The following is a 56,046-nucleotide window of genomic DNA, read 5'->3' on the forward strand; positions in this document are numbered from 1 at the left end:
CTGGTGAATTTTGTTTTTCTAAAAGAGACATCTCTTTGAGGTTTTTGTCTATTTCACATATTTTATTTTTAAATTCCCTTGTATCCTTTATATTTAAAATTTTAGATAGAAGGAGGGATATTATATTTTTATCGTCATTATAATCGTCCAATAACTTTCGGTTTGTTAATATTATATTCATAACAGCCGCATAATCTATGTATTTATTTTGAAAGTAATTAACCCTGCTTACCTTATACCCACAAAACCTCCTCTTTGGAGTGTCTATATCATATTTTATTGAGGATAAAAATAAAGCAAGGAAGGTCATATCGTAGTTTAAAACATACTTTGTAGGATAGTTTATCTTTCCTAAAGATTTGCAAACTCCGCAGTAGTATCCCCTAAAAATTTCAAGTTCCCTAACCTTAAGTTCTCCCTTTAAAGGTGCAACATAGCCAAATATAAAATCACATCCTTTACTTGAGTTTATATTTTTATTTTACAGAAAACATATAAAAAGTTCCATATTTTGTTGATAAAAAAGAATTCATCGCAAGGATGAATTCTTTATAGGCCTGTATTAAGGTTGAAGTTATTTTTTATAAACTGCTCAAAAATCAAATTCTTGTTTTGTCTTGTCAATAGAACCATATTAAAGTTTTGTTTAACATAATCTATTAGTTCAAATACTATTTTATCACCTTTATTGTTTATAACATCCACATATGCCTTTACCAATTCACTCTTTAATTCCCTATCCCTTAAAATTGTTTCTCTAAGAGTTTTAATAAGTTCAAATCCTAAGCTAATTTCCTGGATAGAATAGCTTTTTATGTTTATGCCCTTTCCTACTTTCTCAACAGGTACAAAAACAATCTCGTCTAAAATACCAACAGCTCGATTAAAATCCCCCATAAACATCCTCCCTGATAATAAAAATAAAGATTTGTTTGTAAGATATGTATGTTAATTTTGAGGGAAATATAACCTGACTATTTGGGATCAAAAAGAATTCGCCAATAAATAACTTAAAATGAATTCCTTTTAGATAACATAAACAGCTAAACCCTTTATAAGGAAATTGTATGTTTTTGTTATTAGAATACCTTTAAGGAATTGAATTTTAATCCCTTTGAAGAGAAATATAGTTTCATTAATAATTAGTATAAACTATACTAATATAAATTATACAGTTTTAATCCCTTTCTAGGGAAATATCATTCTAATATGCCCGCTCTGCTGATATAATCTCTGCCCAATCTCTTTATTTTAATCCCTTTCTAGGGAAATATCATTCTAATCAAATAAGGACTTACCAACTGTTTCAGACACACCAATTTTAATCCCTTTCTAGGGAAATATCATTCTAATAAACCCTGACCTAACGTATAACTCTCAATTTGGAGTATTTTAATCCCTTTCTAGGGAAATATCATTCTAATAATGTAATAATTATTCCAGATAATGACGAGCCAGGTAAGATTTTAATCCCTTTCTAGGGAAATATCATTCTAATGCGTTGTTCCTGCTTGCTTCTGCTGTTCTTGCTTGATAGAATTTTAATCCCTTTCTAGGGAAATATCATTCTAATTCCACTGGATTTGTGGATTCAGGTCTTACCAATGGATTTTAATCCCTTTCTAGGGAAATATCATTCTAATCCTTATTATACTTGTGTATTTGTAATAGGTGTATCTGCATTTTAATCCCTTTCTAGGGAAATATCATTCTAATAGAGAAAAATTTGAACAAATGGCGAATGGGCTTAAAAAATTTTAATCCCTTTCTAGGGAAATATCATTCTAATGGGGTAAAAATCTTGACGGGCTAAAAACTATGCTGACGATTTTAATCCCTTTCTAGGGAAATATCATTCTAATGAGACAAAATCATTGAGCTTATGGACGCCGAAACGTGGCTATTTTAATCCCTTTCTAGGGAAATATCATTCTAATTAAATTTCCTCAAAAGTCGCAATAAAAATATGAGTTTTTATTCATTTTAATCCCTTTCTAGGGAAATATCATTCTAATCCATATCTCCGACACTCTTTCCTCTACTCTTTCGTGAAAATTTTAATCCCTTTCTAGGGAAATATCATTCTAATACTATAATACCCCCTGCAAATACTGCATAACTATATAATTTTAATCCCTTTCTAGGGAAATATCATTCTAATCTCGTTTTAGCTCACTAAGGAATATATTCATTCCTTTATTATTTTAATCCCTTTCTAGGGAAATATCATTCTAATTGATACCTCGCTATGTATCAGTGCAAGTCTTGTCGCAAGATTTTAATCCCTTTCTAGGGAAATATCATTCTAATTTTTCTTCTAATGACGCATACTTTAACATTTTTTGATATTTTAATCCCTTTCTAGGGAAATATCATTCTAATTAAAAATTCATTCGGATATGAAACCTTTTTATCTAAAATATTTTAATCCCTTTCTAGGGAAATATCATTCTAATAATTATATCTACGTTGTTATAGAAGAATTCAGTTTTTTAATTTTAATCCCTTTCTAGGGAAATATCATTCTAATTTTTCTTCTAATGACGCATACTTTAACATTTTTGATATTTTAATCCCTTTCTAGGGAAATATCATTCTAATAGAGGGAGGACTTATTCTACAGAACTTGTGTAAATGCAATTTTAATCCCTTTCTAGGGAAATATCATTCTAATGGAGGAATGACCTCCTCTTTTTTGCACTTTTTCTAATTTTAATCCCTTTCTAGGGAAATATCATTCTAATCCTGCACTTTTAGAGTGGTTAGGAATAGAAACAGGCATTTTAATCCCTTTCTAGGGAAATATCATTCTAATGCATATGCAGTTAGGAAATATGCAGGGTTCTTAAAGGTATTTTAATCCCTTTCTAGGGAAATATCATTCTAATACATTTAAAGCCACATTCATTATATTTCTCACATTCTCATTTTAATCCCTTTCTAGGGAAATATCATTCTAATCTACACTAAACAAAATGGAAGCTGAACTCAAGGAAACATTTTAATCCCTTTCTAGGGAAATATCATTCTAATGATTTTTGAAGGAGTATGGGTTACCAGACATTAACAGATTTTAATCCCTTTCTAGGGAAATATCATTCTAATAATGATAGTTCTTAGTGATAGCGAAAACACTATTAGGAATTTTAATCCCTTTCTAGGGAAATATCATTCTAATCCAATTAGCCTTATATTCTAACATTCTACAAAATTATTTTAATCCCTTTCTAGGGAAATATCATTCTAATTTCCTCTTTTAATTCAAAGAAGTTAGTCTTATCAGCTCATTTTAATCCCTTTCTAGGGAAATATCATTCTAATTAACAACATATCCGTCAATGGAAGAATCTGCATGATTATGCATTTTAATCCCTTTCTAGGGAAATATCATTCTAATAATATGCTATGTTGAACAGTTTCAAGAGGAAACAACATTTTAATCCCTTTCTAGGGAAATATCATTCTAATGTGAAAAGGGTAGGGGTGGCTGAAAAATTTCTTAGGATTTTAATCCCTTTCTAGGGAAATATCATTCTAATTGGTAAAACTATAGTAGTCCCAGTTCATAGCAATAAGATTTTAATCCCTTTCTAGGGAAATATCATTCTAATTTAAAAGCCCCATCGGGCTTTTTCTTTTGCAGGAAATCCATTTTAATCCCTTTCTAGGGAAATATCATTCTAATTTCAAAAATCCCCTCCCCAAATTGGCGACCATATATTTTAATCCCTTTCTAGGGAAATATCATTCTAATACTAACTTTGCAAGTGCTTGTCCTTTTGTACTACCTGATTTTAATCCCTTTCTAGGGAAATATCATTCTAATATGCACACCAAGAAAGCTTATGGCTTTATTTGAAATTATTTTAATCCCTTTCTAGGGAAATATCATTCTAATGAAACATGTAGAAGTATCGGATAAAAGCCAATACGATATTTTAATCCCTTTCTAGGGAAATATCATTCTAATAAACTACCTTCTGGCAAGAAACCGTGTGAAGTAAGATAGATTTTAATCCCTTTCTAGGGAAATATCATTCTAATCTTTGACATCCGCAGGGAAATCAAAGGTTTTAACATTATTTTAATCCCTTTCTAGGGAAATATCATTCTAATATCTTTGAGTATGCTCCAATCCTGTTCTATCTCCTCATTTTAATCCCTTTCTAGGGAAATATCATTCTAATCTGATGGAGCACCAAAGGGAAACTTGTATGGTTGAAAATTTTAATCCCTTTCTAGGGAAATATCATTCTAATGCGTACACTTGCTACAACTTCACCTTTTTCATCATAATTTTAATCCCTTTCTAGGGAAATATCATTCTAATTAGCCCCTATTTCTATTCTCAAAGGTATAAAGGTATTACCATTTTAATCCCTTTCTAGGGAAATATCATTCTAATTATAATTTGCCCTATATTAAACATTACACCAGAGCTTGAAATTTTAATCCCTTTCTAGGGAAATATCATTCTAATTTGATTATTTCTTGTGCTTGTTGTTGTTTCCTCTTGAATTTTAATCCCTTTCTAGGGAAATATCATTCTAATATTCCTCCTCAATCTTCTCCTGGCTTGTATCCTTCTATTGAATTTTAATCCCTTTCTAGGGAAATATCATTCTAATTTGCTTAGACTTGTTAAGTTGCTCTTGATATGCTTGATTTTAATCCCTTTCTAGGGAAATATCATTCTAATGCTTCAAGCACTCCATTTTGAACTGTATGCCCTAATATTTTAATCCCTTTCTAGGGAAATATCATTCTAATTCCTTGAAGAGATTCGAGAAAAAACAGGTGGGAATACTGATTTTAATCCCTTTCTAGGGAAATATCATTCTAATGAGAGTGGACCTGTGGCGAGTTAGGTCGCCACAAAGGTCTATTTTAATCCCTTTCTAGGGAAATATCATTCTAATCATAACTAGGAAAGCATTCCTTATCCCTATTTGCATACAATTTTAATCCCTTTCTAGGGAAATATCATTCTAATTATATGTTAAAACTATAGATATGAGCATAATTAAATAAAAAATAAAACAACAAAAGTTAAATTATTACAATTTTTATTAAGCGTAGCTTAACTATCAAAAATGGAATTTAAATTGAAATGAAAGAAACAAAAAAGGGTAGACTATCCCCTTGGTGAAATTGATGCTTAAAAATTTTGATATAACTTAGTTTAAGCTGTCCTTTTAATCCCGATAGGGATTTGTATTTATCAACACAGCCAGATTTTATAGCAGCAATTGCAATAGTTAAAAGACAAATATGTCCGATTGTATTTAGATTAGCAACAGAGTTAATATTTTTAACATAAGCTTGCTCAGTATTTAGATTCTTCCATCTAGAATTGTATCTTTCAGATTCAGTTCTAAGACTGTATATTTTCTTGAAAAATATAGAATCACGATTTATGGAAGATCTATAATCAGTGCCAATACTTATGTATTTTACACAACCTCTGTTTTTCTTACCGTTAAAGAATTTTTCGTGGTTACATGGACATAAAGAATCATCTTTAGAAGTTCTAAAAGGACAGCAAAACTTTTGTTTAATATAGGAATCAAAATATTGTTTGCCATCTTTATGCATTGCTAATCCAGCATCGCATATTACATTACCTGTGGATGTTAAGTCTTTAGGCTTTCTTCCACGTTTATTTAATGCAATGAAAGCATGACCTTTAAGGGTATTACGAATAAAGTCATGATTTTGCTTTGAATCATAGCCTTTATCAGCAATAATATAACTACCTTTGAGTGGGAACCACTCATTTGTATCAGATAGGATTTCTGTAAAGTTAGAAATTTCATTGACATCAGCGGTTGTAGTAAATTCAGCAATGGGAAGACCAGAGATAGCATCACAAATAACATGATTTTTGTATCCCCAGTAGAATTCATATTTTTTCTTTGAATTATTAGGTTTATCTTCTGAAACTTGAACATTCATAGAGTTATTAGCAGTATGAACACCTAATTTACAATCTTTATCAGAAGAAGGCGGGTTATTTTTAGAAAACTTGTTATTTGCGAAGCATTTAGGATTATTAAATTTAGTGTTAGCTTTAACAGGCGTTGCATCAACTGATATAAAGTTGTTGTCAATAAATCCTAGTTCTTTAAGAATATTAACTTGATTTTTCATGATTTCCTTAAGATAAGAGTTAGATAAATTTTTAATAAATCTCTGAAAAACTGAGTATGAAGGCAAAGGCTTAAGAATATTAAAACCACAAAGCTGAGCAATGATTAGATTATTTTCTAGAAAATCTTTTAGGTCAGTAATTTTGCCGAACTTCTCACATTTCATAACAATAAAGGCTCTAAAAGAGCATGGCGAGAATAGCCATTAGGACCATATTTAGAAGGAATCCTATCGGGTAATATAGATAAATCAAGACTATCAAAGATTTTAGTATAAAAATTGATAAGTTTTTGAGAAGTAAAAAGTTCAATTATATTAAATATTTCTTGACGTTGGTACATAGAGATTTCCTCCTTATTGTTTTTGTATTATGTGTGGTTATATAGTATAATTCGACAAAAAGAGAGGAAATCCTATGACATAAATTTGAGTGATAAAAAATTTGGCCCTATCGGGCTAGTAAAATCAAGGTCTTTGAGTTATGCTCAAGGCTATAAAACTACCATTAGGGGTGAGTTTATGCATTTTAATCCCTTTCTAGGGAAATATCATTCTAATCACATAAAGCAATAGTTAGGCATGTAGAGGAAGATATTTTAATCCCTTTCTAGGGAAATATCATTCTAATATATTATTCTTAGAAACGAGGAGGAATGAAAAATATTTTAATCCCTTTCTAGGGAAATATCATTCTAATTTAATAATCAACACGTCAACCTTGGAATAAAAATATAATTTTAATCCCTTTCTAGGGAAATATCATTCTAATAGCGTCAATTATTACCTGTGCGTATTGAAACATATATTTTAATCCCTTTCTAGGGAAATATCATTCTAATGACAAAGTATTGAATATTGATGTAGCAGATGGAATTTTGATTTTAATCCCTTTCTAGGGAAATATCATTCTAATACAGTTATTTGGTCATCAGAAAGTCTTGTTGCTCCTTCATTTTAATCCCTTTCTAGGGAAATATCATTCTAATCAATATTAAGAAGCGACATCAAGACAAGATATGAAGCAATTTTAATCCCTTTCTAGGGAAATATCATTCTAATCTTAAAGGAATAGCTTTAATATACTTCTTATAACCAATTTTAATCCCTTTCTAGGGAAATATCATTCTAATCTTCCTTCGATGTTTGCACCATCTGTAAAGTTTTCAATTTTAATCCCTTTCTAGGGAAATATCATTCTAATGTGGAACAAGCCCTCAATACACCACAAGAACTATATTTTAATCCCTTTCTAGGGAAATATCATTCTAATACTTGATATGGCAAAAGAGTTAGCAATGATACAAAGAATTTTAATCCCTTTCTAGGGAAATATCATTCTAATTTCTTTTGTCGATACATTTACGCTCGCTGCTATTGGGATATTTTAATCCCTTTCTAGGGAAATATCATTCTAATATTGATAGCCCACCGCATAGGTCGAATACCCTAAATATTTTAATCCCTTTCTAGGGAAATATCATTCTAATATAGGTGGTGCTTGAATGAAAAATCAATTTATAATTGAATTTTAATCCCTTTCTAGGGAAATATCATTCTAATAGCACTTGTATTTGACCCTAATGCTATGCTAATAGGTCATTTTAATCCCTTTCTAGGGAAATATCATTCTAATATTGTTAGGTTTTCGTCCTCGTGGACAAGTCCTGCCATTTTAATCCCTTTCTAGGGAAATATCATTCTAATTATAATATTGGTTCTCAAACATCATATTTACAAGAGTATTTTAATCCCTTTCTAGGGAAATATCATTCTAATGAGTAACATTTGGCAGCAGACAAACAGCACTTGAAATTTTAATCCCTTTCTAGGGAAATATCATTCTAATGAGAATTAGCCCATTTAGTAAATTCTCCTGCATTAGATTTTAATCCCTTTCTAGGGAAATATCATTCTAATTTTTAAGTATAATTGCGTATAGCAAAATATACTTGCATTTTAATCCCTTTCTAGGGAAATATCATTCTAATTTACTTGTCTATTTGCCATCTCTAATGCTCTTTTCATATTTTAATCCCTTTCTAGGGAAATATCATTCTAATGGGCTAATAACTGCAGCAGAAAATTATATTAAAAATGCATTTTAATCCCTTTCTAGGGAAATATCATTCTAATTTTTGGCAAGGTAAAAGAGTATATTTAGGATTAGATTTATTTTAATCCCTTTCTAGGGAAATATCATTCTAATTCATTGAGCACTCTTATGCTTGTCGAGCTGGTAAAGGAAATTTTAATCCCTTTCTAGGGAAATATCATTCTAATTATTGCCGCAACTTTTAATATACCAGTTGAATTACTATTTTAATCCCTTTCTAGGGAAATATCATTCTAATTTTGAGAATTATTGTTGCATCTTGACTACCTGCATTTTATTTTAATCCCTTTCTAGGGAAATATCATTCTAATGCACTATTTGTTGGTGGTTATTGTGGTAGTAGTTATACATTTTAATCCCTTTCTAGGGAAATATCATTCTAATGTAGGTTTCTATTTTGGACAATCAGTAGCAAAGAAAATTTTAATCCCTTTCTAGGGAAATATCATTCTAATGACAGTGTAGGGGAACCTACGCTGTATTTTTTAAAAATTTTAATCCCTTTCTAGGGAAATATCATTCTAATTCAAAGAGAGTATCGGAAGTTGAAAAAGACGTAGAAATTTTAATCCCTTTCTAGGGAAATATCATTCTAATTGCTAAGCTTGCGAAAAGTTCTTTTGTCGATACATTATTTTAATCCCTTTCTAGGGAAATATCATTCTAATGTGTCAGAGGAATAAAAGATAGAACAAAAGATGGAGGGATTTTAATCCCTTTCTAGGGAAATATCATTCTAATGGAAAGCTCCACAGTTTTCACAAACCCATTCTCTATTTTAATCCCTTTCTAGGGAAATATCATTCTAATTTAGCAATGTGCAAGACTTATGCTGAAAAATTTTATATTTTAATCCCTTTCTAGGGAAATATCATTCTAATAGAGGATAACATGACAATAGACTACGGACAACAGTTAAATTTTAATCCCTTTCTAGGGAAATATCATTCTAATGATTTCTGAATGATAATAGGTGTAGATTTAGGCAATTATGCATTTTAATCCCTTTCTAGGGAAATATCATTCTAATAATGTTTAAACCCATATTCCCTGGCTTTTTGTATTATTTTAATCCCTTTCTAGGGAAATATCATTCTAATAAAGAGTTGCAAGCAATATTTGCACTAGACCAAAAGCATTTTAATCCCTTTCTAGGGAAATATCATTCTAATTATCCCTGTGATTAAATTTGTTTTAGTTCCTACTACTTATTTTAATCCCTTTCTAGGGAAATATCATTCTAATAAATACAATTGTAAAATCAAATGTATTGTTTCAGACCCAATTTTAATCCCTTTCTAGGGAAATATCATTCTAATTGACCCAATCACTCAATTAATGACATCTCTTGTTTTGATTTTAATCCCTTTCTAGGGAAATATCATTCTAATATAGCAGTTGAATTAGAACTGGCTGACCTACCATTACAAGATTTTAATCCCTTTCTAGGGAAATATCATTCTAATATAAATATGGAATCCTACATCTCCAAAATCTTTTTAAATTTTAATCCCTTTCTAGGGAAATATCATTCTAATGTATCCTTGTCTTGCTGCTTCTTTGTAGTCAAATTTTTATTTTAATCCCTTTCTAGGGAAATATCATTCTAATCATACAGGGTAGGTATACAAAGTGGTTTCATAACCCCAATTTTAATCCCTTTCTAGGGAAATATCATTCTAATGTAAATACAATAATCCAGGAGCAGAAGTTCTGTGTAATTTTAATCCCTTTCTAGGGAAATATCATTCTAATATGTTAGAGAAGAGTTATGACACTAAAACAGGTTTAAAAGTATTTTAATCCCTTTCTAGGGAAATATCATTCTAATCATATTTGCAAGAGCAATTAGAAACAGTAGGACTTATTTTAATCCCTTTCTAGGGAAATATCATTCTAATTTTAGTCGTGATTTCGAAAATATACTTGAACAGCAGTATATTATTTTAATCCCTTTCTAGGGAAATATCATTCTAATCAGAATAGACAGGATAGTTATACAGTTAGACAAAACAATTTTAATCCCTTTCTAGGGAAATATCATTCTAATAAGAAAAACAAAAGCTTGTAGAGATGTTGAAGATTATATTTTAATCCCTTTCTAGGGAAATATCATTCTAATCCTGTCTTCAATATATCTTAAATTCAAACATATCATTGTATACTTTGCGAATAAATTATAAATAAAACAATTAATAATCCTAAAAAATATTTGTTAATTTCTTGTATAACTTGAAAATACTAATGCGAATTACAATAAACCATATCATTAATAAAAAGTCATTCAAAATACTAAATTCTATAAAATATAATTATAAATTTATTTTGCAGTTGAAACTCTTTTCGCATTTTATACTATACGTAAAATATATCTTCTTTATAGTTTTTCTTTATACCTAAATATTCTATAAACCTTTGTGCTTCAGGAGTTAATTTATAGATAATTATACTATCTTCTTTATTGTCTATCAACTTTAATAATTTCATTTTTATCGTTTGTAATTGAGTGTTATTTAGTCTGCACTCAAACAGAGAATACTGTACCCTTTGTCCAAATCCCTCTAAAACTTTAGAAACCTTATTTCTGGTTCTATCCTTAGAAATATCATAACTTATAACATATAAATTTTTATTTTCATTCAATCAAATCCTCCCCTATTTAAATGTATATGGTATATACTCATTTAAATCACCTATTAAATATTTTACTAACATTCTTGATTGCAATAAAATTACCTTTTTAAAAGGTATTTTCTCTTTTGATAAAACGTGAGATGTTTGTCTTTCAAACCTTTCTCTAATCTTCTTAAAATACTTCAATCTCGCATCACTATCTAAATAATATGCACCTAACTTTTCCTCAAAATCTTCCTTTAATATCTCTTCATTCCTAATTAAGTTTAATACAAACGCATCAGCTATAGGTCTTATTTCCTCAAGCATATCTAAAGCAAGTGCAGGTCTCCCATAAACACAAGAATGTAAAAACCTATATAAGGATCTAATCCTGCTGTAATCAAGCTACTTATACATTTTGTAAGAAATATTGTGTATGTATAGGATAATAATGCATTTATTTCATCTCTTGGCGGTCTTCTACTTCTATAATTAAAAACAAATCCTTCAGGTATAACCTTTCTAAATCCCTCAAAGTAAATTCTACTAATTATCCCCTCATACCCCATTAGTTCATCAATACTTTCTACTTCTAAAATTTTTCCCTTAATTGATTTTATTTCATCTATTTCAGTTTGCAAAAACTTACCATATATCTTTTGCCATCTATACAACATAGTGATTTGATTTTTAACTTTACCTAAAATAAATCTTTTAGCTAAATACAACCTATTACCTTCGTAAATCTTATATTGTTTTACACGTAAATTTATATTCTTACCTAAAGGTGGTATTATACTTCCTTTATACTTTACATCTTGTGTTAAAAAGTGAATATAAATTTTTTATCCATTAAAAAATGTATTGCTGGTGTTGTAAGAGTTGCCCTACTTAAAATTATTATATCATCTATATCTATTAACTTGATTTCTGTGTTAGTATCTTTTAAAATCAAAACCTCCCCACTTTTAGATATTTGCCCATTATATTGATCTATAAATAGTGTGTTCACTTTATTCCTCCTCAATAATTATTTTAAATTCTGGCAAGCATATTTCTCTTTCTGAACACCCTTCGCATCTATTTGTATAATTAAAATCACTACATTCTCCTTTGCTAATCATTTTTCTCATATCATCAATAATTTCTTTTAACCTACCTATATCTTCTTCAGTTTTTTCTATAATTCTTCTTCTATTAGAATAATCATAAAAAATATATATCTCATCAACATTTTTTCTATATGTTTCTTCGAATGCTACTGCCTGTGCTAACACTTGAAACTTATCATTTTCCCACTCTGCCCTTCTCCCTCTCTTTTCTTCTATTATTATCGTCTTTCCATCTTTAATTAAAACAATATCAACTATACCCTCAACCCCTAAGTCTTCACTGCATACATATATATTTTTGTAGTATTTACCTCCATCTGTCCAATATTCTAAATCAGAATGTTTTTCCTTTCCCTCTAATGTATAATAATTATCTGTCCTAAAACCTAAAAATATTCTAAATAAAATCTTCTTTTACAGTATACAAATGTATTAATAGATGAAATAGGTATATAATTTTCCAATAAAATCATCCCCTAATAAACTCACGTATACTTTTACCATCTAATTTAATATTAAAATTTCCAAAACCGTGAGCAGTTTTAGCTCCAATTCCTGTATATGTTGAATATACAAGTTGTTTTACAAATATCTCTCTATCCTTCAAAATTAAATTTGATATATCAATTTTTATATAACCAATACATCCATACATATCCAGACCGCAATACCTAACCTTGATATTTTTAAAATTGAATTTTGTTGGAAATAGATTTTTTACTTCTACTTCTTCACAATCCCCTCAATCTTTAGCTGATTTTTCCTTAAACTATTACAGATTACATTTAAATCAGGGTAACAATAGTTTTTACCCATAAGTTTTATAAAAAAGGCGTATTTATAAATATTTCAACCTCTTTAATTTCACTAAAAACAATATTATTTATATCCTGTAATCTTACTCCAAAACACTCATTGGTGCATTCTTGGTATGAATCAAATTTAAACTTAATTTCTTTACCGTTCAAATCAAAATCAAAAGTTATATTTTCAAAAACTAATCTATCTCTTACACTATTTATTAGATTTGTACCCTCCTCGTTCCAAGTAGAAACATATATATATGCTTTATTTTTATTGAAATTTAAATATAACGGCGAAAGAGAAAAAATACTCCTACCGTGTACTTTTTCAGCCTCTTCCCTATTAAGTAATTTATCTAATAAAATACTGTAACTTGCACCGTACAAATTTAGCTTCTTTTCATTGATGTTGTGAAATAGACTAAACTCAAACTTTACCTTTTTAAACACTAATTTATCCTCCTTCTTCTCTGTAATATACTCCACATTAAAAGTGCATTCCTTCCAATATATATTTTTTGTCATCTTCAAAATCAAATGATTTGAACAAAGGAGGTAAGTTATTTCTTTTAATATCTTGTACAACAACTGGATAAATTATCTTTTCAAGTTTATTATTTATATAATTTAATGCCCTTTTGTTTATATCTTTTTATATTTAATCTGAAGTACGGCAAATTTTAAACCTTTATATTCAAGTTTATCAAAATCTAAATTATCATCTTCTTAATTAAATTTAAAATAAAAATCTCCTTGACTTTTTCATTTTTAACTCCTTTTAAAATGGTTATAGAACTTTTATCCTTTTTTATTTTTTTCTTTAACTCCTGTGATTTTTGTTTATCTAAATAATCGTTAATATCTTTTTCTTCGATTGGTTCTAAATTAATAAATCTATTTAATGCTGTAATTATATCTACATTCACATAATCATTTCTGTTTTCATCAATTATATAGCAGGTTGGCACAAAATCCCTAAAGCTAAACAATACTTGGTTAAATATATCCTCGTATTTATATTTAAATTTATCTATTATACTATTAATTTCAGTTATTTCCTGCTGTACTTTAAATATATTTTTATTGGTTATCTTATAAAAATCATCCCTAAGTTCCCTTAAGCTACAACCAAACACCTTAGAAATTTTAGAAAAGGCATTATAAATAGTCATTGGTGCTACAATATTGAAACTTTCTTTGAAATCTTCAGTTTGATAATATATTTTTTCTATCTCATTAAATAGTTCTTTCCTTTCTATCTCTTTATCACTAAATTTTTTAGTTTATTAAATACATAATGCGGTACAAACATAATAGCTTCAGAAACCCTATCTGTTCTTTTACCTCTTGCAATTCTACCTATTCTTTGAATAAACTGTGCACTACTTCTTGCCTCTGCTATTAATATATCTTTATAGGTTCCATCTGCATCATTTGGATCTACTCCAACTTCAATTGAAGCTGTTCCTATTGTAATTTTTGATTTTAAAGGATTATCATCCTTCTTAATTCCATGAACTTCTGCAACTTCAAATCCATCTAATTTTAGTTTATCTGCCAATGAATTTGCTTGAAAAACAGAATCCATTATTATTAAAATTGATTTATTTTCTTTTATAAAATTGCCTTTATTTTCATCTATATAGTTTGCAATATCTTCATTTCCTTTCCACATCCATAAATTAGATGGATATAGTTTAAGTTTAACCTTCTCTTGTATAATTTCATCTCCATCCTCTGCATTAATATTTACAACTTTAATACCTATATTTTTTATAGAATCAACAATTCTATCTTGTGGAGTTGCAGTAAGTATTACAAAAGCAACTGGATTAAATGTTTTTGCCTCAACTTATATGCTTGATAAATTATAGATGTAATCTCTGCCTTTTGTTTTTCATCATATAAATGGAATTCATCAAACACCCAAATTCTATATCTTCCTAAAAGATGTGTTAAATCATAGTTTTCCGTAACTGCTCTATAGTAATCTGTAAATGTTAAGTAATAAAGTATATCTGGATTAGTTAAAACTACTTCTTGAGAAAATAATATGTCTAAAGCTTTTAACCTATTATTTAAATGATTTTCCAACATAAATTCATCTACTTTATCACTAAAAACCAACTCTACCTTTGACTCTTCAAATCCACTTAAAGCCTTATACTGATCCTTTATAAGTTCATTTGTTGAATAAACACCTATTGTTTTATAACCATACTTTAAATATGCTGAATATGCCGACAGGGTTTTACCTGCCCCTGTCGGAGAAGTATTAAAAATAACAATTTGTTCATTGTTTTTAAATGCTTCTTCGATTTCCTTTAAGGTATCCTCTTGATGCTGATAAAATTTAATATTCCTACCTCTTATTATTTCCTCTCGTGTTCCCTTCTTTATTTTTCTTTCATTTAATAACATTTCTATATAATCCATCTACATCACCACCAAAATATTTGCAAAATGGCAATACTAATCCATTTTTAGCCTCTATACATTCTATTTCTTCTTCAAAATAAGGATTTTGTATAAGTCTATTCGGTATTGAAAGCTCTGTAATATCAAACTCTTGTGGTTTTTTATTAAATCTGCATAGTTATATATCCCTTTAAAACTCCCCTTTGATTTAGCAGTATTAACTTCATACCATTGATAACCTACCCTACATACGGCATCCCACTTGCCTAACCTAATAATTTTTTAATATCTACTTTTTCATTGCTTAGGATATATGTTGTTAAAATTGACTCTGGTTCTATAGCTGATATAACTCCATTTACAGGGAAGGCTGTGTTTCTTTCCATACTTAGTGTATACCCATCCTTCATACTATTGAACCTTAAATCTACCGTATTCCCTCCCATTTAGAAGGATATATATAGATACCCAACTGATTTAAATAGTTTAAATCCTCTATATAATATACCTTATCAAAATATATATCATATCTATTTGGACAAAAACCAAAGGCGTAACTTAAACTATAATTGTGCTGATATTTGGAAGTAATATAATAATCATTAATTTCTTTTGATGCATGAAACAGATAATCTTGAAGTTGTATTTTAACTTCCGCTAAATACATCTACATCACTTCTTTCTTGTTTTACTTTTTCCACTATTTCCTTCAGTCTTTTTAATACAATATTCCTCTATTTGTTTTCTATGTTTTGATATACATTTAATAGATTTTCATCTTCTTTAATAAAACTTCTGAATCCATCTATAAAAGCATTTATGTTATCTACTTTTACAACAGATGAAAAACCATCTTTTATAATTTCATCTTCTACTTTATAAAAGCCTCTTTAACTAAATTAATATCTATATCATCTAATCTATCTTTTAATTCATCATATAAGTATTTTGTAAGTTCAAGATTTGTAAAAACTTCTTGATTTGATACATATATACCTAAAATATGGTTCTTTATAAGTCCTCCCTATTTGACTCTGCTCCATATCTTGTTGTTAAAAATATATTAGATAGTATATATAAAAACTCATCCTCTGTAACATCTACTAATGTTCTCAACACAAGGAAATATAACCCCTGGTTTAACATGTTCCTTTGATGATAAGGCTGTTCCTGTTGTATGTGTTTCCTCATCTACTGCATTTAGTGTTATTTCTTCAACTGTTTTATCTCCATATTCCCTAATTGAAAATGCAGTATCTGTTATTACCCTTGTCTTTCTTGCTTGATTTGTATCTCCGTTATCCCCCCTGTGCCGCATATCCATATAACATACAATCAGGGCATTTACCACAAAGCTTTTGGATTAATGCACAATCTTCTTCTCCATATACTTCAAGTCCATTTTCTATGAATTTCCTTCTAAGTGCCTTTCCTGTTCTCCTTTCACTTGCAACTTGCTTTCTTTTATCATTAAAACTCTAGTTAATTTTGAATTATCTTTTATACCTGCGGTTGTTTCTGCAACATTTAAAATTCTTCCTTCTGTTGTAAATATTCCATAGGACTGAAGTTCACGAGCTATAACTACTTGAATGTACTTATTTTTCTTTACATCTGATATCATCTCTGCAAAGGCATTATTTTCTCTTAATACTTTTAAGAAATCTCTACTCATTTCCTATTCCTCCTTATTTTTATCATTATCATATAATTTTTTAATACTAAAAACTCAATTGTAGAGGCATAGTAATTTTCATTTTTAGATACCTCTCCTTTTTTCCCTTTGCATATCCCCTCATAGTAATCATCTACTATTGTATTAGCAAATTCCTCTATAGCTTCTATCTTTTCTCTGCCATAGGTTAAAGAATATATATTATTATGTCTTTCAACTAAGTCCCTAACTGCACCACAAATAATCTCTTTAATCTCTTCTTTATTATTTACTCTTGCCTCTTTAATAACTTTTATAGAACGTCTAAATGGAAGGGTAATAATATAACTCGAATCACTCTTATTAGGTTTCCAAAACCTTAACATCTTTTCTGTAATTTCACCGCATACAGTCATATAAACGCCTCCATTCAAATTTCCTATTATAAATAATGAATTTATAAATGGTTTTTCCAAATTGTATTTATAAATTGTTTTAAAAAATTCACATCTGTTTTTAGAATCTTTAAATCTTAGATAATTAAATATACCTAATGGATGGACTGACATCTTTGTTATTAGTGGAAGCAACTCCCGTTTTTCTCTCCCTTGAAACCGTTGTATATATCTTCTATTAAAAATACAGCATTTAAAACATAGAAAGGTTTTTTAACTGCCTAATATCTTTTATGTTAGTTAAATTTTTAATTAATACTTTATTTAAGTATACATTTTTGTATTCTCCATTAAATAAAACATCAATATTATTAATATTTAAAGTTTTAGAAGCTGTAACAGTTATATTTAAACCAAAATAGTAGGAAAGCAGAAGTGCCTGATAATACATTTTTAATATATTTTCGCCATCTGACGAACTATAGTTAAAAACATTAAACCTATATTTTGGTTCAGAAAATTCATCAGCTAAACGTTTTTGTGAAACTCAATTTCTAATTTATTTTCTTCTACTCTTACAAATATAGATTTATTGTTATATTCTTTTCTATACAAAGTTCTTTCATCAATTATATCCTTAACTTGCGTTTCTAAATTTTTAAAAACCTCTAAAGTTATTGGGAAATCTATATTACTATAGGTATACATGTATATATCAGAATTTACATACGTATCCTGTAAATTGAAAATTATTTTTGTAGCATAGCATCATATGCACATATTTTACATAAATAAGGTTGTTGTTTTATTTCCTTTGTAAGCCTTCCTTTTTATAATTAACAATTACTTCTTCTGGCTTTGATTTAAATGAATATTTAGTTCCTAAAAACCCTTTTTGAAAGCCTAATCCTTCTGGTATTTTTCTTCCACATATTAAACACGTGGATTTTATCTTTTCATCTTTAGTTATATAATCAGTGTCATTTATTTTATTAGTGAAAACTTCACAATAATAATCCTTTAAATCTTGTTTTAACAGTATAACATTATTGTCCTTTAAGCGAAATTTTTTATATTCTCTTTAAATTCTTTTTAAACCTTTCCTTTATTCTCTGTTCAATTTTAATAAAATCATCTCTTTGTAGTATTAAATTTGCTACATAGCTTGAAAGTAAAACATAATAAACTTTAATTCCACCTTCATCTAAAACTTTTTAAAATTCATCATAAACTCAATATTACCCTTTGCTAATCCATCCAAATCATATACATTTAATATACTTTCATTAAAAATCTTCAAAGCTTCTAAATATATATCTTCAACATTTTCCTTAGCTAAAAAGTATGAAACGAATTTAAACATATAAATATTTGTCTAACTAAATCTATAAATAATTCATCTTCTTTTCTTTTAAGATATTATCTATTATTTCAAATCTACTATCTTTAATTAAATCTTTATCTATTTTATCCTTTGCCTTTTCAAATCTATTTTTAAGTCCTTTAAATAAGATATCACCATTTTTTGATGTTAAAGCCCTATTTAGTACTTCTAACTGATTATCTGTATCTAATATCAAAAACAAATCAAAAAATTAAAGTTATTTTTGTTATCTCGTAGATTACTTGCTATAGCCTCTAAATACTTTTCGTTACTTGCTGAAGCCAATAGTGCCTTATCTACTATCATTTCTACTTCTAAATCAAAATCAATTTTTTCCCTACATAGATGATATGATTATTAAAATAGCAAAACAAATTTCTACCTGTTTCTTCCATATATTGCTCTAATGCCCTTATCATTATATTAGTTATGGCTGGACGTACTTCTTTAATTGTTACATAGTTTATCTTGTATTTTTCATTTAAACCTAATTTCAAAAATGTTTCTTTTAGTATTTGTAAAGCTTTATTAATATCATATACACTGGCAAGGGCATCTGCACGCCTTATTATTTCTCTTCTTCTTCATTATCATCTAATGCATAAACTACTTTATAAGTATTTTTCTGTCTACCTTTGTGTATTGCTGAAGATAGAATAAATTTTGCACATTCCCTAAATTCTGAATATATGCCTAAATCGTTAAGAATAGCTTCAACATCTCTTAATTCTAAATCTGTTTCCTTTTCTCTTTTATACTTTGTTAGTTTATTTATGTCATGAAATAAAGCACCTACCACTATTTTCTTTAAATTGTCCTCCGTATTCCTTTCAGGGTTTTCTTGATAATATAAATTTGCAATTGCCAGTGCATAGTTTAGAGTTTTTATAGAATGAGCAATAAATGTTTCATCCTTAGCACAACCATAATTTTCTTTATCCTTTGCCAATTCTGTATGAAATCTATTAATGTAAAATATATCTAATATTTTTTTGCTGTTTCACTTGCTTTTTTAAATCTATGAAACTTTTCATTTTTTCACCTCCAATTTATAAATTTTCTATATTTATCTTAATATTATACTTATCAAAATTTTATGTCAATACATTTCTCAGTTAAACAAAAACAGAGACACTATGTGTCACTGTTTATCCTCATCGCGTTATTTAATGTACTTATATATTCCTGTTTCAATTCTTGAGGTTCTAATATTTCTATTCCATCAGCATATTGTAATATAAAAGGAAGCATCTCTTTAGGTTTTGCCACAGAAAACTCAATTATTTTATTTACACTATCATTTACTTGTGATTTATGCCAATTAACTTCTGTTAAATATGTCCAAACTTCTTCTTTGTGAATCTTTAACCTTACTTTTTTACCTCTTCTCCACCATAAAATTCCCAAGCATTTTTAAACAAATCCTTAGCCTTGTCTTTATAAATATCATAATCAATACTTTGATTTCGACTTCTTAAGTCCAATATCCTATTTACTCTATAAATTTTAGCTTTAAAATCTTCTAAATAATCTAAAGCCAAAATATACCAAGCTCTTTTTTAAATACTATCTTGTAAGGAACAATGCTATATTCCTTCTCTTCACCGTTTGGCAACAAATATCTTATATCGTAAACTTGATAATCTTTACCTTCTACCAAATTCACATAAAGTTTAGTCATAAAATATTTTTGTTCTCTACTTAGCATACATATAGGTTGCTTATGTATTTCTATATATTTTTCCTTAAACTTTAAGTTTAAACTAGCTCTTATCAGCTCTGGAGAATTAAGAAAAAGTCAATATATGCTTCTGCTGCGTCAACAGATAAGTTAATAAGTAACTTTAAATCTTTGGTTAACAAAATTGAATTTTCATTTACTTTATTTATACAAACCTTTTTATCCTTATCTGATATTATATCTACGTTTTTTAATTTTTTAGCTTTATTAACATATCTATAAAAAGTTCTAACATCTATGTTTAAAATCTCACAAATCTGCTTTTTGTATAGTTACCCGATTCTGCAAGAATTAGAAAATTCTCAAACCTCTCTATACTTCCCTTCAACAATAATCCTCCTCTAAAAAGCTTATTATTCCTTTCTCTTTAATACATTTATAAATATCTCAGCTGTGCCGAGATTTGTTGCAAGTGGTACATTATGAACATCACAAATTCTCAAAAGTGCAGTTACATCTGGCTCATGGGGCTGAGCTGTTAATGGATCTCTTAAAAAATAACCATATCTATATCTCCCTGTGCTACCATTCCTCCTATTTGCTGGTCACCCCCATATGGACCTGATAAAAATCTATGCACCTTAAGGCCAGTTGCTTCTTGAATTAGTCTTCCTGTTGTACCTGTTGCATATAACTCATCATCCTTGAATACCTCTCTATACTTTTTACAAACTCAACCATGTCGCTCTTTTTTTATCATGAGCTATAAATGCTACTCTCATCTTTTATCCCCTTTCGTAATTATTTAGAAATATTTTGTTCTAAAATCTACTTTATATATACAGTTGTCTTAGCTGGTATATTTTCATACATCCACCTTGCATCCTCTGCACTTAATCTTACACAACCGTTTGAACTAGGTTTTCCTAAGATATTATCTACTATCTGATTTTTGAACTTATAGGAAATAAATGAAATAAACATTTTTCCTTAAATCTAATCCAATATACTCCACCCTGCTTATACTTATTGGAATAGAACCACAGTTCTCTTTCTGTTATTGTAAATATTCCCTTTGAAGTACTTTTATCCTTAACTCCTGTATAACATACAAATGTTTTAACTAAATCTATTTTGTTATTTTGTTTATTATAAATAAGTGTACTTTGGTTTTTGTATCTATTACTATATAATCTTTTTGCTCTATATTTTCCCACTTGCTATCTCTGGCAGTATAACATTGTTTGTATAAGCTAAAGCTGAATTAGTTTTTAATAAAAGTACCACTAAAATAAGTCTAAAAATCTTTTTACTCTTCTCATATGTACACTCCCTTCTAATTAGATTATACATTAAAGCTCTTTATAATACAGTAGTCAATTTAAATTAAAATTTTAGTGTTTATTATTTACAAATATTAATTTATAATTTTACTTGTAACTTTTTATAAAGGAGGTTTTTACTTGATTAACCAATTTGTAAATAAAGCAAAGGAAGATGTTGTTTTACTTTTATCATTAATACTTGCTGTTTTAACTTCTTTTATTTCTTTTCCTAAAATTGAATACATTGATTTTAAAGTTTTAATTTCTCTTTTAATCTTATGATAGTAGTTGAAGCATTTGAGGAGTATAAACTTCTAGAGATGATATCGATACGAATTTTAGATAAGTTTAGTAATGAAAGAAAAGTCTCTCTTGTTCTTACTGTTATTACATTTATTCTCTCAATGTTTGTTACAAACGATGTTGCACTTATAACTTTTGTGCCACTTGCCCTTATTATTGCAAAAAGACTAATATAAACCCTGCCGAAATAATAATATTTCAAACTTTAGCTGCAAATATTGGAAGTAGCTTAACACCAATGGGTAATCCTCAAAACCTATTTTTATATTCAAAGTTTAATATAAACACTATAGAGTTTTTCAAAATAATGCTTCCTTTTGTAATTATGGGATTTGTTTTATTAGGTATTTTAAATTTAAAAATTCCAAATAAAGATATAGTTTTTCATATTGAAGAAATTGAAATTAAGAGTAAAAAAAGACGTTTATATTTATACTTTTATTTATTTTTATCATTTTATCTATATTTAACATAGTAAACTATTACACTGCTTTTGCTGTAACCATTCTAATAACCTTTATGCTAGAAAGAAAATTATTTAAACTTGTATTCGGCAAGTAATGCCGAAAGACATTGGAATTAAAGGATTTTTGTTCAAAAAATTAAAAGAAATCATCCCTTTTAAGTGTTAAAATATAATTGCAAAACTAAAACACAAAAGGGTGATTTCTATGGATAGTTTACAACAAAATCAAAAAATTTAAAGAAGAAAATTAGATTTTTGAACATGAAAGCAAAATTTAATGATACCAAAGTTACTTCTGTAGCAACTTTTTCTTATGTGGAATCCTTTAAACAAATAATAGGATTACCAACTATTTTAGAAAAAGGCGTAACCTATAAGAAGGCCGCTAATTCTACTTTTAATACTGCAGAAATTATAGAATACATGATTGATGCAAATATTCTTGGTTTCTCAAGATTTATGCACATTGAAACATTAAGAAATGATGAAGGATATAAAAAGTTTAAAGGTGTAGATAAATTACCCAGTGAAAAAGTATGTAGAGATCTCTTAAAAGCTTTACCAACAGAAACTTTAGAAGAATTAAGAACTATAAATAAAAAATACTTGACTTAAAGTCTTCAACTGAAGATGTACGCGAGGTTTGTATTAATATTGATGATACTGTTATAACTATCTTTGGTAATCAAGAAAAATCAGGAATAGAATATAATCCAAGGTACAATGGAAGACCATCATTTAAAGAAAAAGTTGGGTTTATTTCAGGAACTGATGAATTACTTAACATTACTCTTGAAAATGGTAGACACCATAGTAATTATAAATTTTTAGATTTCTTTAAGAGTTGTGTAAACCAGCTTCCTTCAAGATATATTCTTAAAAGAGTTAGACTTGATAGAGGTTTTTGATGAAGAAAACTTTTTATATTTTGAAGATAATGGAATAGAATATGTTGTTAAATGTAAAATGTATTCTACTGTTAAAATGATAATAGATTTTATAAATAATAATCCAAAGGATTATATATGGCACGATATAAGTTCTACTTTATCTGTTACAGAAATTACAGTTCCATTGCCTAAATGGCAAAGAGCAAGAAGATTTGTGATTATAAGAGAAAAAATTATTCCAAAAAATATGAATCAGTTAATGTTCGAAGAATGTAAATATAAATATCAAGCAATAGTAACAAATATAAATTATTTAACACCTGAAGAAATATTTCAAGATTATAATCAACGATGTGATGTTGAAAATAATATAGATGAAATAAAAGAAGGCTATGCCTTTAGCGAAAATAGTTTAGTAAATCATAAATGCAATGAATTGTACCTTTTAATAAAAATGATAGCATATAACATTCATAACTGGTTTAAACAAGCAATCATGCCTAAGGAAGTACAACATCATGAAATTAGTACATTAAGAAGAATATTTTATAGAGTTTGTGGTAATGTTTGCGGCAGCAAATATTATAGATATTTAAGTTTTTCAAATAATTGCTTATTAGAAAAAATCATTACTCATATTCAAAAACAAATACATATTTTTAGTAGAAAAATGATAACAGTTTATACTTAATAGTAAAATAAAAACAATAAATTCCCTTAAAAATCCAAATGTTATTTGGGTTTATTAAGTATACTCAAAAAAGACCTAACGGTATAAAATATCATAATAAATGTAAATTTATTCATAAAGAAAACAAAAATGGCAAGTAGAAACTTTTTTAAAATTTACTTGCCGAATTCAAGTTAAAGAAGTTGACTTTGCACTTTTATTAACCTTTGTTTTCTTTTTTATTTTCATAGGAAATCTATCAAATATCGAAAGTATAAAAACCATTTTTGAAAGAGTACTTAGTAAACCAAAATCAACATATATATTATCAATTTTGCTTAGTCAATTTATAAGCAATGTACCGTGTGCAATTTTGCTGTCTGGATTTAGTAAAAACTATAAAGAAATTCTTTTAGGTGTTGATATAGGCGGAATGGGAACTCTAATAGCCTCTCTTGCTAGTGTAATATCATATAAATTTTATGCAAATGAATATAAGCATTTAAAGAAAAAATATCTTTTAATGTTTACAATATACAATTTTATTGCTCTATTTATATTCTCCTTTATTTTCTTATTTTTCTAGGGCTGAAGATCTTCTTCAGCCCCTTTACTGCCCTAATAATTGCCTCCTCAAGTACACCTGTTGCAATCATTCCTAATGTGCTTACATCAACCTCAACCTCTCCTGTTGCCATTGTGAAGATTGTATCTCCATCAAACATAGTGTGGGCTGGTTTCATAGTCCTTCCAAAGGCATCGTGGGCAATTGAGGATACCTTTGTTGCTTCTGCCTTAGTTAGCTTTGCATTTGTAACTATCGCTGCAATTGTAGTGTTTCCACTAAATAGGTTTGTTCTGAACAGCATAACCTTTGTACTATCTACAAAACCTGTCTTATCTTTATTCAATGCTCCTGCTATAATTTCCCTGTCTTTGGGTCTATAACATCCCCAAGGCAGTTTACTGCAACAACAGCACCAACCTCAAGCTCTCCAACCCTTACGGCATAGGTACCAAGTCCCCCGTCCATTGCAAATTGCGGGCCTAATATCTTTCCAACTGTTGCCCCTGTTCCTGCACCAAATCTTCCATTCTCTACTTTGTTTACCTCAAAGGCATTTACACAAGCTTCATATCCCATTTTCCTATCTGGTCTTACTCTAAAATCCCCAACCATAAGGTCAAATAAAACTGCACTACATACTATAGGTACCTTTGTAACTCCCACATCAAACCCTATATTTCTCTCTTCTAAAAATCCATAACTCCACAGGAGGCATCAAGTCCAAAGGCACTACCTCCTGATAATACAACTGCGTGTACCTTATCAACAAGATTCACAGGACTTAAAAGGTCTGTTTCACGTGTTCCAGGTGCCCCTCCCCTTACATCAACACCACAGGTTGCACCCTCTTTGCAAATAACAACTGTACATCCTGTTCTTGCTTCAAAATTTTGTGCATTACCTATTTTTATCCCTTTTATATCTGTAATATTAATCTCCTTCATCTTATTCCCTCCAATGTATAAATAACTCAACCTTAGGCAAACAGCCTAAAGTTGAGTTATGATTACTTCCTTATTTTATTTACACCTATTACAACTGGCACAACAATAGCAATTGAAACTAAAACTTCTGGTAGTCCATTAGTAAAGCCTATTCCTACTATTGTTGCTCTTGCCTTTTCTATATCCATACCTAATGCTTTAGCAAATCTCTCAAGATAGATTAAATAGATTAGTCCAAGAACCAAGACTGTGTTAGTTAATGTTCCAACTGCTGCAGCCACTGCATACTTTATGCTATTGAATTTGCCAGGGATTATCTTGTATGCATAGTAGGCTGTTATTCCTATTAAAACTCTTGGAACTATAGCAATTAATGGGTTTAAAAATAAAAAGGATGTTGGAGTTGGATTTGTAACTGCTTGGAACATACTAAACAAGCCAAAGAACAGTCCTATTATTGCACCAACTACTGGTCCCTCAATTATAGCACCAATTATTACAGGAAGATGCAAAATTGTTGCCTTAACTGGGGAATAGGTATAAAACCTAAACCAGTTACTCCAAGTACAATAGTGATAGCAGAGAGCATACCAATTGTGGCAATCTGCCTTACCCCAAATCTTTGGGTTGATAGTGTTTTTGTTTGCATAATACTACCTCCTCGTTCTCACTCCAAAAGGATGCAAGACGATATCCTTTATGAAGTTTTTATTTTTGTTCGGTCTATAAAAGTACCGACAAGTATATTTTAACAGTTTTATGTAACAAATTCAATATAATATGCCACCCAAATGGGTGGCATTTTTATACTACTTTTGAGCTGCTATTGCATCCTTTACAGTTTGTACGCACTTGTCAAGTGATGCCTTAGGTTCCATCTGTCCGTCCCAAATAGCTGAGAAGGATGTTGCAAGTGGTTCCCATACAAGTTGCATTTGTGGAATTGATGGCATTGGCTCTGCATTCTTAATTTGTGCTATAAATCCTGCAACTATTGGATCTCCACTAACTTCTGGCTTATCCATTAGAGCCTTAACTGGTGGAATTTGATGAGTCATTTCATATCTCTTCATTAACATTTCATCTGATGTTGCAAATTCAAGGAATAGTTGTGCAGCCTTTGGATATTTAGTAAATGCACTTATATACAATCCTCTGATTCCTGAGAAGCTCTTTGGTTGCTTTCCATTAAATGTTGGAAGTGGTGCAACGCCAAAGTTAACCTTTGCATCGGTATATCCCTTAACTGCCCAAGGTCCATTTATAATCATAGCAACTTTACCAGCTGCAAAGGAACCATCCATAAATTGATAGTTAGCATCTGCTGCCTTAAGTGGTAGTATTGAAGTTAAGCTCTTATAGAATGTAGCACCAGCTACTGCACCATCATTATTAAGTCCTATATCATCCTTATCTGTTCCTGCCTTACCAAATACATAACCGCCATTTGCAGTTAGGAAGCTGTATGAGAAGTATGCATTACCAACGTCCCAAGCAAGTGCAAACTTCTTTTCCTTTGGATTGTTGAAGGTCTTTGCAAACTCTATTATTTCTTCATAGGTCTTTGGAGCTTCCTTTATTATATCCTTATTATAGAATAATGCGTAAGTTTCGATTGCTGTTGGATAACCATAAACTGTTCCATTCATACTTACACCATCTATTGCAGCTTGTACATAGTCATTCTTTATTCTATCTGGCTTATGGTTTGGCTGAATCAATCCTGCTGCTACCATCTTACCTACGTGGTCGTGTGGTGCTGATATTATATCTGCTCCTACACCTGCAGGTCCGTCCTGTTGAAGCTTTCCTGAAGTTGCAGTATGGTCAACTGGTTCATACTTTACAGGAACGCCATATTTCTTTTCAAATTCTGCTGCTACATATTTTATGTACTCTCCTTCTGGGCCTTCACTTTCCCAAACTACAAGCTTTGCACCATCTTCTGGTTTAAGTTCATTTGCAGTATTGTTGTTATTATTGTTGTTGTTATTTTCAGCAGGCTTCTTACCGCAACCTGCAAGAAGTGAAACTACCAAAAGTCCCGAAAGAATTAGAGCAAGTGGTCTTTTCATATTTATCCCCCTTCTTTTTACTTTTATTTTTTAGGCAATCGTTTGAATTGGTTGCCTGTCCCTCTACATTAAATATTTATTACTTTACACTTATTTTTATTACAGATTAATTTATTAAATAAAAGAAAAATTTAAACCACCTCAACTTATATATATCTAAGTTGAGGTGGCCTTTAAAAGAAGGGGAATAATATGATTACCTTATAAATTTAACAAACTCTGGGAATCTTTTTGCCCAGTGTATTTCGCTGTGGGTTGCTCCTTCATCTATTATGAGTTTTATATTTTGCTTATCCATAAATTCACTAAGTGTTTCATATATCCTTATTGTTCCATTTATATAATAGTTCTTAAAATTAGGGTCCTCATCATTGCTTGTTTCCTCTGTTCCGATATCAAGATAAACCTTCATTTCCTCTCTTTGTCCCTGTTCTCTTAGAAATTCTAAAAGTTCACCCTCTTTAAACCAAGCAGCAGTTGAAAAGGCTCCTATTTTTGAAAATACTTCTTGATATTTAAATCCTATATAGAGGGAAATAAATCCTCCCATTGAGCTTCCTGCAACTATTGTATTTTCTCTATCCTTTAATGTTCTAAAGTTTTCATCAATATATGGCTTGAGGGTATTTACTATAAACTGTGCATATCTATCTCCCTCTCCCCTGCACCGTTCTTTATGCCCCTCTTAAGTAGGCTCTCTATCTCTTCATTCCTCCAAGGTGAATATTCATCAAGCCTTTTAAAGCCCTCTTGATTGTTATCAATCCCTACAACAATAAAGCCCTCTATTTCGCCTTCCTTTTGCATTCTATCTAAAGTCTCTTTAACTTCCCAAGAATGTCCTGAATAGGAGAGGTGATGGTCAAATAGGTTTTGTCCATCGTGCATATATATTACAGGGTATCTCTTGCTTTCATTTTTATAATAATCTAAAGGAAGGTAGATTCTTATATTTCTTTTTCTATCTAATTCCTTCATATATATTTCCTTTATTATTATTCTTTCCATTATATCACCTACCTTAGCTTTAAGACCATTTTTTCATAGGGTGCTAAATTTAATTTATTATTTATAGAAACAAGCCTATCATTGAGTATATCCATATATTCACCCTTTAAACCAATTTCAATGTCTTTTTCTTTATTTGATGTACTAAAGATACATAAAACTTCCTCGTCATCTACAAATCTACTAAAGGCATATACATCCTCATCAGCATAAACATTTTTATATTCTCCAACCTTTAATGACTCTAATTCCTTTCTTACCCTTATTAGATTTTTATAGAAGTTAAACAGTTCTTTATCAATGTTTTCAAATTCCATTGTTATTCTGCAATATGGGTCAGTTGCACCCGATAAACCTGCTTCGTCTCCATAGAAAATCATAGGAATTCCTATTGTAGTAAACATATAGAAGACTGCAAGTTTAAGCTTTTCCTTATCGTTTTTACATTCATATAAAAATCTTGCTGTATCGTGGCTGTCTATTAGGTTTAATAGATTGTATCTTATATCTCTCCTATATCTTGCATAAAGGTTTTGCATATATGAATCAAGTTCCTTTAAGTTCATAGTGCCCCTTGCAAAAACCTCAAGGGCTGCGTGCATAAATGGATAGTTCATTGATGAATCGTATTGGTCTCCTCTTAGGTAGCTTTCTGCACCATCCCAAACTTCTCCTATTATAATTGCATCTTCCTTAACAGATTTAACTGTTTCTCTAAATTCTCTCCAGAACTTGTGGTCTATCTCATTTGCAACATCAAGTCTCCACCCATCTATATCAAACTCTTCTATCCAATACTTGGCTATATTTAATAGGTACCTTTTTACCTCTATATTTGTTGTGTTCAACTTTGGCATATTCTTAGATTGTCCAAACATCTCATAGGTACCGTCATCATTTATAAAATACCAATCAAAGTATTTTGATTTCTTGCCCTTCTTTATAGCATCCTTAAAGGCAAAAACTCAGAACTTGTATGGTTGAAAACTGCATCAAGTATTACCTTTATTCCTCTTTGTGACATTCCTCTACTAACTCTTTAAATATATTTTTGTTGCCGAAGGATTTATCTATATCATAGTAGTCTATTGTATCATATTTATGGCAGCTTGGTGATTCAAATATAGGGGTTAGATATATGGCATTTACTCCAAGTTCCTCAATATAGTCAAGTTTTTCTATTATTCCCTTTAGATTACCTCCAAACATTCTCTTGTTGGTAGGTTCGTCAAACCAAGCCTCGTCAAGTTCTTCCTTATTAAATCTATCTACGAATATCTGATAGAAAATTGAATCTCTCCACCAGGAATGAGCCTTATATAAATCACCTTTACATATGTAGGCAAATATAAAATATCTATTTCTATCCTCTGGAGGCTCTTTATAGAACCTTTGTTGTGAGTAATACACTGTTTCTTTCTCGTCCTCTAATTTAAAGTAGTAGCATATTCTATTAAAGCTTGGTGAAATTGAAATCTCATAGTAATCAAATAAATCATCAGAAAATACCTTATTCATTTCCTTTTCAAACATTGTAACCCTTGCTACAGGTTCGTATCTGTCTCCATAACATAATATTACTCTTTTTAAATCATCTTTTTAGTTCTAAGTTTAATACACAAAGTCTTTTCATCAAGAGGATAGGCATAGGTACTGTCGCTTTGATGGTAAATTGCTTCCTTTAACATCTCATATTCCCTCCATAAATTAAACGTTTAAGTAATTTAAGTTAAAGGCAGATTATTCTGCCTCTATTACCGTATATTGTACATATTTATAATTTTTGTCTATATATCTTAAAAGCAAATCTGATATAAGCTTTGCTTTGTTGTCGATATCAACTGAAATCTTGTTTATCTTTTCATCTAAAAGATACTCTTGGTTGTTTATACAAATTACAGCTATTCTATCTTTATCTACGTATCTTGATAGTATAACTCCAAGTTCCTCTGAAACTACTATGAACTTTTCATCTTTGTGTTTTGCTACAATTTGGTTTATTGAATCTACAGAGGATATAAAATAAACCTCTTCCTTTTCATTTTTATCTTCTTTTATTTTTTCCATAAGCTGTTCACTATTTAGGTGTGGAATTAAAATTACCCTCTTTTCATCTTTGCATAATTTTCTTGCATATCCAAGATAATCTACGTTTATTTTATGAAATAGTATATCATCAAGTAAGGCATCAATTAAAAGTATAGGAACAGTAAATTTTATTGATATATCGTAAAATATACTATTATCTACATTAAAAACAAGAACACCATCTAAATCTCTCTGTTTAATTATATCTAAGTTAGGTTCTTCTACGCTTATATTAGATGATAAAACGTGGTAACCCTTTGTTGCAAGGTAGTCCTCTATTTTTTCAAGAAGCTTGTAATTGTGGTTTGTAAAAATAGGAATTTTATTTTGTTTGTGCTTTAATATTAAAACACCTACAAGCCCCGATTTTCTTTTACAAGAGACCTTGCTGCAAGGTTTGGCACATAGTTTAATCTATTTGCCACCTGTATTATCTTGTCCTTTGTCTCCTCTGATATACTCTGCTTTTCGTTACCATTTAAAACATAGGAGACAGTTGCAACAGAAACTCCTACCTCCTTTGCTATATCCTTAAGTGTTGGCCTTTTCATAGTTTACCCCTTGGTATCGTCTTTTAAAAATTCCCAATGGCTAAAGTGCCATTGGGATTATTATATTATAACTTCCCCGAAAAACAACCGTGTATAGTTCCCCTCTTTATCAGCTCTTAACAGCTCCAGATGATAATCCTTCAACAATGTATTTTTGTAGGAATGCATAAAGTATTGTAATTGGTATAGCAACTAAGATAGCACCAGCTGCAAATAGTGTAAACTTTGTATTTGTTTGTCCTGTAACCATTTCCATAAGACCCATTGCAAGAGTCTTCTTATCAGCAGTTCTTAATACAACACTTTGTAGTATAAAGTCCATCCAAGGACCTATAAAGCTTGTTAATGCAAGGAATACTATTATTGGTACTGCAAGAGGCATGATTATCTTTGTAAATGTTGTAAAGTTTGTTGCACCATCAACCCTTGCTGCCTCGTCAAGGCTCTTTGGTATTTGGTCAAAATATCCCTTTATAAGCCAAGTGTTACCTGGTATTTGTGCACCTGCATAGAATAGCACAAGTCCTATATGAGTGTTAAGTAAGTTAAGCTGCATAAGTAGTGTATAAATCGCAGTAAGTGTTAGGAAGCTTGGGAAAACTTGTAGAACAAGTATTGTAACAAGTCCTGCTTTTCTTCCTTTAAATCTAAATCTTGAAAATACGTAAGCATTAAATGTTGTAAGTATTGTTGATAAAATCATATTTAAAAAGCAATTTTAAGAGTATTCTTATACCAAATTGGATAGTCTGTCTTTGTAAATAGTTCTTTATAGTGTATAAATGTTGGGTTTTTAGGAATCATACTTGATGAATACAAGCTATCCCCTGGATTTAGGGATGAACCTATAATCCATAAAACTGGGAATAAAATAAATACTGTATTTGTTATTAAAAATGTATATACTAATATCTTTAATATTATATCCTTAGGAGTTAGCTTCTTCTTTCTCTTAACAAGCTTTATTTCGCTTGTTTGTGTTGTTGTGCTCATCATCAGATTAAATCCTCCTCTCTAAAGGACTTGGACCTTGTAAAGCTGTATGCAACAATTGGTGCAATCATTAGGAATATCATAATTGTAACAACTGATGCCATATGGTATTGTTGTTGATTTAGTGTCATCTTGTAAATCCAAGAAATTAGAAGATCAGTATGTCCTGCATAACGATAATTTGGATTTACAGGTCCTCCACTTGTTACAGCGTATATTATCATAAAGTTGTTAAAGTTATATGCAAAACTTGATATTAAAAGTGGCATAGTTGAATGTAGTACCATTGGTACTGTTATATGTCTTAGTTTTTGAATGCTGTAGCACCATCTATATCAGATGATTCGTATAGGTCCTTTGGTATATTTGTTAATATACTTGTCATAAGTGCCATAAAGTATGGTGCACCAAGCCACATATTTATTAATACTAAAGTTACTTTTGCCATATATGGGTCTGTAAGCCAGCCTATTCTTTGTAATCCTAAATGTTCTATAAAGTCATTAATAGGTCCTGGACCACTAAATAAAAGTCTCATTATAAGTAATGATATAAGTCCTGGTACCGCATATGGAATTATAAATATTGTTCTCCATAACTTCTTTATCTTAACACCTGATGAATTTACGATAAGGGCCCACATAAGTCCAACAAAGAAACTTGTAACTGTTGCAAGTACAGCCCAAACTACTGTCCATATAAATACTCCTGATAAAGTTTCGTTCCATATCTTAAGTCCAAAAATTTCTTTAAAGTTTTGTAATCCAACCCATCTTACCAATTTTCTTGGTGGTAGATGATATGGTGCTGAATAATCAGTAAATGCTATTAATACTGTAAATATTATTGGTAGTAGTATTAAGAATAACATAGCTAAAATACCTGGAGTCATAAAAATCCAGTGGAAATTTCTGTCTATCTTATCCCTAAGGGTTGTTTTCTTCTCCTGTTTTGGTCTATATGCATCTCTAACATTGTAAATATAAATACCTATTAGTATAGCAATTAATAAAATTGAAATTAGTCCTTCAAGCATTAAAAGATAGAATGATCAAATACGGCAATACCCTGTTCATTATAGTGGAACTCTACTTCACCTAATGTCCAAATTCCCCATAATCCATGTGCAAAGAATGGAATACCAAAAACAATAGTTAAAATTTCAACAAGTAGTAGGAAAATACCTTTAAAATATTCTCCCTTCATTATCTGTGCTGACCCCATTATTATATATGACAGCCAGGCAAACTTTTCTTATCTTCCATCTTTTCACCTCTTTCCAAGATTAATTATTATAGGTATGTGCATACGCACATACCTATAACTATTTAATTACTTATATTACTTTTGTGCTGCTATAGCATCCTTTACAGTTTGTACACACTTATCAAGAGCTGCTTTTGGTTCCATTTGACCGTCCCAAATAGCTGAGAAAGTTGTAGCAAGTGGTTCCCAAACAAGTTGCATTTGTGGAATTGATGGCATTGGTTCAGCATTTTGAGCTTGAGCCATAAAACCTGCAACTATTGGGTCGTTCTTTATTTCATCTCTATCAGCTAAAGCCTTAACTGGTGGTATTTGTTTTGTCATTTCAAATCTCTTCATTAACATTTCATCTGATGTTGCAAATTCAGCAAATAACTTTGCAGCCTTTGGATACTTTGTAAATGAGCTTACATAAAGTGCTCTTACACCTGAGAAGCTCTTTGGTTGTGCTCCACCAAATGTTGGAAGTGGTGCTACTCCAAAGTTAATCTTTGCATCTTGGTATCCCTTAACTGCCCAAGGTCCGTTTATAATCATAGCAACCTTACCAGCTGCAAATGAACCATCCATAAATTGATAATTTGAGTCTGCAACCTTAAGTGGTAGTATAGTCTTTAAGCTCTTGTAGAATTCTGCACCCTTAACAGCACCATCATTGTTTAGACCGATGTCATCCTTGTCAGTTCCTTGCTTTCCAAATACATATCCGCCATTTGCAGTTAAGAAGCTGTATGAGAAGTATGCATTACCAACATCCCAAGCAAGTGCGAATTTCTTTTCCTTTGTATTGTTAAATGTCTTTGCAAATTCAACTATTTCTTCATAAGTCTTTGGTGCTTCCTTAACTAAGTCCTTATTGTAGAATAGTGCATAAGTTTCAATTGCTGTTGGATATCCATAAACTTTACCGTCTAAGCTTACACCTCTTAGAGCAGCTTCCATATAATCATTCTTTACTCTGTCTGGATTATGATTTTCTTGAATTAATCCTGCTGCTACCATCTTACCTACGTGGTCGTGTGGTGCGGCAAAAACGTCAGCTCCAACTCCAGCAGGTCCATCTTGTTGAAGCTTACCTGATGTATCTGTGTGGTTAACAGGTTCATAATTAACTTTTACACCATATTTCTTTTCAAATTCTCCTGCTACATACTTTATGTATTCTCCTTCTGGGCCTTCACTTTCCCATACAAGTAATGTAGCTCCTTCCTCTGGTTTTAATTCATTTGTTTGTGCTGGTTGTTGATCCTTTGGTTGTTCTGCTTGTTTCTTTGGACCACATCCAGCCATTAATGAAGCCACTAATAGTGCTGAAAGCATAATTGACAATGGCTTTTTCACAGTAATTCCCCTTCTTTAGTTTTTTAAATTAATTAACTTAAATGTTTAAGTTCAATTATATTATAACTCTTTTGCAAACGTTTGTCCATAGTTTTTGAAAATTTTAAAATGTGATTTATTAAAAAATTTTGCATTAATGTTTTAACTATTAAAATCATATAACAAATACATAGGTTATATAGAACCTTTTACAATAGTTTCCAAAACTCTCTTTAATGAATTTTGGAACTCTTTTACCATATTTTTATTTTTATTCTACAATTTTTATTGTATAATTTAACTTGTTAATTTTAATAGAAAAGGGTGGGTATATGAGAAGTTTTTCAAAATTTGTTAATTACGCGTTGAGGCTGTTATTTTTACCTATAATATTTGCAACAATGGGATATTTATGTATTTATAGTAAGTACTTTAAAATTTTAAACCTTGAGTTACTTTTTTCTTTTTAATAACTACATCTATTTTTATTTATTCCATTAAAAGGAAGTAAACTATATATATGTATTAGTCTGTATAATATTGTTCGGTGCAGCTCTTAGATTCTTTTGGATTTTATCTTTAGACAATAGACCTGTTTCTGATTTTGCAGGGATGTATATAAGAAGTGGGATGTTTTTAAAGGGAGACTATTCTATGTTCCACGATAAAAACTACTATGCCAGATTCCCACATATGACTGTAACTGTTTTGTATTTTGCACTTATTAGGCATTTATTTGCAAATGGACTTTTAGCAATAAAGGTTATAAATGCTCTGCTTTCTACTTTAAATATATATTTAATCTTTTTAATCTCAAAAGAAGTGTTTAATTCTAAAAAATCGGGCTCTACTCTGCATATATTTCAGCAATTTATCCAGCCTTTATTACATATACAGCAGTATATTGTTCAGAAAATATTGCAATGCCCTTTTATCTTTTGAGTATATATGTATTTGTAAGATATTATAAAAATAAAAGAAACTTTTTATATATAATTTTATGTGGATTGATACTGGGAATAGGACATCTTTTTAGAATGGTGGGGGATGTCATATTAATCGCTTACATAATGTTTATTTTAATTTACATTAAGGATAATATTTTTAATAAATCAAAATTTGCTGTAGGTTTAGTTATTGCCTTTTTAGTTCCTATGCTAAGTGTAAATGCAATCCTTAAAGAACTGAAGATAACACAATATAATCTTTGGAGAGGAAGCGAAACAAAACTTACCTCTGTTCTTCGTGGTTCTAATATGGATACATTTGGAAGATGGAATATGGAGGATGCAAAATTTATTGCTTCATTTGATGATGATAAAGAACTTGAGGCGGCAATAAAGCAAAAGTTGAAGGAAAGGTACACGCAAACTCCCCTAAAAAGCTTATTTATTTTATACTTAAAAATACTCCACACAGTGGGCTGCAGGTGATTTTGCTGGTGCCTATTGGTCACAGGCTGATACAAAATCCTTAATTATTGATTTAAGACACAATGGTATAATTTATATTAACCTAATCTATCTTATTATATTAATTGCAGTTTATATAGGTTTATATAATAAAAGTCAATTTCTTGAAAATCCTATAATAAATTTATTTTACATTATTTATTGTGGATACGGTCTTCTTTATTTAATTATTGAATCACAGGAGAGATATTCATATATAGCAAGCTTTTTATTTGTTATATTAGCTCAAACTATATATAGAAGGGATGAATTAAATTGAAAAATTATATTGAACTTATGCGACCAAAGCAGTGGATAAAAAACTTCTTTGTTTTTGGTGCAATAATCTTCTCTAAAAGTTTTTAGAAATAGACAGCATAGTTAAGGTTGCTTTAGCCTTCTTGTGTTTTTGCCTTATTTCTTCAGCAGTATACATAATGAATGATATAAAGGATTTAGAACAGGATAAAATACACCCTAAAAAGAAAAATAGACCTATTGCAAGTGGAAAAGTTTCTATTAAAAAGGCTATTGTCGAAATGATTATACTTATAGTCGTTTCACTATCTGCTGCCTTCTATTTGAATAAATTTCTACTTATTATATTGCTGATTTACTTTATAAACAATATAATCTATACCTTCAAAATAAAACACTTAGTTATATTAGATGTTATTTCAATTGCAGTAGGGTTTATATTAAGGGTTGTTGCCGGTGGAGTTGTTATAGATGTTGAACTTTCTGTTTGGATTATACTTTGTACTCTTTTTATTTCTCTATTCTTAGGTTTTGAAAAGAGAAAAAATGAACTTAAGTGTTTAGAAGATAATGCAACAAAACATAGAAGGATTCTTGATGACTATTCTATTAAGTTTTTAGATGATATTTCAAATATTGTATGCGGATGCACAATAATCTTCTACTCCCTGTATACCTTCTTTGCCTATAACCATAAGTATATGATGATAACTAATATATTTGTAATCTATGGACTATTTAGATATAAATACTTGACGGAAATTAAAGCTTTAGGGGAAGCCCAACAGAAGCTGTTCTTACAGATATAGGAATTATAGTCGATGTTATTTTGTGGGGGATTTGCAGTGCAATAATACTTTTATTTACATAATAAGGGAGGTTTTGAGTTGATTAAAAGATTGCTATATTTGATGTTGATAAGACCATTTTAAATGGCGACTCAATGTTTATGCTTCTTTTTACACACTAAAGAAAAACCTAAAGCAATCTTAAGGCTTCCAAGACTAATTTTTATTCTAATGCTCTATGTGCTGAAAATAGTTGGAACAAAGAAGGCTAAGGAAGAGATGTTTTATGTAGTAAACTACTTAAATGAAGGTGACCTTGAAGAATTTTTTAAGGAAAAAATATTAAAGCACACCTTCTTTGATGCTAAGGAAGAACTTATAAAGAGAAAAAAGAAGGATACACAGTAATACTAATCTCTGCCTCTCCTGAATGTTATATAAAATACTTTAAAGAATATTTTGATGTTGACTATGTTCTTGGGACAATCTTAAGAAAAACAGAAACGGGATATACAAATATAATAGATGGTGAAAACTGTAAAGGAGAAGAGAAGGTCTTAAGACTAAGAAAGCTATTAGATAGTGAAGATATTCAAATTGATAGAGAAAACAGTGTATGCTATTCTGATTCACTTTCGGATATGCCTTTATTTAATCTTGTGGAAAATAGGTTTTTAATAAATAACAATAAAAAACTTGATAATTTTAAAAATCTGAGGTGGCACTGATGAAAAAATTTTTAAACAAAGGAATAATCCTTATGATTATATCAGCCTTTTTAACTGCAAATGGACAACTTTTTGGAAGTTTTCCCAAAGTTCAGATAGGATAATTAATATCGCTATTGGATTTTTACTCTACGGCCTTGGTGCTCTTTTTATGATTTTTGCCTTTAAAAACGGAGAGCTTTCTGTTTTGTACCCAATTATGTGCGTTTCTTATATATTCGCATTAATAAACGGATATATTTTTTAGATGAAACAATTTCTTTAAGCAACCTTTTAGGAATTTTAATTATTACAATTGGAGTTAGTTTATTAGGAAGGGAAAATAGAGTATGAATTTTAAAATATTTTGTTTACTCATATTAATGACACTTTGCGGTTCTCTTGGTGGATACTTTTTAAAAGAGCATCATCTTGCTTGAATTCCTTAAGAACACTAATTTTAAATAGGTATATTTATATTGGAGGAATTTTTATTGTGTAGGGGCTTTTATAAACATAGTTTTACTTAAATATATCCCCTACAACATAGTTCTTCCTTTAAATTCAATAACATATATATGGACTCTTCTTTTAGCATATTTTCTATTAGGAGAAAAAATAAATAAGTATAAGCTTATGGGAATAGGTTGTATAGTTGTTGGGGTTTTTTATTGACAAGATAAAATAAGTCTGAAGCATCTATTATGCTTCAGACTTATTTTTGGTTTTGAAAACTTACTCTCTTTATCTTACCCCAACTGTGTTTCATTTTTCTAAATTTAACAATTCCCTCTATTCTATAAAGGGTTGTAAGCTGTCTGTATCCAAAGTTTTCTAAAATCCCATAAAAGCTTAGCTTCATAAGCTGTTTAAGGGTTGGATATTTGTTAAAGGTATATTCCTCAAGAAGTATTGCACCAAGTGATAGAAGTATTCCATAAAGTATGGAAGCTGAAAAGAAAATAAGAAAATATTTTAAGTTTAATAGTCCAAATATATAGGCAAGAGGAATCATAACATAGCCTATTATCTCAATTATAGGCCCTATCATTTCAAACAACCAAAAGTATGGAACAGCAATTAAACCAATCTGTTTGTACCTTGGATTAAAAAACATTCTCTTGTGCTTAAGAAGGCTGTCCATAAGTCCTATCTGCCACCTTCTTCTCTGGGACCTTAAATCCTTAAAAGTCTCTGGTGCCTGTGTCCAACATACAGGGTCTGGTACAAACTTTATTCTATATTTTATTTTATTTCTCAGGAAATACTCGTGCATCTTAACTATAAGCTCCATATCTTCACCAATTGTGTTTTTAGCATATCCACCCACCTCTATTGCTGACTCCTTTTGAAGGCACCAAAGGCTCCAGATACAATAAGCAGGGAATTTACAGCATCCCATCCTACTCTTCCTGTTAAAAAGCCCTTAGGTATTCAACAATTTGAAACATTGCAACCCTGCTTTTAGGAAGTCCAATATCTACAACTCTACCTCTTTTAATTAGTGAACCATTTGCTATTCTAACTATGCCCCCAACTGCTATTGTCTTTTTATCCTCTATAAAGGGCATAACCACCCTAACTAAGGAATCGCTCTCAAGTATTGAATCTGCATCTATAGATGTAACTATAGGGTAGTTAGAAACATTTATACCTGCATTTAAGGCATCGGCTTTGCCTCCATTTTCCTTATCTACTACAATAAGATTTGGTATATCTAAGTTTTTATAAATCCCCTTTATCTTGTTAGTATTAATTCTGTACCTTACAGGTTGGTTTATCTCTTTTAAATCAAACTCCTGTATTACTCTATTTAAAGTTTCATCCTTTGAACCATCGTTAATAACTATTACTTCAAACTTTGGATAGTTAAGGGAAATAAGGGACTTTATATTTTCAACTATAGTTTCTTGTTCATTGTATGCTGGAACTAAAATTGAAATTGGTATCATATTGTCTGATGTTATATATTTTTTATAATCAGAATACCTTATTTTTTCACGTAATCACTTAAGTTAAAAGCTGCAAGTATAAGCTGTATAAAGTAGATAAAATTAATAACTAAAACATAGTAAATAATAAAATAGTTAAAATTGATTACTATTGACTTTAATAGTGGTGTATTCATAAAAATCACCTATCTTTTTCTTGAATATATTTTTGTATTACTTCTTTTAATTTTGGTGTTCTTGTATTTTGCATATCATACTGAAGCACCTTATCCCAACCATAGCTTGTCTCAAGAACAGCAATTACTATATCCTTTGCAAACCTGTCTTCTCCCTCTAAAACATCATAAACAAGCTCAATTCCGCCTTCTATTGAAATTAAAGAATTCGCAGCATTATATCTTACATACCACTCTCTATCAGATAGTGCCTTTACAAGTGGTATTAGTGCCTTTGTATCCTGAAGCTGTCCTAAAACCTTTGCTGCAATTGCTCTAACTTCCCAGGCTTCATCCTTTAATAGTTCTATTATCTGAATTACATATCTATTATCTCCCATATTGCCTAAGGCCTTAAGTGCGGCTATCTTTTTCTCCTTGTTTTCGTCAGCTAAAAATATAGCTATCTCGTCGGCTAAAAGTGTATTTTTATAGTTTCCTGCTGATTTTATAAATATTGATGCTATAAACTCATCATCTAAATACATTAAATTTCTATAGACATATATTTTATCTCCCTCAAAGCTATCTGCTATTTCAATCAAACTTCTTTCGCTTAATGGAATAGTTTTAGAAAGTTTTTTAAAGGCGTCTATAAAGGCCTCTTCGTTCCCTATTTTAGCAAGGGCCATTAAGACATTGTACTTAACCTCTACAACTTCAACATCTATAAGTTCTATAAGATTCTCTATTGCTTTTTACTTCTCATTTCTCCTAAGTTTTTACAGGCAAGTGCCACCTTATGCATATCTTTACTCTTTAACTTTTCTAATTCATAATCAACAAGCCCAATATCCTCACTAAGCTTTGTTAATTTTTCTAAAATACTTCCCTTTAAATTTTCAAAATAAAATAAAAACCTTTCTTCTACTATTTCCCTTTTATTTTATCCTTCATAAAGCCTTGTAAAGTTTTAAGTTGAATATTTGTAACTTCATATTCGTCAATTCTTGAGGCTATGTCATCAAGATAACCTGAAATATTTTTATAAACCCTTTGCTTTTTTCTATTTTTATAATTATCATATAGCTTTTCTGCAATAAGATAGGCATAAAGAAGAATTATAATAACTGAAAAATAAGGATAGAGTATAAAACAATAAGCTCCATAAAAATCACCACTAATCTAATAATTTTTTAATTCTGCTGTCAAGTTCTACAGGTGAAAAGGGCTTAACAACATAGTCATCTGCACCTAAGTCAAGTGTTCTTTTTATATAGTCTTCATTTTTCTGAGAAGATAAAACTATTATTGGTATTTTAGAATTTTTTTCTCTAATGTTTTTTATAAGCTCATCTCCATTCATAAGCTTTAAATAATAGTCAGTTACTACTAAATCTATGTCGCTACTTTTTAGTATTTCTAATGCTTCAAGCCCGTCAGAGGCAGTATATACATTGTAGCCTTTATTTTTATACCTTGACTTTAATATAGATAGTATTATTCTATCGTCGTCAACAAACAGCAAATTTATAGCATTATTTTGTTTTACAGAATCAACATCAACAACAACCTTAGCTCTACCCTCCATTTTAGCTATTGCAAGTGCTCCCCTTGCCTTTAACAGCATATCCTTATAATCTTCTTTCTCCTTTGTAATAGAGGATATTCCTGAGGAAAAGCTTATTTTATGTCCAATTTCCTCTCCATACTTTATTGCAAAATTTAGTACTTCCTCTGCAACATTTTTTACCCATTTTACATCCCTATCATAGAATATAAAGGCAAATTCATCTCCCGACATTCTGTAGGCTATATCAACCTTTGTTGTATATTTTTTAAACTCTGAAACCACTTTATTAATTATCCTATTACCAAAGGATACACCAAGCTTTTTATTGATCTCTGACATATAATCAAAATCAATAAGAAGAAGTATTCCGTCCTTTTCCTCTTCCTTTGCCTTAGCTAAAAGGGACGTGGCTAATATTTCACCCTGTCTTCTTGTGTAAAGACCAGTTGAAATATCGTAAACAGTATTTTTAAGCATTTAGAACTCATATTGACTAAGTTTGTAAGTTTAAGATATACCTCTTCTACATCAAAATCATATTCAATGTAGTCTATAGCTCCTAATCTTAAACATTCAAGCTTTGTATTGTAATCTACATCTGATATAACAATAATAGGTAGCTGGTCTAATACCTTTTCTTCCCTTATGCTTTTTAAAATAGTTACTGCATTTATGTTTTTGTTGTTTTGAACTACAACAGCATTTGGATTGTATGAAAAATAGAGTCTACTGCATCTCCCTTTGATAGGATTACCTCAATGTGGCTAATATTTAACTTGTTTATTAGTTCATTTAGAGCATTATCGCTGTCAGGGAAAATTAAAACTCTGCTCTTTTCTGATATTTTGTTTTCAATTATTTCTTTAACCTTAATGAGTTTTTCAACATACTTTTCTTTATATTCCTCGTTTTCATCTTCTAACAGCTTCTCAATTCCATTAAGTTCAAAGGCAACATCTTCTATTTTATTTTCTGTGGAAATAGTATATATTTTCTTTAATACACCTTTAACTACGTTCATAAATGCTTTATCTTTATTCTTAACTTCAAGCAGGTCGTTTATGGTGTTTAAAACTTCTTGCATAACTAAATCAATATGTGCCATATTATTCACCTCCTATATTTTTAAAGGATTCCTTTAAAATGTAGTAGGATTTTTTCAACCTTTCGTGGTACGTTGGTATATCCCAAGACTCCCAATTATATTTTTCATTAAAGTATAGGCTACCTCATCTTGTTTCTTTAAAATTACACCTACATAAAACCCTTCTACTTTTGTAGGTTTTATACCATTATTTAGATATAAATCATCCATTATCATTTTAGTTGATGGGTCCATAACATTTAGAAGTTGCCAAGGTATTCTTATTTCTATTATATCTCCCTTTACAAAATAATCTGCTAAGGAATTAAAATCTTTGCTGTCAGGATTTGCATTACCATACATTAGTTTACCTGTCTCATATTTTTGTATTGGAAGTTCTTCTTTTTCCTGTGGAAGAACAAAGGGTCTATTTAGACAAAGATAGATTTTATTAAATATACCACTATTTTTTACTTCAAAGCTTGGATTTTCCTTGTCCATTTTTAATTTTTTACTGTACTCATAATAAAAATGATCGTAATAGGCATCTACCATAATTCTTGAATCTTCTTTACCCTTAATCTTAATAACAAAGTCAACAGGTCTTTCAAAGTTTAATCCTTCATCTATAAACTTGTTGTTTCCTTGATTTTCCTTTATATCTATAGGAATATATAGCGTATCTTTGTTTAGATCGAATTCTTTTGCATTTATTTTGAAATATACATATCCTTCATCTGAATTTACACTTAAAGCTAGATTATTTTCTACAATTAACGGATTACTACTCCATTCAGATTCATCCCCATCAACATAGCATACACTTTTTGCTCTCCTGGTTCAAAGGTTAATAACCCAAACATCTGCTCATTTGTCTGTACATTTTTCCAGTAGGGGCGTCTATCAGGAATATCTAAATCCATTGTATTCCAGGTTCTTTTAAACCACTCATCCTGCCAAGAAAATACAAGGCCTCCTGCATATTCTTCTTTATATATATCCTCAAGCATACTTACAATATATTCGCCTTGTTTTGTTTCATTTACAAAACCTTGATTAAATCCTGTATGAATATTAACGTGTGCCATTCCTCTTGAGGCAGGAATTCCAAACTCGGCAACTAAAACAGGCATTGTATGCTCTTTTCTTAAATCATTTAAATATGACCTATATGGATTTACTTTACCCTTTTCATCTATATATGTTGTATATTTTTTATCATAATTCATAAAATCAGGATAATATGGATATATGTGATAGGATGCAAATAAGCCAGGTAAAAATGAACTCTTCTTTTTATGTGTTCTGGATTTACTGTAACCATATCTTCCTTTTCTAATGGTTCATTTGGATGTTCTAACATATCTGTTGTTACCCAGTTAGATAGTGCAAGAGGTCTTTGCATTCCATATTTTTCTGTTTCATACTTTATACATTCATCTGCTACCTCACACAGAAAAACCTCAAAGGGTGATGCATCTTGTGTATATAAGTATTGCCCATCATATCTTATTTTTTCTTTATTTTTATTATTTGTTTCTACAACAAACTCTGGATCCCACTCTATACCTAATATCCATCCTATTACATACTTTGAAACATCCTTAGTATAAACACCTCCTGCGTATCCCTTTTCCTTTTCTACGTTTATATTGCCGTGTATAATATTTATCATCTTTTTTGTTTCTTCTATAAAAGTTTCCTTTATTTTTGAATTATGTGCATCCATATATTTTATTATATCCTCTTCGTTTAGCCATACTCCGTGAAAAACATATAGTGGAGTCTTTGCCTTTTGATTATACTCATAAAGAGCCTCATAAAACTCTGGCATAAGCCTTGTATATACCCTTATTGAATTTGCATTCATATCCTGTATGTACTTAAACCATCTTAAATAATCTTCCTTTGTTATCCCAAACTCCCCAGGAAAGTATCCAGGCTTTGATGCACCAATATTTACTCCCTTTATAAATGTTTTTTAAACTTTTTATCTTGATATATGTAAAAGTATTTTTCATCAACCTTTGATATGTATTTTATTTTTCCATCTTTATATATTGAATCTATATGTTTTTTATATTTTATCAACCTGTTTGCAGGAAAAATAAGAAATAAAATTAAAATTATAAAGGTAAAGTACCTCTTCAAATAGACCACCCCTCAACTTATAGCTTATATCCATTATACAATCAATTTTTTATAAATTCTATTAATTTATTTAAATATTTCTCTTTTATTGTATAATAATTGTAATTACTAACTTTGGAGGTTAATAAATGGAAAAAATATTAAATTTAAATACTCTAATAGAAAAAATAGATTTTTTAATTTTTATTTATGATGCAATTAGAATAGTTGATCCCATAAGGAAAAAGGTATACTACTTTTTTCAAAAGAAAAAGAATATATTGAAGAAGAAAACTCCTGCTATGAATTTTGGAATCAAAATAAGATGTGTTCAAATTGTGTATCAATGAGAGCATATACTCAAAATGAAACATTTGTAAAGATTGAGTATAATGGGGAAAAAGTGTATATAATAACCGCAACTGCTGTTGTTACAGATGCTGGGAAAGTCGTTGTTGAGTTTTTAAAGGACGCAACAGGTACAAGCATAATAGAAGATATAGAGGAGTTAAGTAGTGAAGAAATATACTCTAAGATAAATAATTTAAATGAACTACTTGTAAAAGATACTTTAACTAATGTATATAATAGACGATTTATAGAGGACAGACTTCCTGTTGATATCCTAAAGTCAAACTTTGAAAACACTCCCTTTCTATTATTATGTGTGACATTGACTTTTTTAAAAAGTTAATGATACCTACGGGCATCTTGCTGGTGATGAAGTGCTTAAACACTTTGCTTCTATATTGCAGGATAGTATAAGAAAAAGCGACTGGGTAGCAAGATATGGTGGGGAAGAATTTTTAATTGTATTAAATGGGGCAAATAAGGAAAAGGCAGTTGAAATAGCTGAAAGAATTAGGAAAAAGGTTGAAGAAGGTGCTGTTAAGTATAACAATTTACAAATAAAAATTACTGCAAGTTTTGGAGTATATGAAGTTTTAGGAGAAACTAATTATTTAGATGTAATTGAAAAGGCTGATAAAAATCTTTATACAGCTAAAAACACAGGAAGAAATAAAGTTGTAGCATAACTAAAAAATTTATAGTTGTTGAATTAATTCGAAAATTATGATAAAATTTAGAAAACTAATGGAGGTGGGGTTTATGAAATCTCTAAAGGGAACAAAAACTGCAGAAAATTTAATGAAGGCCTTTGCAGGAGAATCACAGGCAAGAAGCAGATACACATACTATGCATCTGTTGCTAAAAAGGAAGGATATATACAAATATCAAATATATTTATGGAAACAGCAGAAAATGAAAAGGAACACGCAAAGAGATTTTTCAAATTCTTAAACACAAGCCTTGAGGGTGAAGCTGTTGAAATAACTGCTGAATATCCTGTTGGTCTTTCAGATACAAAGACTAATTTAATGTATGCTGCAAAGGGCGAAAATGAAGAATGGTCAGACCTTTATCCAGAATTTGCAAGGGTTGCAGATGAAGAAGGCTTCCTGAAATTGCAAATGTTTTTAGAAAGATAGCGGAAGTTGAAAAACACCACGAAGAAAGATATAGAAAGTTACTTGCAAATATCGAAAATGGAGAAGTATTTAAAAAGCCTGAACCTATTAAGTGGAAATGTTTAAATTGTGGATACATACACGAAGGAGAAGAGGCACCTGAAGTTTGTCCTGCTTGTGCTCACCCACAGGGATACTTTGAAGTGTTAGCAGATAATTTTTAATTATTAAGGCAGAGGGATTACCCTCTGCCTATTGTAAACTGATTTTGTAAATAGTATCCTTGATTTGATGATATATCTTTTTGAATATGTAATCTGTCTGGTATAAAATATTCTATTCTCTTATTTAAAAGAAGAACATATAGTGAATTTAAAGTGTTTAGGGATTTAGCTGTAAAGGCGTCAAAGTATCCAAAGAAAGCAAATCCTCCTAAAATCAGATTATATAAACGTGAAAAAGTAATTGTATTCTGAATTGCATTGTAGGATTTCTTGGACAAGGATACAAATTCACATACTCTCATCAAATTATCATCTAATATTATGCAATCCGAATGCATAAATACCCTATCACAGGCAGTATTAGTTAAGCAGACGCTAACGTCAACTTCCCTCATTGCCATTACATCATTTATACCATCACCCATCATTAAAACTGTGTTACGTCTTGAAATCTTCCTTACAATATCACTCTTTTCTTGCAAACTGCACTCACTATATATCCTATTTATACCCAACTGTTCACCTATATGAATTGCATTTTCGTGCTTATCTCCTGTCAAAAGTGTTATGTTATTTATCCCATAACCTTTAAATGTTTGAATTGTATTATATGAATCGTTCCTTAAAACATCTTTTAAAATAATTATTGCACTTAATTTGCCATTTATAGCAACAAATATCGGTGTGTAAAAATTATTTTTCAGTATTTCATATTTGTCTAAATATAAAGATATATCTATATTATAATCTCTCATTATTTCATCATTACCAATCAAAACTTTTTGTCCATTATATTCTGCAAATACACCCTTTGAAGGTATATAAAAACTACTTTCTAACTTTTGAAATGATTCCTTATCTCCATATTTTTTAATGTCATAGCAATAGGATGCATACCATCATATTCACAAGCAGCACATATCCTTAAAACTTCTTCTTTTGTATACTTCTTATCTATAATATCTATATCAATCAAATCCATACGTCCATTTGTAAGCGTACCTGTTTTATCAAAAACAACTGCATCTACCTTTGATGCATTTTCTATGCAGTTTACATTTCTAACGTATATGTTCCTTCTTTTAAGTAGATTAACATAACTACTTATTCCAGAATTGAGTGCTGTCATAGATGCTGATGGAGTCATTACAAGCAATGTAGATAATGCATTCATTGCACTTCCTGTATAAATATAACTTGCTACTGCTGTGGTTAATGCAACAGGAGTAATTCGACTTTGGTATTTTTTAATTCTACCATATATTTCAAGTTTTTTAGTGGCATTTCTGATTTATTTGAATATTGTGGCACTTCATTAACTTCCAATATTAATTCTCCTGATACTACGTACATTCCCTCTGAAACAAAATCGTTAACCCCTATCTTTTCAGAAGATAGTTGTCCTGTATAATATAAACTACTTACTAATGCACTGCCCTTTACTACTATTCCATTAACTAAAATAGATTCTCCCTACTTACTTTTATAATATCACCTTTAGATAACATATCTACTGTAACAAGTTCCTCTTTTTCACCATTTAATCTTAGAACCATATTAATGAAATTACCTTTAATATTTCTTAATGTCTTTTGACATTGAATCATAGCCGAATACTTAATGTAGTCGCTTAAGGATTTCATTAAAAGAACAAATACACCTTTATTACTCTCACGTAAAAGAGTAAAGGATACTGCTGTTAATTTTAAGAGTATATCCGCATCTGTTGGAACATTCTTCATAAACCTCTTATAAAAGGATTTTAACAGAGGATATCCTCCAATGATAGTTACTATTGATGCTGCCTGAAGCACCCTTACATTTCTACTAATTGAGAATTTACCTATAGTAGATTCTTTAGTTCTTAACAGCAAATATATTAAAGTATATATTAATGTTCTCTTTTTGCTTTCTCCTTATTCTTTATAAGATTTATATAGTTTTCATACAAAGATAAGTCTTCTCTTTTATTTTTGTTAACAGCTAAATCTATTATGTAGTCAATTTTTTCATTATCTCATCCAAATTTATTTTATCTTTATCATATTCAATAAGGATTGTAGCAGAATTATGATTTACCTTTGAATAATTTACTCCAACTAAAGTTTCAAGATAAAAATTTATATACTCTGATAAATCCTTATCATAATAAATATAGGGATTCTTTAACCTCACTCTACCTGGTAAACTACTAATTACCTGCAACTTAATCAACCCCTGTTATTTAACTTTTTCATTTTTTCTTCTAACTCTTGTATTTGAGCTTGTAGTTTTAAAAGTTCCTCCTGTGCTGTGTTTTCACAAGTTACAGCACAGTGTTCTAATCCAATATCTTGGTTCTCTTCTTTAATTAATTTATGCCTGCTTTTCTCTACTTCATCCTTAATATCATCTACAAGTTCCTTTGTTTTGTCTCCTAAATACAAAACCTTCTCCATTGCTTTTATTGTATAAGGTTTAAGACTTTTATTTAGTTCTTTAATAAAAACATATCCTCCAATGCCAACAGCTGCACCTATTAAGAAGGATTTATTTATTTTCTTAACCATACCTTCTCCGTTACAGAAAACTTATAAAACTTTATAAAGTTTACATCAAACCTTATAAAAGTTTATGTTTCCTTCCTTGTTCATCGTGTCCAGTTTCGGATATTCCTACTCCTGTTTGTTTGACACTCCGAAGGCTTAAATTCCCCACTAACGTATGGGTACACATCAATAACTGATTTAAGTGCTATGCTACTCCTTTACCATAATTCTTTAGGTTTATACTTGAGTTTAAATCCCTGTCTATTTCATAACCGCACTCATCACATATAAAAGTTCTTTCTGATAAAGAAAGTTTATCTTTTATATCACCACATCTGATACAAGTTTTAGACGAAGGGTAAAATCTATCCGCAACTATAAACTTTATTCCATTCCAAGCACACTTATATTCCATCTGCCTTTTAAATTCGTGGAATGTCGCCTCTTGTATTGCCTTAGATAGCTTCCTATTCTTTAGCATTCCACAAGTATTTAAGTTTTCCATTACCACATACTCTGGCTTGGTTTTCGCCAAAGATGTAGTTATTTGATGAATATAATTGTGTCTTATATTTTTAAGCCTTTTATGTGTTTTTTGAACAAGGAATTCCAACTTATTTATATTGTTAGTTTTTCTGTAACAGTATTCACCTCCTTCTGTTTCAATTTTGTTTAACTCATATTTTTTAGACAACTTACGTTGTAATTTTTTAAGTCTTTTTCTAATTTCCTAACTTTGCTTGATTTGTTTATATTTTTAAACTTCTGTCCACTGCTTATAACAGCTAAATCTTTTACTCCTAAATCTATACCTATACCTTCGGTATAATTTTGATTTTTAACTTCAACTTCTTCTACTCCTATACTTAACCACCAATTTAATCCATCAAATGTCACTCTTGGATTAGAATATTTAGTGTTATTTCCTGTTGGTATTCTGCTTTTTTCAGATAGTTTAATCCAATTGAGTTTTTGCTTGTTGCGTTTTGTAGAAGTAGTTAGTTTCTCTAATTTAACGTGAGTATCTGTTATTTTAATTTTTGCAGTATCAACGTAAAAGCTTAGTCTACTTCTCTTTTTGATTTAAACTTAGGAAACTTTGTTCTTTCCTCAAAGAAGTTTTTATAGGATTGACAAGCATCTTTTATTGCTTGTTTTGTTATATTGTTTGAATAGTTGTTGAGCCAATCATATTCTTTTCGTTTCTTTAACTCGGTTAGCCTTTTTCATAGTTCTCCATCATTTAGAAATTTGCCACCATTTTTGTGATTTTCCTGTTGTGTAGCTAAAGCAAAGTTATATGCCCATCTTGCAACCCCTGCACACTCGAATAACTTTGTTCGTTGTTTATTGTTAGGTAGAAGCATTACTTTATATGTCTTTATCATCTTCCATAAGCTCCTTAATCATTTTCTTGGCTTTATTCGCTCTCTTGCCTTGTAATTTGAAACTAAATACTGTTATTATTTGAACTAAATCCTCTACAAGTTCCTGCTCTTCAGTCTTTTCTGTGTTGTCAATTATTTCAATATTAGTGCCATATTTATTACAAATATTTTCTATTAATTCAAATCCAAATCTAATAAGTCTATCTTTATATAGCACTACTATTTTTTCTACTTCGCCATTTGTAACCATATCTATAAGCTTATTTAATCCTTGTTTGTTATAATTAATTCCACTTCCAATATCAGTTATTATTTCAAACTGATAACCTTTTGCTATCATATATTCTTTAACGTATGTTATTTGTGTTTCTAAGTAATCTTTTTGTTTTTGACTTGAAACTCTACAATATCCTATTACTTTTTTATTTATAGGTTTTTTAACTATGCCAAGAAGGTGATTAAGTTGTTCTTCTGAATAATATCTAAATCCAGATGGTGCAATATAAGCAGGTTTTAATCTGTTATTTCTGTCCCAATTTCTTAAAGTTTGTTCCGTTTTGCCTATTAATTTAGCAAACTCACCTATACTATAATATTTCATTATTATCACCTCTCTATATACAATTACATTATACTTTTTATAAATTGTATATAGAGTTTTATAATTTCTTATAAAATTATTTTAGCTATTGTTCGCATCTAATTATTTTTTAAACATAGCATACTTAATTATTTTTTTATTATTTTTTTATTGTTTATTTTTTCTATTTCATCATTAAAAAATCTACTATATCCTGAGAATAATCTGTCCATATTTTAAGAATTTCATCTTCTTCATATGGAGTTTCTTTTATTTTATTTATACTCAATAAAAGAGCATCCTCTATTTGTTCTTTAATTATTTCAAGTTTTTTATTAAATCTTCGTGTTTGGTATCTTCTAATATATTTGTCTTCATAACTCTGCTCCTTATTTTAGAATACTTTTTAAACTTAATATATATAAAAAATATTCTAATATATATAATCCTCTTTTATTTTTTTATCGTATATAATATCTGAAATTAATACTTCAAAGATAGTGAATAATATCGTAAAAATTGGGGATATTGCAATTCCCTTACTATAAATAACATCAAATATATATGCAGTAAAGAAATAAGAGAATTTACTCTTTTTATATGTTGTTCTAATAAAAACTATGACTAAATATCTTATATAAATTTTCTAAAGACTTAATTTCAACATAGATATCCGCATTTTTATGATTTATTAGTTCATTAAAAACAAAAACTTTTATATACCATTTATTTTTACTTAACAAATCTGCATTATTTGATATAATTACTAATCTATCTTTTTGACTTATATTATCTATACATAAACTATTCAAAAACAAGCAGTCTTCTACATATTTTAAATCAGGTTTATCAGTGTTATATGTTAAAATATATATTGTATTAATACCCTCTTCTCTTAATCTAAAAACTAAAGTAATTATTTTTTATTTATTATACTAATTCTACTGTTTAGCTCCAGTCTTCTAATAACATTAGGACTTAGGTTTATATTTTTTGTAAAATTAAACTCTCATCAATTCCTACTTTGTTTGATTCATTTAAAAATTTAATTTCATCTATGTTATTTATAAAGATATTATAAACTTCTAATTTCTTTATTGTATGATTTAAACATATATTTTCTATTAACTTAAATATTATTGGATTTGATAAAATAGCTATAGAAATTAAAGAACTTAAAGGATAACCTAAAAAAATAAAAAAGTTCAAGTGCCAATCCAAATAAAAAGAATTTTTTATAAAATGGATTTTTCAGTAACTTATAAGGAGCCAAATCATCTGTTAAAATACTTATAGTACTTTTGCTTTTTAAATTAATTTTGTGTGTACTTAACTTAGTATCTACAACTTTGCAATATATAGTATCTTCATCTAATTTTGTTTCATCATACAAAACTAAAATACTACAATTATAAATATTAAATTTAATTGATTTAATACCATCTACTGAGTATAAATTAGTTCTAATACTACAAGCAGCTCCATAATCATTATATATTTCCCATACTTTCAATCTTAATCTACCTGGTATGGAAAATATTTTTTCTACAGCCTTCATTCGGTCTCAACCGCTAACTTTTTCTTTCTATTGTTATATTGTGCCTCTGCCACTATATCCTCAAATCCTTCCTTAAAGTTAGCAACTGTTTCTGCTGTTTTATCTCTAATACCTAAAATTAAGCCCACTGTGCCAACTGTAACTCTTCTTAAACCTCTTCCTATTTTTCTTCCTAAATTGAACTCCATTTTAGGAAGTTCCTTTTGTGCAAAATTCATATTTTGCATAGCATCCATTTTACTCAATATCATTTCGACATTCTGATTTAATTTTTCAAAGCTATTGTAGATAGTATTTACACTTGTCCTTAAATTTTCTTCATTCTTTATAAGTTTTTCTACCTCCTTTGATAAACTCTCATATTTTGCATTTAATTCTCTTACTTCTTGTTCAAGTCTTTTTCATTATTTAATTCACTCATAACAACACCTCTTGCTATGTTTTTTATATTATTCCTCATTTTTCAAAAAATATTACTATAAAATATTTTTGCATAAAAAACACCTTTATCAGGTGTTTAAGCAGTTTTATATTTTTCTGTTGTTTGATAATAAAATAGTTCATCAATTAACTCAAGTACCTGTCCAACCAATTGATTATACATATCAGTTTTAACATTAACTAACATTCCTTCCATCTTTCTATATATTTTCTCTTGGTTTTCTATTACTGATTGTTTTGAAGAAGCTCCACCCATTAAAAATTCAGCAAAATCAAATTTATCAAACATATAATTTACAACAACATTTTTGTTAAACTTCCGACTAAACTACAGAAACTCTTATTTATCAACTTTTCAGACATCTTTGTTATCTCATTTGTTATATGCAAACAATCAACAAAATCGCTTACTTTATCTAAATTTAAATGATTGACCTCAACATTTAATTCTATATCTACATAGTCATTAATTGATGATTCTATCTCTAATGCTAACATTTTTTCTACATTATCAATAAAGCTATTTATTTCTTCCATCGACAAAACCATTGCCTCAAAATTTTCTTTGTTATGCATCTTCAAATTGTTAGAAACCAAAATTGAATATGACTTTAATGCTTTAAAACAACCACTAAAAAATATATCAACTTGTTCTTTAATGAGAATTATACATTTTTTTCTAATAAATCTATGAAATTTGGAAGATATACCGTATTTCTCATCCTTCATACACTCCCTAAGCAACTTCATCCCAAAATATATAATATTCACTTGGTGTTAAAGGTTTTTTTGAAAATGTTAAATCAAAGTTAAATAAACAAGTATATTTATTCATTTACAGAGAAATACTACATATTAGCTAATTTTTGAGAATAGGTGATATGTATATGCAAAAGTAATGGAAAAATCAAATATCAATGCCATCTACCGAAGATTTCGTATCCCAATAAGTTCAATCTACAGAAACGAAAATATGTGTTCTAAAGTATCTACCTTTGCAAAAACACTAAATGGTGTTATTTATGCAAGTGCCAATCCATTAACTGGAAAACTTCTTGTAATTTACGATGAAATGCTCACAACCGAAAACATACTTAAATTTAACATTATTAGTTTTGTTTTAAACAAGAACAAAAGTACAAGTTCTGTTCATAATGAAAAACAAATTTTATCCTCCTCAACCAAATTTAAAGAAGAATATGCTGTGCCTTTAGAAGTCGAAATGAAATCTGTTAAAAAGGTAACCTATAAACCTTATGAACCATACCACGCAATTAGCATAAAAGAAATTGAACAAAACCTAAATACAAACTTTAACAATGGTTTATCTTCATACGAGGTTCAAAAAAGAATAAAAGAATATGGACTTAATGTAATATCTGAGAAAAAAGAAAATCCATTATTGCTAAATTTTTGAAGGCTTAAATGAATTTTCAACAAGGTTGTTACTTGGTGCTGGTTTTTGTCACTTCTTATAGGACAAATACCAGAAGCTATTGCTATTACATCAATTGCTCTTATTGAAACCTCAATATCTACCTTACAACAGCACAAAGCTGAAAACTCAATCTACTCTTTAAAAAATATGCTTGTAGATAAAGCTAAAGTTTTAAGAAATGGTGAAATACATAAAATTGACTCTAAAAACCTTGTTCCTGGTGACATAATATTTATTGAGTCAGGGGATAGGGTTCCTGCCGATGCAAGAATTATTGAATGCTATGATCTTAAAATTTCAGAAGCAACTTTAAATGGAGAGAGTACTCCTCTAATAAAAGACGCTTGTACCTGTGAAAAGAACATTTGTTTAGCTGATAGGTGTAATATGATTTATATGGGAACAAGTGTATTATCTGGCTATGCAAAGGCTGTTGTTGTAGCAACAGGTATGAAAACTGAAATTGGTAAAATAGCAAAAATGCTACAAAATATTGAAGCCGAACCTACACCATTACAAATTAAAATGCAGAAATTTACTCAAAAATAACAAAAGTATGTTTGTTATTAAGCTTTATTGTAGGTGGTATAAGTCTTATTGCTGGAAGAACAATACAAGAAGTTTTAACTACTGCTATAGGATTCTCATTAGGTGCAATACCTGAAAGCTTACCTGGAGTAGTAACTATAACGATGGCACTTAGCGTCCAAAAGCTTGCTAAACAAAACGCCATAGTTAGAAAGCTATCTGCAGTTGAAGGTCTAAGTAATGTTAGTGTAATATGCTGTGATAAGACAGGAACATTAACTATGAACCAAATGACTGTAAAAAAGTTTATGTAGATGGTTGTACTTATAATGTATCAGGTTCAGGATATTCAATAGAAGGAGATATTAAATTAGTTGATGGTAGTACAAATGATGAAGAAATATTAAAAAAGCTACTTGTAGCAGGAGTTTTATGCAATAACGCTAATTTAAAAAATACTAACAACAAATGGACAATTGAAGGAGACCCAACTGAAGGAGCACTCCTTCCACTTGCATATAAAGGAAATCTAAATGTAGAGGAAATTAGAAATCAATATAAAAGAATAAAGGAAATTCCGTTTGATAGTTCTCGAAGATATATGACAGTAGTTGTTCAAAACAATAAAGATAAGATAGCCTTCATAAAAGGTGCCTTTAGTAGTATTTCAACAAAATGCACAAGAATCTATGATAAGGGTATAGAAAGGCTTTTTACATCATCGGATAAAGAAAAAATACAGGAAATTTGTGATAAATTTGCATCGGATGCTATGAGGGTTCTTGCCTTTGGATATAAACATTTAGATAAGAACTCAAAGGATATAGAAAACAACTTTGTTTTCTTAGGACTTGTTGCAATGGAGGATCCTCCTCGTGAAGGTGTAATAGAAGCTATACAAAAGTGTCATAGTATGGGGATTAAAATAATAATGATAACAGGTGATAATAAACAAACTGCAACAGCAATTGGAAAACATTTAGGCATTCTAACCAATGGA

The 56,046-nt window shown here is 29.6% G+C and carries 73 protein-coding genes, 12 pseudogenes and 2 CRISPR repeat arrays (2 of these 87 only partly in view); of the genes and pseudogenes, 16 read left to right on the forward strand and 69 right to left on the reverse strand.

The window, feature by feature from the left end:
- The 32 genes and pseudogenes from PL321_RS06950 to PL321_RS07100 form a co-directional block, all read right to left on the reverse strand.
- A protein-coding gene (locus tag PL321_RS06950; protein ID WP_337961113.1) for a DUF5685 family protein crosses the window boundary here: on the reverse strand, nt 1–472 show its 5' portion. 326 nt of this gene lie to the left of the window's left edge; the window shows 472 of its 798 coding nt (coding positions 1–472); its start codon is at nt 470–472; the stop codon falls past the left edge of the window.
- A 77-nt stretch (nt 473–549) separates the two neighbouring features.
- Complete coding sequence (locus PL321_RS06955; RefSeq protein WP_273963988.1) at nt 550–897, reverse strand: hypothetical protein; 348 nt, start codon at nt 895–897, stop codon at nt 550–552.
- Between the two features lie 277 nt (nt 898–1,174).
- Nucleotides 1,175–4,993: direct repeats of the CRISPR family, unit length 35 nt; unit sequence ATTTTAATCCCTTTCTAGGGAAATATCATTCTAAT.
- A gap of 107 nt (nt 4,994–5,100) precedes the next feature.
- Entirely contained in the window at nt 5,101–6,315 is a 1,215-nt protein-coding gene (locus tag PL321_RS06960; protein WP_273962637.1) for a transposase, read from the reverse strand.
- Nucleotides 6,312–6,491 carry a hypothetical protein gene (locus PL321_RS06965; protein ID WP_273962636.1) on the reverse strand — a complete coding sequence of 60 codons (180 nt, stop codon included), beginning with the start codon at nt 6,489–6,491 and terminating at the stop codon, nt 6,312–6,314. Before PL321_RS06965 ends, PL321_RS06960 begins: the two co-directional genes overlap by 4 nt.
- Before the next feature lie 182 nt (nt 6,492–6,673).
- Nucleotides 6,674–10,385: a CRISPR direct-repeat array (repeat unit 35 nt; unit sequence ATTTTAATCCCTTTCTAGGGAAATATCATTCTAAT).
- Nucleotides 10,386–10,618: 233 nt separating this feature from the next.
- Nucleotides 10,619–10,906: a CRISPR-associated endonuclease Cas2 gene (gene cas2, locus PL321_RS06970; RefSeq protein WP_273963989.1), complete on the reverse strand. Its 288-nt coding sequence runs from the start codon at nt 10,904–10,906 to the stop codon at nt 10,619–10,621.
- Between the two features lie 12 nt (nt 10,907–10,918).
- Nucleotides 10,919–11,891, reverse strand: a pseudogene (cas1, locus tag PL321_RS21140) (CRISPR-associated endonuclease Cas1).
- Nucleotide 11,892: 1 nt separating this feature from the next.
- Nucleotides 11,893–12,399: a CRISPR-associated protein Cas4 gene (gene cas4, locus PL321_RS06990; RefSeq protein WP_337961115.1), complete on the reverse strand. Its 507-nt coding sequence runs from the start codon at nt 12,397–12,399 to the stop codon at nt 11,893–11,895.
- Between the two features lie 61 nt (nt 12,400–12,460).
- Entirely contained in the window at nt 12,461–12,646 is a 186-nt protein-coding gene (locus PL321_RS06995) for a hypothetical protein (RefSeq protein ID WP_273963992.1), read from the reverse strand.
- Between the two features lie 166 nt (nt 12,647–12,812).
- Complete coding sequence (locus PL321_RS07000; protein WP_273963993.1) at nt 12,813–13,244, reverse strand: hypothetical protein; 432 nt, start codon at nt 13,242–13,244, stop codon at nt 12,813–12,815.
- Nucleotides 13,245–13,504: 260 nt separating this feature from the next.
- Entirely contained in the window at nt 13,505–13,966 is a 462-nt protein-coding gene (locus tag PL321_RS07005; protein ID WP_273963994.1) for a hypothetical protein, read from the reverse strand.
- An 83-nt stretch (nt 13,967–14,049) separates the two neighbouring features.
- The gene (locus tag PL321_RS07010) at nt 14,050–14,469 is read right to left on the reverse strand and encodes a hypothetical protein (RefSeq protein WP_273963995.1); all 420 of its coding nucleotides are present in this window, start codon (nt 14,467–14,469) and stop codon (nt 14,050–14,052) included.
- Nucleotides 14,470–14,609: 140 nt separating this feature from the next.
- Nucleotides 14,610–15,230: a type I-D CRISPR-associated helicase Cas3' gene (gene cas3 / locus PL321_RS07015; RefSeq protein WP_273963996.1), complete on the reverse strand. Its 621-nt coding sequence runs from the start codon at nt 15,228–15,230 to the stop codon at nt 14,610–14,612.
- Between the two features lie 248 nt (nt 15,231–15,478).
- Nucleotides 15,479–15,622 (reverse strand): hypothetical protein, encoded by a 144-nt coding sequence (locus PL321_RS07020; protein WP_273963998.1) that lies wholly within the window; start codon nt 15,620–15,622, stop codon nt 15,479–15,481.
- Nucleotides 15,623–15,639: 17 nt separating this feature from the next.
- Nucleotides 15,640–15,879, reverse strand: coding sequence for a type I-D CRISPR-associated protein Cas5/Csc1 (cas5d, locus tag PL321_RS07025; protein ID WP_273963999.1), 240 nt, complete (start codon nt 15,877–15,879; stop codon nt 15,640–15,642).
- A gap of 204 nt (nt 15,880–16,083) precedes the next feature.
- Nucleotides 16,084–16,227, reverse strand: a complete 144-nt coding sequence (locus PL321_RS21145) for a hypothetical protein (RefSeq protein ID WP_443110755.1) — start codon at nt 16,225–16,227, stop codon at nt 16,084–16,086.
- Complete coding sequence (locus PL321_RS21150) at nt 16,224–16,358, reverse strand: hypothetical protein (protein ID WP_443110697.1); 135 nt, start codon at nt 16,356–16,358, stop codon at nt 16,224–16,226. The genes PL321_RS21145 and PL321_RS21150 overlap by 4 nt, the downstream gene beginning before the upstream one ends.
- On the reverse strand, nt 16,297–16,530 hold the full coding sequence (gene cas7d / locus PL321_RS21155; RefSeq protein WP_443110698.1) for a type I-D CRISPR-associated protein Cas7/Csc2: 234 nt from the start codon (nt 16,528–16,530) through the stop codon (nt 16,297–16,299). The genes PL321_RS21150 and cas7d (PL321_RS21155) overlap by 62 nt, the downstream gene beginning before the upstream one ends.
- Nucleotides 16,511–16,887: pseudogene (cas7d, locus tag PL321_RS21160) on the reverse strand (type I-D CRISPR-associated protein Cas7/Csc2). Before cas7d (PL321_RS21160) ends, cas7d (PL321_RS21155) begins: the two are co-directional and overlap by 20 nt.
- Nucleotides 16,884–17,456, reverse strand: coding sequence for a hypothetical protein (locus PL321_RS07040; protein WP_273964001.1), 573 nt, complete (start codon nt 17,454–17,456; stop codon nt 16,884–16,886). The pseudogene cas7d (PL321_RS21160) and the gene PL321_RS07040 overlap by 4 nt, the downstream one beginning before the upstream one ends.
- 58 nt (nt 17,457–17,514) lie before the next feature.
- Nucleotides 17,515–17,712, reverse strand: a complete 198-nt coding sequence (locus PL321_RS07045; RefSeq protein WP_273964002.1) for a hypothetical protein — start codon at nt 17,710–17,712, stop codon at nt 17,515–17,517.
- A 77-nt stretch (nt 17,713–17,789) separates the two neighbouring features.
- The gene (locus tag PL321_RS07050) at nt 17,790–17,969 is read right to left on the reverse strand and encodes a hypothetical protein (RefSeq protein WP_273964003.1); all 180 of its coding nucleotides are present in this window, start codon (nt 17,967–17,969) and stop codon (nt 17,790–17,792) included.
- 496 nt (nt 17,970–18,465) lie between these two features.
- On the reverse strand, nt 18,466–18,624 hold the full coding sequence (locus tag PL321_RS07055) for a hypothetical protein (protein ID WP_273964004.1): 159 nt from the start codon (nt 18,622–18,624) through the stop codon (nt 18,466–18,468).
- 22 nt (nt 18,625–18,646) lie between these two features.
- On the reverse strand, nt 18,647–18,841 hold the full coding sequence (locus tag PL321_RS07060; RefSeq protein WP_273964005.1) for a hypothetical protein: 195 nt from the start codon (nt 18,839–18,841) through the stop codon (nt 18,647–18,649).
- Between the two features lie 118 nt (nt 18,842–18,959).
- Nucleotides 18,960–19,142, reverse strand: a complete 183-nt coding sequence (locus PL321_RS07065; protein WP_273964006.1) for a hypothetical protein — start codon at nt 19,140–19,142, stop codon at nt 18,960–18,962.
- 71 nt (nt 19,143–19,213) lie between these two features.
- A complete protein-coding gene (locus PL321_RS07070) occupies nt 19,214–19,594 on the reverse strand; it encodes an HD domain-containing protein (RefSeq protein WP_273964007.1) in 381 nt (126 codons plus the stop codon).
- A gap of 185 nt (nt 19,595–19,779) precedes the next feature.
- Entirely contained in the window at nt 19,780–20,052 is a 273-nt protein-coding gene (locus tag PL321_RS07075; protein WP_273964008.1) for a WYL domain-containing protein, read from the reverse strand.
- Entirely contained in the window at nt 20,016–20,186 is a 171-nt protein-coding gene (locus PL321_RS07080; RefSeq protein ID WP_273964009.1) for a hypothetical protein, read from the reverse strand. Before PL321_RS07080 ends, PL321_RS07075 begins: the two co-directional genes overlap by 37 nt.
- On the reverse strand, nt 20,177–20,353 hold the full coding sequence (locus tag PL321_RS07085; RefSeq protein ID WP_273964010.1) for a hypothetical protein: 177 nt from the start codon (nt 20,351–20,353) through the stop codon (nt 20,177–20,179). Before PL321_RS07085 ends, PL321_RS07080 begins: the two co-directional genes overlap by 10 nt.
- 386 nt (nt 20,354–20,739) lie before the next feature.
- Nucleotides 20,740–21,108, reverse strand: a pseudogene (gene mgsA / locus PL321_RS07090) (methylglyoxal synthase).
- Nucleotides 21,109–21,154: 46 nt separating this feature from the next.
- On the reverse strand, nt 21,155–21,310 hold the full coding sequence (locus PL321_RS21165; protein ID WP_443110699.1) for a L,D-transpeptidase: 156 nt from the start codon (nt 21,308–21,310) through the stop codon (nt 21,155–21,157).
- Entirely contained in the window at nt 21,268–21,543 is a 276-nt protein-coding gene (locus PL321_RS07095) for a hypothetical protein (RefSeq protein WP_273964011.1), read from the reverse strand. The genes PL321_RS21165 and PL321_RS07095 overlap by 43 nt, the downstream gene beginning before the upstream one ends.
- Nucleotides 21,530–21,679 carry a hypothetical protein gene (locus tag PL321_RS07100; RefSeq protein ID WP_273964012.1) on the reverse strand — a complete coding sequence of 50 codons (150 nt, stop codon included), beginning with the start codon at nt 21,677–21,679 and terminating at the stop codon, nt 21,530–21,532. The genes PL321_RS07095 and PL321_RS07100 overlap by 14 nt, the downstream gene beginning before the upstream one ends.
- 110 nt (nt 21,680–21,789) lie before the next feature.
- Between PL321_RS07100 and PL321_RS07105 the strand changes: the two genes are divergently transcribed.
- The 3 genes and pseudogenes from PL321_RS07105 to PL321_RS07120 all read left to right on the forward strand — a co-directional run bounded on the left by PL321_RS07105 (nt 21,790) and on the right by PL321_RS07120 (nt 24,001).
- Nucleotides 21,790–21,933 (forward strand): hypothetical protein, encoded by a 144-nt coding sequence (locus tag PL321_RS07105; protein ID WP_273964013.1) that lies wholly within the window; start codon nt 21,790–21,792, stop codon nt 21,931–21,933.
- Nucleotides 21,934–21,971: 38 nt separating this feature from the next.
- A pseudogene (locus PL321_RS19805) lies at nt 21,972–22,429 on the forward strand (SLC13 family permease).
- Nucleotides 22,430–22,666: 237 nt separating this feature from the next.
- Nucleotides 22,667–24,001 (forward strand): annotated as a pseudogene (locus tag PL321_RS07120) (IS1380 family transposase).
- A 545-nt stretch (nt 24,002–24,546) separates the two neighbouring features.
- Here the strand turns inward: PL321_RS07120 and PL321_RS07125 are convergent.
- The 15 genes and pseudogenes from PL321_RS07125 to PL321_RS07200 form a co-directional block, all read right to left on the reverse strand.
- Nucleotides 24,547–25,492: pseudogene (locus tag PL321_RS07125) on the reverse strand (P1 family peptidase).
- A gap of 62 nt (nt 25,493–25,554) precedes the next feature.
- Nucleotides 25,555–26,141, reverse strand: a pseudogene (locus tag PL321_RS07130) (ECF transporter S component).
- Between the two features lie 160 nt (nt 26,142–26,301).
- Nucleotides 26,302–27,567, reverse strand: coding sequence for a sugar ABC transporter substrate-binding protein (locus PL321_RS07135; protein WP_273964016.1), 1,266 nt, complete (start codon nt 27,565–27,567; stop codon nt 26,302–26,304).
- A gap of 196 nt (nt 27,568–27,763) precedes the next feature.
- Entirely contained in the window at nt 27,764–28,201 is a 438-nt protein-coding gene (locus PL321_RS07140) for an alpha/beta hydrolase (RefSeq protein ID WP_337961116.1), read from the reverse strand.
- Nucleotides 28,198–28,575 (reverse strand): alpha/beta hydrolase-fold protein, encoded by a 378-nt coding sequence (locus PL321_RS07145; RefSeq protein WP_273964017.1) that lies wholly within the window; start codon nt 28,573–28,575, stop codon nt 28,198–28,200. Before PL321_RS07145 ends, PL321_RS07140 begins: the two co-directional genes overlap by 4 nt.
- 8 nt (nt 28,576–28,583) lie before the next feature.
- Nucleotides 28,584–29,519, reverse strand: coding sequence for an alpha-amylase family glycosyl hydrolase (locus tag PL321_RS07150; protein ID WP_273964453.1), 936 nt, complete (start codon nt 29,517–29,519; stop codon nt 28,584–28,586).
- Nucleotides 29,520–29,580: 61 nt separating this feature from the next.
- Complete coding sequence (locus tag PL321_RS19810) at nt 29,581–29,985, reverse strand: alpha-amylase family glycosyl hydrolase (RefSeq protein ID WP_443110756.1); 405 nt, start codon at nt 29,983–29,985, stop codon at nt 29,581–29,583.
- Nucleotides 29,971–30,263 (reverse strand): annotated as a pseudogene (locus PL321_RS21170) (alpha amylase N-terminal ig-like domain-containing protein); the annotation flags it as partial. The pseudogene PL321_RS21170 and the gene PL321_RS19810, both read right to left, overlap by 15 nt.
- Before the next feature lie 52 nt (nt 30,264–30,315).
- Nucleotides 30,316–30,642 (reverse strand): hypothetical protein, encoded by a 327-nt coding sequence (locus PL321_RS07165; protein WP_273964018.1) that lies wholly within the window; start codon nt 30,640–30,642, stop codon nt 30,316–30,318.
- Nucleotides 30,643–31,016: 374 nt separating this feature from the next.
- On the reverse strand, nt 31,017–31,214 hold the full coding sequence (locus tag PL321_RS07170; protein WP_273964019.1) for a LacI family DNA-binding transcriptional regulator: 198 nt from the start codon (nt 31,212–31,214) through the stop codon (nt 31,017–31,019).
- 109 nt (nt 31,215–31,323) lie between these two features.
- Nucleotides 31,324–31,917, reverse strand: coding sequence for a sugar ABC transporter permease (locus tag PL321_RS07175; RefSeq protein ID WP_273964020.1), 594 nt, complete (start codon nt 31,915–31,917; stop codon nt 31,324–31,326).
- A gap of 2 nt (nt 31,918–31,919) precedes the next feature.
- Nucleotides 31,920–32,210: a hypothetical protein gene (locus PL321_RS07180; RefSeq protein ID WP_273964021.1), complete on the reverse strand. Its 291-nt coding sequence runs from the start codon at nt 32,208–32,210 to the stop codon at nt 31,920–31,922.
- Nucleotides 32,210–33,243: pseudogene (locus tag PL321_RS07190) on the reverse strand (carbohydrate ABC transporter permease). Before PL321_RS07190 ends, PL321_RS07180 begins: the two are co-directional and overlap by 1 nt.
- Entirely contained in the window at nt 33,243–33,431 is a 189-nt protein-coding gene (locus PL321_RS07195) for a hypothetical protein (RefSeq protein ID WP_273964025.1), read from the reverse strand. Before PL321_RS07195 ends, PL321_RS07190 begins: the two are co-directional and overlap by 1 nt.
- A gap of 117 nt (nt 33,432–33,548) precedes the next feature.
- The gene (locus PL321_RS07200) at nt 33,549–34,814 is read right to left on the reverse strand and encodes a sugar ABC transporter substrate-binding protein (protein WP_273964026.1); all 1,266 of its coding nucleotides are present in this window, start codon (nt 34,812–34,814) and stop codon (nt 33,549–33,551) included.
- A gap of 519 nt (nt 34,815–35,333) precedes the next feature.
- On the opposite strand from PL321_RS07200, the gene PL321_RS07205 reads away from it, so the two are divergent.
- From PL321_RS07205 to PL321_RS21175, 6 genes are all read left to right on the forward strand, one after another.
- Nucleotides 35,334–35,735, forward strand: coding sequence for a hypothetical protein (locus PL321_RS07205; protein ID WP_273964027.1), 402 nt, complete (start codon nt 35,334–35,336; stop codon nt 35,733–35,735).
- A complete protein-coding gene (locus PL321_RS07210) occupies nt 35,678–36,226 on the forward strand; it encodes a glycosyltransferase family 39 protein (protein WP_273964455.1) in 549 nt (182 codons plus the stop codon). The genes PL321_RS07205 and PL321_RS07210 overlap by 58 nt, the downstream gene beginning before the upstream one ends.
- A gap of 419 nt (nt 36,227–36,645) precedes the next feature.
- Entirely contained in the window at nt 36,646–37,311 is a 666-nt protein-coding gene (locus PL321_RS07215) for a decaprenyl-phosphate phosphoribosyltransferase (RefSeq protein WP_273964028.1), read from the forward strand.
- A 123-nt stretch (nt 37,312–37,434) separates the two neighbouring features.
- Nucleotides 37,435–37,698 (forward strand): hypothetical protein, encoded by a 264-nt coding sequence (locus tag PL321_RS07220; protein ID WP_273964029.1) that lies wholly within the window; start codon nt 37,435–37,437, stop codon nt 37,696–37,698.
- 29 nt (nt 37,699–37,727) lie between these two features.
- Nucleotides 37,728–38,018 (forward strand): haloacid dehalogenase-like hydrolase, encoded by a 291-nt coding sequence (locus PL321_RS07225; protein WP_273964456.1) that lies wholly within the window; start codon nt 37,728–37,730, stop codon nt 38,016–38,018.
- 525 nt (nt 38,019–38,543) lie between these two features.
- Nucleotides 38,544–38,672: an EamA family transporter gene (locus PL321_RS21175; protein WP_443110757.1), complete on the forward strand. Its 129-nt coding sequence runs from the start codon at nt 38,544–38,546 to the stop codon at nt 38,670–38,672.
- Between the two features lie 40 nt (nt 38,673–38,712).
- On the opposite strand, the gene PL321_RS07230 is transcribed toward PL321_RS21175, so the two are convergent.
- The 9 genes from PL321_RS07230 to PL321_RS07270 form a co-directional block, all read right to left on the reverse strand.
- Nucleotides 38,713–39,399: a glycosyltransferase gene (locus tag PL321_RS07230; RefSeq protein ID WP_273964030.1), complete on the reverse strand. Its 687-nt coding sequence runs from the start codon at nt 39,397–39,399 to the stop codon at nt 38,713–38,715.
- Between the two features lie 13 nt (nt 39,400–39,412).
- Nucleotides 39,413–39,949, reverse strand: a complete 537-nt coding sequence (locus PL321_RS07235) for a glycosyltransferase family 2 protein (protein WP_273964031.1) — start codon at nt 39,947–39,949, stop codon at nt 39,413–39,415.
- A 181-nt stretch (nt 39,950–40,130) separates the two neighbouring features.
- Nucleotides 40,131–40,796 (reverse strand): HEAT repeat domain-containing protein, encoded by a 666-nt coding sequence (locus tag PL321_RS07240; protein ID WP_273964032.1) that lies wholly within the window; start codon nt 40,794–40,796, stop codon nt 40,131–40,133.
- 488 nt (nt 40,797–41,284) lie between these two features.
- Nucleotides 41,285–42,154, reverse strand: coding sequence for a response regulator (locus tag PL321_RS07245; protein WP_273964033.1), 870 nt, complete (start codon nt 42,152–42,154; stop codon nt 41,285–41,287).
- A gap of 214 nt (nt 42,155–42,368) precedes the next feature.
- Nucleotides 42,369–42,782 (reverse strand): hypothetical protein, encoded by a 414-nt coding sequence (locus PL321_RS07250; RefSeq protein WP_273964034.1) that lies wholly within the window; start codon nt 42,780–42,782, stop codon nt 42,369–42,371.
- Between the two features lie 54 nt (nt 42,783–42,836).
- Nucleotides 42,837–43,316 carry a hypothetical protein gene (locus tag PL321_RS07255; RefSeq protein WP_273964035.1) on the reverse strand — a complete coding sequence of 160 codons (480 nt, stop codon included), beginning with the start codon at nt 43,314–43,316 and terminating at the stop codon, nt 42,837–42,839.
- A gap of 218 nt (nt 43,317–43,534) precedes the next feature.
- Nucleotides 43,535–43,990, reverse strand: coding sequence for a hypothetical protein (locus PL321_RS07260; protein ID WP_273964036.1), 456 nt, complete (start codon nt 43,988–43,990; stop codon nt 43,535–43,537).
- Nucleotides 43,987–44,631, reverse strand: coding sequence for a hypothetical protein (locus PL321_RS07265; protein ID WP_273964037.1), 645 nt, complete (start codon nt 44,629–44,631; stop codon nt 43,987–43,989). The genes PL321_RS07260 and PL321_RS07265 overlap by 4 nt, the downstream gene beginning before the upstream one ends.
- A 98-nt stretch (nt 44,632–44,729) precedes the next feature.
- Nucleotides 44,730–44,912: a hypothetical protein gene (locus tag PL321_RS07270; RefSeq protein ID WP_273964038.1), complete on the reverse strand. Its 183-nt coding sequence runs from the start codon at nt 44,910–44,912 to the stop codon at nt 44,730–44,732.
- Nucleotides 44,913–45,040: 128 nt separating this feature from the next.
- Here PL321_RS07270 and PL321_RS07275 point away from each other — a divergent pair, with 128 nt between their 5' ends.
- From PL321_RS07275 to rbr, 4 genes and pseudogenes are all read left to right on the forward strand, one after another.
- On the forward strand, nt 45,041–45,241 hold the full coding sequence (locus PL321_RS07275; protein WP_273964039.1) for a hypothetical protein: 201 nt from the start codon (nt 45,041–45,043) through the stop codon (nt 45,239–45,241).
- Nucleotides 45,238–45,585: a hypothetical protein gene (locus PL321_RS07280; RefSeq protein ID WP_273964040.1), complete on the forward strand. Its 348-nt coding sequence runs from the start codon at nt 45,238–45,240 to the stop codon at nt 45,583–45,585. Before PL321_RS07275 ends, PL321_RS07280 begins: the two co-directional genes overlap by 4 nt.
- Nucleotides 45,586–45,616: 31 nt before the next feature.
- Nucleotides 45,617–45,928 carry a GGDEF domain-containing protein gene (locus PL321_RS07285; protein ID WP_273964041.1) on the forward strand — a complete coding sequence of 104 codons (312 nt, stop codon included), beginning with the start codon at nt 45,617–45,619 and terminating at the stop codon, nt 45,926–45,928.
- A 73-nt stretch (nt 45,929–46,001) separates the two neighbouring features.
- Nucleotides 46,002–46,585 (forward strand): annotated as a pseudogene (gene rbr, locus PL321_RS07290) (rubrerythrin).
- A gap of 17 nt (nt 46,586–46,602) precedes the next feature.
- On the opposite strand, the gene PL321_RS07295 reads toward rbr, so the two are convergent.
- From PL321_RS07295 to PL321_RS07355, 13 genes and pseudogenes are all read right to left on the reverse strand, one after another.
- Nucleotides 46,603–47,460: an HAD-IC family P-type ATPase gene (locus PL321_RS07295; RefSeq protein ID WP_337961118.1), complete on the reverse strand. Its 858-nt coding sequence runs from the start codon at nt 47,458–47,460 to the stop codon at nt 46,603–46,605.
- Complete coding sequence (locus PL321_RS07300) at nt 47,421–47,759, reverse strand: hypothetical protein (RefSeq protein WP_273964042.1); 339 nt, start codon at nt 47,757–47,759, stop codon at nt 47,421–47,423. The genes PL321_RS07295 and PL321_RS07300 overlap by 40 nt, the downstream gene beginning before the upstream one ends.
- A gap of 38 nt (nt 47,760–47,797) precedes the next feature.
- Nucleotides 47,798–47,938: a hypothetical protein gene (locus PL321_RS07305; RefSeq protein ID WP_273964043.1), complete on the reverse strand. Its 141-nt coding sequence runs from the start codon at nt 47,936–47,938 to the stop codon at nt 47,798–47,800.
- A 104-nt stretch (nt 47,939–48,042) separates the two neighbouring features.
- A complete protein-coding gene (locus PL321_RS07310) occupies nt 48,043–48,459 on the reverse strand; it encodes a hypothetical protein (protein ID WP_273964044.1) in 417 nt (138 codons plus the stop codon).
- A 118-nt stretch (nt 48,460–48,577) separates the two neighbouring features.
- Nucleotides 48,578–48,790 carry an HMA2 domain-containing protein gene (locus PL321_RS07315; RefSeq protein WP_273964045.1) on the reverse strand — a complete coding sequence of 71 codons (213 nt, stop codon included), beginning with the start codon at nt 48,788–48,790 and terminating at the stop codon, nt 48,578–48,580.
- A gap of 5 nt (nt 48,791–48,795) precedes the next feature.
- Nucleotides 48,796–49,134 carry a YtxH domain-containing protein gene (locus PL321_RS07320; RefSeq protein ID WP_273964046.1) on the reverse strand — a complete coding sequence of 113 codons (339 nt, stop codon included), beginning with the start codon at nt 49,132–49,134 and terminating at the stop codon, nt 48,796–48,798.
- A gap of 184 nt (nt 49,135–49,318) precedes the next feature.
- Nucleotides 49,319–50,501: pseudogene (locus tag PL321_RS07325) on the reverse strand (RNA-guided endonuclease InsQ/TnpB family protein).
- Nucleotides 50,485–51,102 (reverse strand): IS607 family transposase, encoded by a 618-nt coding sequence (locus PL321_RS07330; RefSeq protein ID WP_273964047.1) that lies wholly within the window; start codon nt 51,100–51,102, stop codon nt 50,485–50,487. The pseudogene PL321_RS07325 and the gene PL321_RS07330 overlap by 17 nt, the downstream one beginning before the upstream one ends.
- A 587-nt stretch (nt 51,103–51,689) precedes the next feature.
- Complete coding sequence (locus PL321_RS07335) at nt 51,690–51,893, reverse strand: hypothetical protein (protein ID WP_273964048.1); 204 nt, start codon at nt 51,891–51,893, stop codon at nt 51,690–51,692.
- Nucleotides 51,894–52,210: 317 nt separating this feature from the next.
- Nucleotides 52,211–52,639 (reverse strand): HMA2 domain-containing protein, encoded by a 429-nt coding sequence (locus PL321_RS07340; RefSeq protein WP_273964049.1) that lies wholly within the window; start codon nt 52,637–52,639, stop codon nt 52,211–52,213.
- Entirely contained in the window at nt 52,636–52,857 is a 222-nt protein-coding gene (locus PL321_RS07345; protein ID WP_273964050.1) for a hypothetical protein, read from the reverse strand. The genes PL321_RS07340 and PL321_RS07345 overlap by 4 nt, the downstream gene beginning before the upstream one ends.
- Nucleotides 52,858–53,156: 299 nt before the next feature.
- Nucleotides 53,157–53,369 (reverse strand): hypothetical protein, encoded by a 213-nt coding sequence (locus PL321_RS07350; RefSeq protein WP_273964051.1) that lies wholly within the window; start codon nt 53,367–53,369, stop codon nt 53,157–53,159.
- A gap of 5 nt (nt 53,370–53,374) precedes the next feature.
- Nucleotides 53,375–53,809 carry a hypothetical protein gene (locus PL321_RS07355; RefSeq protein ID WP_273964052.1) on the reverse strand — a complete coding sequence of 145 codons (435 nt, stop codon included), beginning with the start codon at nt 53,807–53,809 and terminating at the stop codon, nt 53,375–53,377.
- A gap of 169 nt (nt 53,810–53,978) precedes the next feature.
- Here PL321_RS07355 and PL321_RS07360 point away from each other — a divergent pair, with 169 nt between their 5' ends.
- From PL321_RS07360 to PL321_RS07370, 3 genes and pseudogenes are all read left to right on the forward strand, one after another.
- On the forward strand, nt 53,979–54,497 hold the full coding sequence (locus PL321_RS07360) for a cation-transporting P-type ATPase (RefSeq protein WP_273964053.1): 519 nt from the start codon (nt 53,979–53,981) through the stop codon (nt 54,495–54,497).
- A 168-nt stretch (nt 54,498–54,665) separates the two neighbouring features.
- A pseudogene (locus PL321_RS07365) lies at nt 54,666–55,360 on the forward strand (HAD-IC family P-type ATPase).
- A gap of 161 nt (nt 55,361–55,521) precedes the next feature.
- Nucleotides 55,522–56,046, forward strand: partial view of an HAD-IC family P-type ATPase gene (locus tag PL321_RS07370; protein WP_273964458.1) — the 5' portion only. 312 nt of this gene lie beyond the right edge of the window; the window shows 525 of its 837 coding nt (coding positions 1–525); the start codon lies at nt 55,522–55,524; its stop codon lies off the right edge, out of view.

It is taken from the genome of Caloramator sp. mosi_1 (genome assembly GCF_028622835.1).
Classification (GTDB): domain Bacteria; phylum Bacillota; class Clostridia; order Clostridiales; family Caloramatoraceae; genus Thermobrachium.

What these genes read in the sequence shown, in the direction of transcription:
- PL321_RS07320 (WP_273964046.1), bottom strand. Translation starts at nt 49,134, where the DNA reads ATGGTTAAGAAAATAAATAAATCCTTCTTAATAGGTGCAGCTGTTGGC.
- PL321_RS07360 (WP_273964053.1), top strand. Translation starts at nt 53,979, where the DNA reads ATGGAAAAATCAAATATCAATGCCATCTACCGAAGATTTCGTATCCCA.
- PL321_RS21165 (WP_443110699.1), bottom strand. Translation starts at nt 21,310, where the DNA reads ATGTTTATTTCATTTATTTCCTATAAGTTCAAAAATCAGATAGTAGAT.
- PL321_RS07355 (WP_273964052.1), bottom strand. Translation starts at nt 53,809, where the DNA reads ATGAAGGATGAGAAATACGGTATATCTTCCAAATTTCATAGATTTATT.
- cas7d (WP_443110698.1), bottom strand. Translation starts at nt 16,530, where the DNA reads ATGCGGCACAGGGGGGATAACGGAGATACAAATCAAGCAAGAAAGACA.
- PL321_RS06965 (WP_273962636.1), bottom strand. Translation starts at nt 6,491, where the DNA reads ATGTACCAACGTCAAGAAATATTTAATATAATTGAACTTTTTACTTCT.
- PL321_RS07165 (WP_273964018.1), bottom strand. Translation starts at nt 30,642, where the DNA reads ATGGAAAAAATAAAAGAAGATAAAAATGAAAAGGAAGAGGTTTATTTT.
- PL321_RS07005 (WP_273963994.1), bottom strand. Translation starts at nt 13,966, where the DNA reads ATGACTATTTATAATGCCTTTTCTAAAATTTCTAAGGTGTTTGGTTGT.
- PL321_RS07350 (WP_273964051.1), bottom strand. Translation starts at nt 53,369, where the DNA reads ATGTTTGATAAATTTGATTTTGCTGAATTTTTAATGGGTGGAGCTTCT.
- PL321_RS07230 (WP_273964030.1), bottom strand. Translation starts at nt 39,399, where the DNA reads ATGGGATGCTGTAAATTCCCTGCTTATTGTATCTGGAGCCTTTGGTGC.
- PL321_RS07220 (WP_273964029.1), top strand. Translation starts at nt 37,435, where the DNA reads ATGGCGACTCAATGTTTATGCTTCTTTTTACACACTAAAGAAAAACCT.
- PL321_RS06955 (WP_273963988.1), bottom strand. Translation starts at nt 897, where the DNA reads ATGGGGGATTTTAATCGAGCTGTTGGTATTTTAGACGAGATTGTTTTT.
- PL321_RS07265 (WP_273964037.1), bottom strand. Translation starts at nt 44,631, where the DNA reads ATGAATGCAAATTCAATAAGGGTATATACAAGGCTTATGCCAGAGTTT.
- PL321_RS07300 (WP_273964042.1), bottom strand. Translation starts at nt 47,759, where the DNA reads ATGAATGCATTATCTACATTGCTTGTAATGACTCCATCAGCATCTATG.
- PL321_RS07345 (WP_273964050.1), bottom strand. Translation starts at nt 52,857, where the DNA reads ATGAATTTTGCACAAAAGGAACTTCCTAAAATGGAGTTCAATTTAGGA.
- PL321_RS07085 (WP_273964010.1), bottom strand. Translation starts at nt 20,353, where the DNA reads ATGCTAAGTAGAGAACAAAAATATTTTATGACTAAACTTTATGTGAAT.
- PL321_RS07020 (WP_273963998.1), bottom strand. Translation starts at nt 15,622, where the DNA reads ATGAAGGATGGGTATACACTAAGTATGGAAAGAAACACAGCCTTCCCT.
- PL321_RS07235 (WP_273964031.1), bottom strand. Translation starts at nt 39,949, where the DNA reads ATGATACCAATTTCAATTTTAGTTCCAGCATACAATGAACAAGAAACT.
- PL321_RS06995 (WP_273963992.1), bottom strand. Translation starts at nt 12,646, where the DNA reads ATGTATGGATGTATTGGTTATATAAAAATTGATATATCAAATTTAATT.
- PL321_RS07305 (WP_273964043.1), bottom strand. Translation starts at nt 47,938, where the DNA reads ATGTACGTAGTATCAGGAGAATTAATATTGGAAGTTAATGAAGTGCCA.
- cas3 (WP_273963996.1), bottom strand. Translation starts at nt 15,230, where the DNA reads ATGGATTATATAGAAATGTTATTAAATGAAAGAAAAATAAAGAAGGGA.
- PL321_RS07170 (WP_273964019.1), bottom strand. Translation starts at nt 31,214, where the DNA reads ATGAAAAGGCCAACACTTAAGGATATAGCAAAGGAGGTAGGAGTTTCT.
- PL321_RS07050 (WP_273964003.1), bottom strand. Translation starts at nt 17,969, where the DNA reads ATGTATACCTATAGTAATATAGATTTCCCAATAACTTTAGAGGTTTTT.
- PL321_RS07195 (WP_273964025.1), bottom strand. Translation starts at nt 33,431, where the DNA reads ATGGGGTCAGCACAGATAATGAAGGGAGAATATTTTAAAGGTATTTTC.
- PL321_RS07250 (WP_273964034.1), bottom strand. Translation starts at nt 42,782, where the DNA reads ATGGCACATATTGATTTAGTTATGCAAGAAGTTTTAAACACCATAAAC.
- PL321_RS07135 (WP_273964016.1), bottom strand. Translation starts at nt 27,567, where the DNA reads ATGAAAAGACCACTTGCTCTAATTCTTTCGGGACTTTTGGTAGTTTCA.
- PL321_RS07255 (WP_273964035.1), bottom strand. Translation starts at nt 43,316, where the DNA reads ATGGTAGATGCCTATTACGATCATTTTTATTATGAGTACAGTAAAAAA.
- PL321_RS07240 (WP_273964032.1), bottom strand. Translation starts at nt 40,796, where the DNA reads ATGGCCCTTGCTAAAATAGGGAACGAAGAGGCCTTTATAGACGCCTTT.
- PL321_RS06960 (WP_273962637.1), bottom strand. Translation starts at nt 6,315, where the DNA reads ATGAAATGTGAGAAGTTCGGCAAAATTACTGACCTAAAAGATTTTCTA.
- PL321_RS07010 (WP_273963995.1), bottom strand. Translation starts at nt 14,469, where the DNA reads ATGTGGAAAGGAAATGAAGATATTGCAAACTATATAGATGAAAATAAA.
- PL321_RS07280 (WP_273964040.1), top strand. Translation starts at nt 45,238, where the DNA reads ATGAGAGCATATACTCAAAATGAAACATTTGTAAAGATTGAGTATAAT.
- PL321_RS07055 (WP_273964004.1), bottom strand. Translation starts at nt 18,624, where the DNA reads ATGTTTAAATTCGTTTCATACTTTTTAGCTAAGGAAAATGTTGAAGAT.
- PL321_RS07100 (WP_273964012.1), bottom strand. Translation starts at nt 21,679, where the DNA reads ATGTATAATCTAATTAGAAGGGAGTGTACATATGAGAAGAGTAAAAAG.
- PL321_RS07145 (WP_273964017.1), bottom strand. Translation starts at nt 28,575, where the DNA reads ATGGAAAGAATAATAATAAAGGAAATATATATGAAGGAATTAGATAGA.
- cas5d (WP_273963999.1), bottom strand. Translation starts at nt 15,879, where the DNA reads ATGTATTTAGCGGAAGTTAAAATACAACTTCAAGATTATCTGTTTCAT.
- PL321_RS07245 (WP_273964033.1), bottom strand. Translation starts at nt 42,154, where the DNA reads ATGCTTAAAAATACTGTTTACGATATTTCAACTGGTCTTTACACAAGA.
- PL321_RS07260 (WP_273964036.1), bottom strand. Translation starts at nt 43,990, where the DNA reads ATGAATTATGATAAAAAATATACAACATATATAGATGAAAAGGGTAAA.
- PL321_RS07175 (WP_273964020.1), bottom strand. Translation starts at nt 31,917, where the DNA reads ATGATTTTATCAACAATACTTACAACATTTAATGCTTACGTATTTTCA.
- PL321_RS07275 (WP_273964039.1), top strand. Translation starts at nt 45,041, where the DNA reads ATGGAAAAAATATTAAATTTAAATACTCTAATAGAAAAAATAGATTTT.
- PL321_RS21150 (WP_443110697.1), bottom strand. Translation starts at nt 16,358, where the DNA reads ATGTTAAACCAGGGGTTATATTTCCTTGTGTTGAGAACATTAGTAGAT.
- PL321_RS07180 (WP_273964021.1), bottom strand. Translation starts at nt 32,210, where the DNA reads ATGATGAGCACAACAACACAAACAAGCGAAATAAAGCTTGTTAAGAGA.
- PL321_RS07330 (WP_273964047.1), bottom strand. Translation starts at nt 51,102, where the DNA reads ATGAAATATTATAGTATAGGTGAGTTTGCTAAATTAATAGGCAAAACG.
- PL321_RS07340 (WP_273964049.1), bottom strand. Translation starts at nt 52,639, where the DNA reads ATGAAGGCTGTAGAAAAAATATTTTCCATACCAGGTAGATTAAGATTG.
- PL321_RS07045 (WP_273964002.1), bottom strand. Translation starts at nt 17,712, where the DNA reads ATGTATTATCAGGCACTTCTGCTTTCCTACTATTTTGGTTTAAATATA.